The following is a 57671-nucleotide window of genomic DNA, read 5'->3' as shown; positions in this document are numbered from 1 at the left end:
CGCCGGTTACGGCGTGCGGCTGGACCTGGAGCTGTACCAGCCGGCGGTGCGCGCCTATGTCGGCATTTCGATCGATTCCCGCAACGCACCACTTTTAGTGCAGCAGTTGCAAAAAATGTCACAGGTCGAGACGCTGTGCGCGGTCAGCGGCGTGATCGATTACATGCTGACCTTGCGCTGCCAGTCGACCGACGAGCTGGACCGCCTGCTGGACCAGATCGGCGCCATGGAAGGCGTGCGGCATACATCGACTTCCATCATCCTGAGCAAGCGGATCGACCGCGGGCCGATTTGATTTACCGGGATGATATGTGAATTATCTATAACTGTTATACAAATAATAAAGCAGACATCGATGCTGCACTGCCATATAGTTACACCTGTCTCCTCCAACACCTCCTAAGGTTTGGATTCAACCCGCTACCGCAAGGTCAGGCGGGTTTTTTTTTGCCTTGGCAGCGTGCCGTCATCGATCGCGCTGGATAATCGTGCATATTCTGTGTTTGTGTTTGTGTTTGTGCTTGCGGCACGCCGCCGTCCGCAGCAATAGTCGCGGTTGCCCAGTGGGCCTGGGAGTTACGCTGAGTTATGATGCTTGGTCACCTTCAACTACCAATTACTTCGCCATGAACACTCTTTCTCCCCCATCGCCCGCAAGAGGCCTGTCGTTCTGGTGGAAGCCCGCCTTGTTCGTGCTGGTAGCCGTGATCGGCCTGTACTACGTCAAGTGGTCGCCTTACTATCTGAAATCTTTCATCGCCGCCGACAAGCACAGCATCGGCGCCTCGATTCTCAACGACAGCCCGGGCGAACCGGTCAGTGCAGCCTTGAGCTACGCCAAGGTGTATTTCCTGGCGATCTGGAAAGCCGCGGTGCTGGGCGTGATCCTGGGCTCCTTGCTGCAAGTGCTGATTCCGCGCGACTGGCTGCTGCGCCTGTTCGGCGGCAGCAGTTTCAGCTCGGCCTTGCGCGGCGGCCTGTTCGCCTTGCCGGGCATGATGTGCACTTGCTGCGCCGCGCCGGTCGTGGCCGGCATGCGCCGCCAGCAGGTTTCGGTGGGCGCGGCGCTGGCCTTCTGGATCGCCAATCCGGTGCTGAATCCGGCGACGCTGGTATTCATGGGTTTCGTGCTCGGGTGGGGCTTCGTTGCCTTGCGCCTGGTGGCAGGCATCGCACTGGTGCTGGGCGTTGCGATGATCGCCCAGCGCATCTCGCGGCCGCAGCAGATGCCTGAGGCAACGCTGGCAGCGGTGGCTGAAGCCAGCGCTCCTGACCAGAAAAATTTCATGGCGCGCTGGGCGCGCAGCCTGTGGCAGCTGTTCTGGAGCACCATCCCGGTATACGTGCTGGCAGTGCTGGCGCTGGGCGCGGCGCGGGTCTGGCTGTTCCCGCACGTCGACGGCGCCATGGGCAACGGCTTGCTGTGGCTGCTGCCGATGGCGATAGTCGGCATGCTGTTCATGATCCCAACCGCCGCCGAGATTCCCATCGTGCAGACCATGTTGTCGCTCGGCATGGGCATGGCGCCCGCGGTGGCGCTGCTGATGACGCTGCCGAGCGTCAGCCTGCCTTCGCTGCTGATGCTGCGCAAGGACTTTGACGGCAAGGTGCTGGTGGTGGTGGGCTTGCTGACGGTGCTGGTGGGTGTGGTCAGCGGGCTGGTGGGCGCGCTGCTGTTGTAAAGCGGCTCTCACCGTCAGCTTGCTAGATCGAAGAATGGACGCTATGAGAAAAAACGCTTTTCTTTTTACGCTGCTATGCGGTGTCTTCGCCAGCGCCCAGGCTGCTTCCCTGCCAAAAAATATCATTGGCCAGATCCCCGCCGGCTACGAGGTGCTTTCCTACAAGAGCGGGCAGCTGAACGACGACAAGCTGGAAGACTTCCTGGTGGCCATACACAAAGCCGATGAAAAGGACATTGCCGAAAAAGCCGGCAAGGCCTCGCGCCGTCCGCTCCTGCTGTTTATCCAGAACGCCGACGGTAGTTACACCTTGGCCAAGCGCAACGACCACGTGATTTTTGCGGTCGACGAAGGCGGCCAGTGCGATCCGTTCGAAGACGGCGAGGAGGGGCTGGCGATCAAGAATCATTACTTCACCATACAAAACGGCGTTGCCTGCGGTTCCCATTGGACCGACTACATCACTTTCCGCTACGCCCCCAAGCTGCGCGACTGGGTTTTCCACAAGCGCATCAGCGAAACCTGGGTCATGAACAACAGCAAGGATCCGAACGCCGATGCACTGGTGCTGCGAAGCCGGCGGCTTGAAAGCGGTAAGGGCAAGCCGCCTGTGCCGTTTGAAAAATACAGCGCCGATTAACGCGTTCCCCATGCCGTTTTAAGCCGCCTGGCAAACCATCGTCTCTTGAACGGGCTTTGGAAAGAACGGCAGCGCAACCAGGGCCAGCACACTTCCCAGCAGCCACACGCCCGACCAGCTGGCCAGCGCCAGAATATGGGGTATCGCCAGCGGTGTCAGGAAGCACATCACGAACACGCTGGTGTTCGCCATGCCGAGTGCAGTGCCTGCATTGCGCGCGCCGGCAATAGTCGCCAGTTCGGTATAAGCCACGCCGTGCCAGGCCGATACGCTGACGCCGGTAATCACCAGCATCGCGATCAGCAGCGTTGCCATCAACGGTGTAACGGCGGGCAGCTGGCCGGCAAGCGTCACCAGCGCGGCAAGTGCTGCAAAGGCGACCGCAACCGAGATGGTGCAGAAGCGCAGGTACTCGCGGCGATTGCGGTTGCGGTCGGTCCAGCGGCCGCTCCAGACCCGCATGATCATGGCGCCGCCTTGCAGTGCCGCCATGGCGGTAGTGATGGCGGCGATGCCGGCATGGCCGAAATCGTGCAGGAATACCGTGCCGAAGGACAGTATTGCAAACTGCGGTGCGCACAGGATGCCGATGGCGACGACGATGCTCCACAGCTGGCGGTCCTTTAGCGGCGCCGGTCCGGCGACCGGTGTTTTGGCAACCTGGCCTGATGCTTTGTCTGCCGGTGCGGCGGCAGGTTCGTGCAGCCACAGCCAGGTGAAGAACAGGGTGACGAGGCAGAACAGGGCGAGTACGCCGTACACGGCGGCAAAGCCGAGATGGGCGGCCAGCACCGGCAGGATCAGGGCGCCGGCGGCGCCGCCCAGCGGTACCGCGGTCTGCCTTATGCTCATGGCCATGCCGCGTTCGCTTTCGCCGAACCAGGTCATCACGGCGCGGCCGCTGGAGCCGTTGACGCTGCCGCCAAGCAGGCCAACCAGCAACAGCCCGGCGGCCAGCAGCGGCAGGGCGGGGATGTGGCCGGCGACAGGCGCAACGAACAAGGCCATCAGCGCCAGCGCGGCGGCGGTAGCGGCGAGGCCGGTCAGCAGCACCGGGCGATCGCCCCAGCGGTCGGTCAGCAGACCCCAGGGCAGTTCGCTGATAGCGATGCCCAGGCCCATCAGGCCCAGCACAAGGCCCAACTCGGAATTGCTCAAATGATAACTTGAGCGTATCAGCACCGCGGTAATCGGAATACCGCTGAAAGCGGCTGAGAAACTGGCGTTGGCCGCCACGCCGACGCCCAGCACTTTCCAGCGATGGCGGCGGTTATTGGTGAAATCTGCAGAGTGGGACATCGAAATTCTCCTGTGAACTATAAGCCGGCAAGGATCAAGGGCTGGTAGAAAGAAACGCACTTGTTTTCACTGCTTGCAGCAAGTATCGCTTTGCGCGATACTTTTGAATATCAGATAGTTTTGAATCAATTGTTTTGAAAAACGGGATGATTAATATGCGACAAATCAGTTTTGACCTGGATGTGTTGCGCACCTTCACCACCGGCATCGACCTCGGCAGCTTCGCCAAGGCGGCCGATCGGCTGGGGCGTTCCACCTCGGCGGTGAGCGCCCAGCTGAAAAAGCTGGAAGAGCAGGCCGGCGCGCCGATTTTCCGCAAGGCCGGGCGCGGCCTGGCGCTGACCGAGGCCGGCCAGACCTTGCTTGGCTATGCGCGGCGCCTGCTGGAGCTGAATGACGAAACCGCCAGCGCGGTGCGCGGGGTCGAGCTGGAAGGCGAGGTCAGGCTGGGCTTGCAGGAAGACTTCGGCGAGGCGCTGCTGTCGTCGGTGCTGGGGCGCTTCATGCGCGCTCATCCCAAGGTCAGGATCGAGGTCTGCGTCGCCCGCAGCAGCGACTTGCGCGAGCGCGTGACGATGGGGCGCATCGATCTCGCCTTGCTGTGGGAGAGCGCCGCGCCGGCTTTGAATGGCGAGCGGGTTGCCGATCTGCCCTTGTGCTGGATCGGTCCGGCGCACCCCAGCGCCAGCTGGAATCTGCCGGCCGAGGAACAGGAGCTGGCCGCTGCGGCCGGCGCGCCGGTTTCACTGGTGCTGCTGGATGCCCCTTGCCTGCTGCGCGACATGGCCTCGAATGCGCTCGATGCCGCCGGGATCAGCTGGCGCCACGCGTTCACCAGCGCCAGCCTGTCGGCCCTGTGGGCGGCTTCGGCGGCCGGGCTCGGGCTTACCGTGCGGACGCCGATCGGCATGCCAGCCAGCCTGCGCATCCTCGATCCGCAGGAGGCCGGCCTGCCGCGCTTGCCGGCTATAGGTTTGTCGCTCTATCGCGCGCAGACGATCGCGGGGCCGGCGGTGAACCGACTGGAGGAATTGCTGCTGCAGGCGGTGCAGGAAGCGGTGAAGCGGATTGCCATGGGGTAGCGCTGGAGATAGTTGTCACCATGTTTTCATCGATATCGAGCTGCGCCTTCAGGCCGGCCCACCCCTGCGGCGTGACCTGGATCGCGCGCGAGGATTTTGTGCGCCGCAGCCAGCCCGCGTCGCACATGGCGCTCATCAGCTGCACGCCCAGCGGTCCGGCCAGATGATGGCTGCGTTCGGTCCAGTCCAGGCATTGCCGCGCAAGACCGTTGCGGGTCGGCTTGAGCGCGCCGACATCGACGCCGATGGCGGCAAACCAGGCTCTGCCGGCGGCTGACAGCTCGAACTGCTTGTCCGCGCCGGCTGCGATAAAGCGGCGCTGCTGCAGGGCCTGCGTCACGGCCACGCCCAGCTGTCCCGCCAGGTGGTCGTAGCAGCAGCGGGCGAAGCGTAGATCTTGCGTCGCGCGGTTCAAGGGTCGGCGCCTGACGACATCGGCCGAACTGATGGCGGCAAGATGTTCAATCGCTGCGGCGACATGCGGATCGCTCAGGCGGTAGTAGCGATGGCGGCCTTGCTGCTCACAGCTGAGCAGGCCGCCGTACAGCAGCTTGGCCAGGTGAGCGCTGGCGGTTTGCGCGGTTATGCCCGCTGCATGCGCCAGCTCGCCGGCCGGCAGTGCGCTGCCGCCGCACAAGGCCATCAGCATGGCGGCGCGCGCCGGCTCGGCGATCAGGAAGGCGACGGACGAGATATTCGGTTGCGGTGACACGGGCGGACCTCCTGCGCAGGTTTGCAGCAATGGCGAATTGCCAGGATAGCAGTATAGGCCCGAAAGCCGGCCGCATGCTTCGTCATGTGACGAAACGTGCGGCCGGTCCAGCGCTGGTTCGGAGCTGGTTCAGAGCGGCACGACAGGAATGCAGATATCGCATTCGAAGGCGCAGCTTGCCGCGTCGTAAGCGGCGTCCGTCGGGTAGTACTCGAAACAGGGGCGGGCATCGAGCTGCATGCCGCTGGCCGGCAGCCAGTCGCGCAGCAGGCCGGTCCAGCTGTCGCCGATATCGCGGCCGGTGCCGCGGTAGCGCGTCATGGCGTAGCTGCCGCCGGGGATGACGGTAGTGAAGCAGGGGCCGCTGGCGACAAAATCGGCCGGCACTTCGACGCAGGCATCGTAGCGGCATTTGTCGGCGCTGGTGATGCCCGGATCATCGTGGCTGATGCCGTAGCGCGGCTTGCCGAACAGGTTGTTGGTTGCCATCCAGGGGCTGACCACCTTGCCCCAGAATTCCGAGATCGGCTGGCCGTAGGGGCCGATGTAGCGCAGATAGGCGATCTTGACTTCGGGCCGTTGAATCACTTGGACTTTCATGGGAATCTCCATAACGGGTTGTCGGGAGTTCTCATGATCGGCCATGCCGTCGTCGTTTTCCTGATCCTGCTTGCTAAGCGGCTGACCAGGATTGCTTTTCTGCGCCTCGTCCTGCCTGCGTATCGCTTCAAGCTGGCTGGCCCAGCGGCCGGCCTGCCCCTGGCGCCATTCGGTGGCGGTGCAGCCGAAGCGGCCCTTGAATGCGCGCGCAAACGCTTCCGCCGAACCGAAACCTACCGACAGCGCAATATCCAGCACCGGCACCCCCGGCTGGGCGATCAGCCGCAATGCGGCTACCTCAAGCCGGCGCCGGCGCAGGTAGTCGCCGAAGGTCTCGCCCATCCAGGCGGCGAACAGGCGGTGGAAATGAAATGCGGAGAAGTGTGCAACATCGGCCAGCATGCTCAGTTCCAGGACCTGGTCCAGGTGCTGGTCGATGTGCTCCTGCACCTTGTGCATGCGCCTTGCATAAATGGCCTGGTTTTCTTGCGAACCCATGGTTTGTGCCGCCGATCTGTCAGCGCGTCGCCGGCGGCAAGCTGCTGCGCAAGCCGCCGCCAATGGAGCGCGACAGCAGGGCGGCGATTTCGGGTCCGGGCAGTGCTGCCGAGACGGCAAAGGCGAACAGGAAAATCAGGTGCTGGGTCATGTGCATATCCTCGATGCGGCTATCGTAAAAACAGGGATGGTTCACAAGGTCTTTTTTGTAAATGCGGTGGTGCAAAGCTCGGCAAAAATAGACTGCATTTCCGAGGACGTCTGCTGCATGCCGTTCTCGCTCCACCATGCCAGCACCGTGAACAAGGACGCTGAAATGAAGCGTCCGTGCAGGCTGGCCGGCAATTCCTCGCGGGCGTCCAGGATGGCGCTCAGCCTTCGCTCCAGCATGTCCTGCGCCATGCGCGATACCGCCGGACCACCTGCGCCGTTCATCAGCGCTGAGTACATTTGCGGCACCTCGCGCAGATGAGCGAACAGGCTGGTTGCATCGAGTAGTCCCGGCAGCTCCGTCGATACCACAATGTGGCGCTCCAGAACGCCTTCCAGCTGGGTTCGGAGCAGTTCGTCCTTGCTGTCGAAATGGGCGTAAAACGTGCCTCTGCCGACGGCTGCCTTTTTTGCAATATCGCTGACGCGGATAGCGTCGTATGAACGGCGCAGCAAGAGCGCGACCAAGGCAGCATGGATATCGTGGCGGCTGCGGCGTGAACGCAAATCCACGTGTTCCTGAACAGAAGCAGATTTTTGTTCGATATCAGACATAAATTTGGACTTGTCCATTGAAGTCGCGCGGCTTTGACGAAATACTCGTGGCTCCTATGTTATCGCAAAGCAACCCCATCCTCCCTTTTGTTCAATTGGAAAGGTAAATATGACGAATCAACGAATTCATGCGGCAGCCCTGATGATCGGCATGCTGGCCGGCATCCTTACCATGGCGATTCACCCGACCGGCTTCGATCTGCATGCTTCGGCAGAATCCATCACGCGGGTCAATCACATCAATACCGTGACGCATATACTCGGCCTGGCAAGCATTCCAGTTACTTTGCTGGGAGCTTTTGGAATATCCAGCCGCATCGGCTGGAACAACATCAGTGGACTAAGCGCGTTCATTGTCTATTGTTTTGCGTCGATAGCCGTCATGCTGGCGGCGGTGGCCGACGGCCTGATCGCTTCCAGCCTGGCCCAGGAAGCAATCAACGTCGACGACAGCAAGCGGCAATTGCTGATGATGGCGCTGCATTACAATTTTCAGCTGAACCAGGCGCTGGCGAAAGTGTATGTTGCCGGCTCATCATGTGCATTTATCCTGTGGTCGATAGCGCTGACACATTTAGGAAAAAACACAAGAGTCCTCGGCATCGTCGGCGGCGTTGTCGGACTGTGCGGGCTGATTGTCGTGCTGGGTGGGCACATCCAGATGAATGCGCATGGGTTCGGCCTGGTTATTCTGGTGCAAGCTATCTGGATCGTGCTGGTCGCCATCTGGCTATTCAGAGAGGCTTCGCTTGAGGCCGGGTAAAGCCAGTCCTCAAAGCAGCAGCGCCAGCGCTAGCCTCAGGCGCGCGGCAGATGCCAGCCGCGCGATACCGCCACCATGCGCAGCGTAAAGCAAGCCACGCCGCCAACGAACGCGGCAGCGCCGGGCGGCAGGCCGAGGCGGCGCGCGGCCAGCACCACGAACGCGCCAAAGAAGGCTGCGGTAGCGTAGATATCCACCTGCAGCACCGCCGGCACGCGCGACAGCAGGATGTCGCGCACCACGCCGCCGCCGACCGCGGTGACGGTTCCCATCAGCATGGCGATGAACGGCCGGATGCCGAACAGGATGGCTTTCTCGACGCCGGCCACGGCGAACAGGGACAGGCCGGCGGCGTCCAGCACCAGCATCCATTCGGGCGGGAATGCCTGTACCGTCGAATGAAAGACAAAGGTAAAGAAGCCGGCCAGGAACGTCAGCACCGGATAGCGCCAGTCGCGGATCGCATTCGGCGGCGTGGCCCCTATCAGCAGGTCGCGGATGACGCCGCCGCCCAGGGCGGCCACGAACGAGATCACCATCACGCCCAGCAGATCGAGGCCGCCGCGCATCGCGCTCAGCGCGCCTTCGATGGCAAACACCAGGGTGCCGATCAGATCGGCGGCCACAACGATGGTTTCTGTCTTGAGCTTGATTTTGTACATGGAGCTGTTCCCTTCGTTAGTGCTGGCAAGCTATAACGAAAAAATCGGCGCGTCAATTACTCCATGCGCGTAACGTGCGTAAACGGGAACGGGGTGCAAACCGCGCCTTGCAGCGCTGCTTGCACCCCGTTCATGATCTCGGAGAGAGATCGGCAGCCTAGTTCTGCAGGCCGCGCGGAATCGCGCTCAGCAACTGGCGCGTGTAGGCATGCGTCGGGTTGTGATAGAGCTCGTCCGAGTTGGCCAGCTCCACCACTTTACCCTGATGCATCACCATCACCTGGTCGGCCAGGTATTTGACTACCGACAGATCGTGCGAGATGAAGATGTAGCTCATGCCGAACTCTTCCTGCAAGTCTTGCAGCAGGTTCAGCACCTGCGCCTGCACCGAGACGTCCAGCGCCGACACCGATTCGTCGCACACCAGGATTTCCGGACGCAGGGTCAGGCAGCGCGCAATCGCAATCCGCTGCCGCTGGCCGCCCGAGAATTCGTGCGGATAGCGGTGGTAGGCCTGCTGCGGCAGGCCGACCTTTTGCAGCAGTTGCATCGCCATTTCGGTGCGCTCGCTGTCGTCGCTGCCGATCTGGTGGATGCGCATCGGCTCCAGCAGGATCTGGCCGATGGTGAAACGCGGATTGAGCGAGGCGTACGGGTTCTGGAAGATGATCTGGATACGGCGCTTGTAGGCCATGAAATCCTTGTTGGACATGCCGATGATGTCCTTGCCTTCGAACAGCGCCTGGCCGGATGTCGCCTGGTGCAAGCGCATCAGGGTCAGGCCGACCGTGGTCTTGCCGGAACCGGATTCGCCCACCACGCCGAGGGTCTTGCCGCGCGCCAGCTTGAAGGAGACATCCTGCACCGCCTTGAATTCCTTGCGGCCGAACAGGCCTTCGCGGAAATAGAAGCTCTTGCCCAGGTTGCGCACGTCCAGCAAGGTGTCTTCCTGGCCGCTGCAGCCGCGCGAGCGTTCGCGCAGATCGAGCTCGGCGCCGCTGCCATTGCCGCCGTTCACGCCGTTGTTCATATAGTCGCTGATCACCGGCAAACGCCATGGACGGGTGTCGAGCGAAGGACGGCACATCAGCAGCGCCTTGGTGTAGGGATCCTGCGGCGCTTCGAAGATCTGACGGACGTCGCCTTTTTCCCGCACTTCGCCATGCCGCATGACGATCACTTCGTCGGCGATTTCACCGACCAGCGCCAGGTCATGGGTGATGAACAGCACCGACATCTTGTGACGCTTGCGCAGCGCTTCGATGAGGTCGATGATCTGTTTCTGGATGGTGACGTCCAGCGCAGTGGTCGGTTCATCGGCAATCAGCAGCTTCGGTTCGCAGGCGATCGCCATGGCGATCATCACGCGCTGCTGCTGGCCGCCCGACATCTGGCTCGGATAGGCGTCGATCTTGGTGGCCGGCGAAGGAATCCCGACTTCTTCCAGCAGAGCGATGGCGCGCGCCCGTGCCTGCTTGGCGTTCATGCCCATATGCAGCTGCAGCACTTCGCCGATCTGGAAGCCGACCGTGAAGACCGGATTGAGCGAGGTCATCGGCTCCTGGAAAATCATCGAGATTTCCTTGCCGCACATGTCGCGCCGCTCGTCCGGCGACATCGCCAGCAGGTTGCGGCCTTCGAACTCGATCACGCTGGTGGGAGCGATGCTGGAATTGTCCTTCGGCAGCAGGCCCATCACGGCCAGCGAACTGACCGATTTGCCGCTGCCCGATTCGCCGACCAGGGCCACGGTGGTGTTGTGCGGAATGTCGAAGGAGACGCCCTTGACGGTTTCCACCATGGTCTTTTTATCGCTGCGAAAACTCACGCGCAGGTCGCGCACGCGCAGAAGTGGATGCGCGCTGTCTTGCTTGTTGTGGTTACTGGAATCCATGATGTCTCCTATTTCAGCTTCGGATCGAGGGCGTCGCGCAGCGCGTCAGTGAACAGCGAGAACGCCGTCACCAGGATCGCCATGGCGATACTCGCAGCCGCTAGCTGCCACCACTTACCCAGAATTAATTCGTTTTGCGCTTCGTTCAGCATGCTGCCCCAGGAAACGACGCCGACCGGCACGCCGAAACCGAGGAAGCTCAGGATCACTTCCGACTTGATGAAGCCGACCACCGAGATCGACAGCTGCACCAGCGACACGTGGCTGACGTTCGGGAAGATATGGCCGAACATCTTGCTCCAGTGGCTGGCGCCGATGGCGTCCGCCGCCATCACGTATTCACGCGACTTGTGCTTCATGTATTCGGCACGGATCAGGCGGTAGGTGCCGGTCCAGCCGGTCAGGCCGAGAATCAGCACGATCGCCGTCACGCCCTTTTGCTGCAGCACCGCGGCCACCGCCAGGATCAGCAGCAGGTAGGGGATGGAAGTGAAGATGCTGTAGAACCAGTTGAAAGCGTCATCGATCCAGCCGCCGAAGTAGCCGGAGACGGCGCCGAAGATGGTGCCGAGTGCGACCGCCAGCAAGGCCGAGACCAGGCCGACGATGATCGAGGTTTCCGCGCCCTTGATGGTTTTCTTGATGATGTCGTGACCCCACTTGTCGGCGCCGAACGGCAGCGTCTGCTTGCGGATCAGGGTGGCGCTGCTGCCTTTCTTGGCCAGCTCGGCGCGGATTTCCGCCATTTCAGCAGCGAGCGGGTCGGCGATGCCGTAGTCGTTGGCGATCACCGGCGGCGGTGCTGCCGCCGTGCCGCTCTTGCGCAGGTCGCGCAGGATGTCGCGCAGCGGATCGACCGGGTTTTCCGGCGGCGGCGCTTCCGTCACCGCGTCGTTGTCGGCGAAGCCGCGTTCGGCGTCGCTTTGCGCGCCCAGGAAAGTCGGCGGCGCGTAGTTGACGCCGACTTCCTTCGACCAGTCGCCGGCGATCAGGCCGCTGGCGGACAGCGCGAGCATGGCCAGGTAAAGGCCGACCACGGCCATCGCCGCCATCGCCACGCGGTCGGCGCGCAGGCGGCGCCAGGCCAGAGCCCACAGGCCTGGGGAATGAGTCTGGGGAGCAGCATTGAGAGCTACTGTGCTTGCCGGCGCCGCTTGGGTAGGGGCCGAATGTATACTTTGAGTCATGGCGGCTCCTACTTCAGTTGAACGCGTGGGTCGACGGCTTGGTACAGCAAGTCAGTCAACAGGTTGAATATCATGGTGGCGGCGGCGACATAGATCGTGATCGCCTTGATCACCGGGAAATCGCTGCGTTCAACCGCCAGGATCACTTCGCGGCCGATGCCTGGAATCGAGAAGAAGCGCTCGATCAGGAAGGCGCCGATCAGCAGGGCCGGCAGGTTCGACATGACGTTGGTGATGATCGGGATAGCGGCGTTGCGCAACACGTGCACCCACAGGATGCGGCGTTCCTTGACGCCCTTGGCGCGCGCGGTGCGGACGTAATCCTGGTTGACTTCGTCAAGCACGAAAGTACGGTACAGGCGCAGGCTGGGGGCGATGCTGACCGCCAGCATGATCAGGATCGGCAGGGCCGAATAGTGGAACAGGTTTTCCCAGAAGCTGTTGCCCCAGCCTTGCACCGGGAACATGCCCAGCTTGTAGGCGAACCAGTACTGGAACAGGATGATGTAGACCAGGATACTGATCGACATGCCGACGGTGCAAGCCACCATCACCATGCGGTCGGTCTTGGAGCCGCGCACGAAAGCCACGGCCAGCGCCAGCGCCACGGCGATCAGGGTTTCCAGGATGGTCAGCGGGATCAGCACGGTCATGGACGGGCCGAGGCGGGTCAGGATCACGTTGGCGACAGATTCACCGGTGCTCCAGCTGGTGCCGAAGTTGAAGGTGACGATCTGCTTGATGAAGATCCACAGCTGGATGTAGTAAGGCTGGTCGATGCCGAGCTGGGTGCGGATGTTGGCGATCTGTTGCGGATTCGACATCTTCCCTGCCAGGATGTAGGCCGGGTCGCCCCCGACCCAGTTGAACAGGAAAAATACCAGTACGATAACGCCGAGCATGGTCGGCAGCATTTGCCAGAGTCGGCGCAGGATATAAGCGGTCATGATGGTTCCTTAGTCTGGCTCAATGCAGGCGCTGGCCTGAAATTTCGTCAAAGAATGCCTTGCTGTTCGGCTCGCGGCCGAGGAAGCTGCTGACCATCTCGCCGGCCGGTTTTTCAGCGCCGCGCGAGAGGATGTCGTTACGGTACAGATGGCCGACTTCCGGATTCATCAGCTTGCCGTTGTAGCGCGACAGCATGTCCAGCGCCAGCACTTCCGACCACATGTAGCCATAATAGCCGGCTGCGTAGCCGCCCATCAGGTGGCCGAACTGGCCCGGGAATTCGGTGCCGGGGACATAGCCCAGCGGCGTCGCGCCTTCCATCTGCTGCCAGACTGCCAGCGGCTGTTCCTTGTCCGCCTTGTTGTTGTGGACGCTCATGTCGTAGCTCGCGTACAGCAGCTGGCGCGCATAGCGTATGCCGCGGCCGTAGTTGTGGGCCGCGGTCAGGCGTGCCAGCAGGGCGTCGTCGATGGTCGGGCAGGCGGTCTTGCAGAAGCCGGCCAGCAGGGTCAGCGATTCTTTGCGGCGGGCCCACTCTTCATACATCTGCGAAGGTGCTTCGACGAAGTCGAGTTCGACATTGGTGCCGGCTTGCGCCACGTATTTGGTGTGCGACAGCACGCCGTGCAGGACGTGGCCGAATTCGTGCACCAGGGTTTCCAGTTCGTCGCTGTTCAAGCCGTTGCGGTCGAGGTTGGTGACCAGGGTCGAGACCGGGGTGCGGTGGGCCAGCGTGCTGACGCCGCGCGTGCCCCAGGCGGCGGCATGGCCGTACTTGCCTTCGCGCGGATAGAGGTCGAGATAGATGCCGGCGATGCGTTCTTTGCTCTTGCTGTCGATGACGTCGTAGTACCGGACTTCAGGATCCCAGACCGGCACTTCCACGTGCTTGAATTCGACGCCGTACAAGGCGCCGGAGACATGCAGGATCCACGGCACTGCTGCTTCGCTAGGGAAGTACTTGCGCAGGGCTTCCTGGTCGACGTTGTAGCGCGCCTGCTTGATCTTCTGCTGCCAGTAATCCGAGTCCCAGCGTTCCAGCTTGGTGTCGGCCAGCGGCGTCTTCAGGGTTTCCGACTTGAATACGCGCAGTTCCTCGATTTCCTTGCGTTCCAGCTCAGTGACCGCGGTCTGTACTTCGCTCAGGAATTTTTCCACGGTCTGGGGATTCTTGACCATGCGGCGGCGTGTCACCAGGTCGGCATAGCTTGGCAGTCCGAACAGGCCGGCCATTTCATGGCGCAGGTCCATGGCCTGTTTCAGGATATCCAGGTTCTTCGGCGTGCCGTGGTTGGTGAAGGCAATCTGGTAGCGGCGGCGTGCATCGCTGTTATCCGCCGATTCCATGAACGGTTTGTAATCCGGGTATTCGAAGCCGAGCAGGTAGTTGCCTTTGTCGTCGCGCTTGGCGCGGGCCAGGTAGGCGGCAGGCATGCCTTGCAGTTCGGCTGGCGTGAAAGTCAGCTTCTGGTTGTTGTCGCGGATGTTGCGCGCGAATTCCTGGCTCAGCTCGCCCAGCTTGTCGAGGATTTCCTTCATGCGGGCGCGCTTTGCAGGCGGCAGGGAAACGCCGGTGTCGTCGAAGCTGTACAGGATGTCCTGGCGCAGTTTCTGTTCGACCGGGTCGGTCGGCTGGATGGCCTTGAAGCGGGCGTACAGCTTCTCGCTTTGCAGCAGGTCGGTGGCGAACTTGTTGGTGTCGATCAGGCAGGCTTCAGTGGTGCTGCGGACCTTGGCGTCCGGTGAAACGTTGTTGAGGATATCGACCGGGCCTTGCAGGTCTTCCAGCGCGATTTGCAGGTCGTTCCATTCGGTCAGCACTTTCTTGCTGTCTTTGGCATGGGCCGGCGGCAGTTTCTCCAGCTTGGCGACGCGCTTGCGCAGGCCGTCCAGCGTGTTGCTGCAGAGAGTGGGAATCTGATCCGCCTGCAACAGCGGTATCAAGGGCCGCTGTGCGCCTTGGGCGACTGCCTGGTTCATCATCAGCGTGAAAAACGCTGTGGTGACCGGCAAGAAAAGTGACGATGTTTTCATGCATTACCTCAAATATGGGCCGAGTGAAAATGAACAGTGTTTGGAAAGCAGGCGGGAGGCAGCAGACGCTTGGCCGTCCCGCTCCGCGGTGTTTTATTTAGATCGTTTTTCGATGTCGAAATACATCCATTCGGTAGGCATGACCGGATGCTTCTTGTAGCCGATCACACGCGGCTGCGCGATCATGTTGCGGTAGCGGGCATAACCGATGCGGGACGGCGCATCGACTTCCAGGATACGCGCCATCTTGTGATACAGAAGGTCGCGTTCCGGGCCGGCCGGCAGCTTCTGGGAAGCGGCGTAGAGCACGTCGTATTCGGGGATCTTGTTGCAGCCATTGTTATTCTGGCCGACGTTAGGCCCGTAGAACAATTGCATGAAGTTGTCGCCGTCGGGATAGTCGGCAATCCACGGCGAGGTGCGCGTTTGTATCTGGCACTCTTTTTCCGCCTTGAGCAGGTCGGGGAAAGTTTTCAGGTCGCCGACCATGCGGATGTGGATGGTGTCGTAGGTCTTCTTCCACATTTCCGATTGCTGCTGGCCGTTGGAATCGGCGCGGGCCGAGTAGCGTATCGTCAGCGGCTTGCCGTCGGGCAGGGTGCGGTAGCCATCCTTGCCGATCTTGTAGCCGAACTTGTCAAGCAGGGCATTGGCGACTTCCGGTTCGTACTGGATGCTGCTCTTGTAATCCGGATCGTAGCCGACCACGCCTGGCGGGATCGGATATTCCAGCGGAATCGCTTCGTCGTTCCAGACTACCTTGATTTCTTCACGGACGTTGTGCGCCATGGAAATGGCGCGGCGCAGGGCGATCTTTTCCTTGCTCATGCCACCCACTACCGGATCCTGCATATTCCAGTAGAAATAGCTGATTTCAGGGTCGACGATGCGCGACAGCTGCACGCCGCGCTTGACGAATTCCGGTTTCAGCTTGCCGCCGGACATGACCTGCGGCGCCAGCGGGCCTTGCAATTCAGTGATGTCGACTTCGTCGCCTTCGAAGGCCAGCAGGCGCGACTGATCTTCCACCATCACGCTGATCTCAACGCGGCCGATCTGCGGCATGCGCTTGCCCTTCATCTTGGCCACGATGGCGGCGTCGCCCGGGTCGGTGCTGGGCTGGAAATCCCAGGTGTAGCCGCGGTAGTCGGGGTTGGCGGTCAATACCATGCGCGAGCCGCGTATCCATTGGCTCAGGATGTAAGGGCCGGTGCCTACCGGGTGGCCCATCACGGTGCCCTGGGCATCGCGGTATTTCTCGATGACTTCACGCGCCACGGCGCTGGTCGGCTGGTGCGCCAGGATCATGCCGAGATTGAAATCGGGTTGTTTCAAATGGATGCGCAGGGTGTAGCGATCCAGCAGTTCAAAGCCGGGGACGTTGGCATCGTAGTCGAAATGGCCGGTTTGCTTGGCTTTCGCGGCGACTTCGTCGAGGCCGACGACCTTGCCTTCCAGCAGCCAGGTTTGCGGCGAAGCCAGCTGCGGATCGAACAGGCGCTTCCACGCGTAGACGAAATCGGCCATGGTCAGTTCGCGCTTCTTGCCGTTGAACACCGGATCATCGGCAAAGTAGATGCCTTTTTTCAGGTGGATGGTGTAAGTCATGCCGTCGGTGCTGACTTCCGGCAGGGCCGCTGCCGCCGAAGGCATCAGCTTGGCCGGACGGGCCAGGTACTCGTAGGCGAACAGTGTTTCAAACACCGATTGATTCACCAGCTGCGAATAGAGGTCGCGCGTCACGGCCGGATCGAAACCGGTTTCCGGCGCCACGAAGACGAAGCGCAATACCTTGTCGGGATCAGCTGGCGAAATCGGCGCCGCCGCGGCCGATGCATGCATCGGCAGGGCGCACGCTAAACACGCAACCAATATCCCGCGTAACCAAAGCGAGTTCATACCATTTGTCTCCTTCATAAATCTCTAGCTAAATTCGGACTGCGGCAGGCTGATAGGGCTTGCCGGAGCAGGGTGTCTTGTCAATTACTGAATAGGCGGATCAATGCTTGTCGACGTCGATGTACTGCCATTCGGCGTGCAGGATCGGGTGCTTCTTGAAGCCCTTGACCCATGGCCGCGCCAGCCAGCTGCGGATGCGGGTGGTGTTCACCACCAGAGCCGAATCTGCTTCCATCTGCCGATTCATCTGCAGGTAGAGCTGGTTGCGCTCAGGGCCGGGCGGTAAGGCAACGGCTTTTTCATACAGTGCGTCGTAGGTTGGCGAGCTATAGCAGCCATGATTGCCCTGGCCGACATTCGGGCCATACAGCAATTGCATGAAATTCTGGCCTTCTGGATAGTCAGCATTCCAGGCGGCGCCCCACAGCATCAGTTTGCACTGGGTGGCGGCTTTCAGGTTGTCAGCGAAATTGTTGATGATGAATTCAGAACGGATGCCGATCTTGTCCAGGCCGCGTTTCCACAATTCGGACATTTCCTGGTAGAACACCGCTTGTTCGCGCGTGAATTTCAGCAGCAGCGGTTTGCCGTCAGGCATGGTGCGATAGCCATCGGCGCCGCGTTTGTAGCCGAAATGATCCAGCAGTTTGTTTGCCAGTGCCGGATCGTAGGCGACGCTGTTGCGATAGGTCGGATCGTAGCCGACAACGCCCGGCGGGATGAACATTTCCAGCTTGGTGGCCTGGCCGTTACGCAAGATGGAGACTTCCTGCTTGTTGTCGTACACCATGGCGATTGCGCGCCGCAGGGCAATCCTGTCGAGGCTGTTGCCGCCTATGGTCGGATCCTTGTAGTTCATGACGGTGTATGTCACGCCGGCGTCAACCACGCGCTGCAGCTGGATGCCTTGTTCGGCGTACTCTGGCTTTAGCTTGTCTCCATCCAATACTGTTGGGGCTGCCAGTTGGGGCATTTTGTCGAAGTCGATCTGCTTGCCCTGGAACGCCAGCCAGCGCGATTGCTCTTCTTCGATGATATTGATCTCGACCCTGCCGACCTGAGGCATTCTCTTGCCTTGCATGTCCTTGACGATTTGCTTGTCAGTGGCGTCGGAGGAGGGCTTGAAGTCCCAGGTAAAGCCGCGGTACTCGGGGTTGGCGACCAATACGATCTTGCTGCGCGGGACATAGGTTTGCAGCATGTAGGGGCCGGTGCCGACCGGATGCTGCCCGCTTTGCGCGCCGTAGGTGCTGATGACTTCCTGCGCCACCGCACCAAAGGCGGAATAGGCCATGATGTTCAGGAAGTTGTAATCCTTGGCGTTGAGGGTGACGCGCAGGGTATAGCGGTCTGGCGCCTGCAAGCCGGCGACCGCGGCATCGTAATTGAAGTGGCCGCTTTTTTGCGCCTGGGCTGCGAGGTCGTCGAGGCCGACGATCTTACCCGCAAGGAAACTCGCGTGTACCGAACGGCTTTGCGGATCGAGAACGCGCTTGAATGTGTAGATATAGTCTTCGGCGGTCAGCTCTCTGCGCACGCCCTTGAAGGCCGGGTCGGGAGAAAAATAGATGCCTTTTTTGATATGGAAGGTGTAGGTTTTACCGTCTTCACTGATTTCCGGCATGGCTTCCGCGGTTTGCGGCACCAGTTTGGCCGGCCTGGCTAGATAGTCATAGGTGAGCAGGGTTTCGTAGATGACTTCGCTGACCCAGCCGGAATAGAAATTGGCGGTTCTGATCATGTCGAAGCCGTCGTCCGCGGCTTCGAAACCCATCTTGATCACTTTCGACGGGTCGGCCGGGTTGGTGCTGGTGGCAGCGCTGGCGCTGCCCGCAAACGCCGCGACAACCAGCATTTGCCCTATCAATACTTTTTTAAAGCCAAGCAGATTCGATAATTTACGATGCATTTTCATTGCCTTTTGAGCAGGTGATTATTTTCTTGTGCTTAAGATTGCTTATCTTTAGCCAAAATAGTGTCATTTCCAATGACATCGCGCACTATGGCGGGTAGCGAATGCGCGACTGGTACTGTTTTTTACTTAGCAATCCATCAAGATGAAATAATGTGCGCCTGCTCTGCTTAGTTGAAACCTGTTCATGTGGGTTGTCTCCTGTTTTGTTGTGTTTGGGGCCGATGACGGCCGTACGTTCCAGGTTAAGGCGGCATACTACAGAATCCCGCGCAAAAAGATAGATAGGCGCTCAGTGTTTTTCAACATCGAGATATTCCCAGTCGGCCTGCAGGATGGGGTGACGCTTGAAGCCCTTGACCCATGGCCGTATCATCCAGTTGCGCAAACGCGACGTTGTCAGCACCCAGGCGGTATCGGCTTCCATCTGGCGGCTCATCTCGATATACAGCTGGTTGCGCTCCGGTCCGGGCGGCAGCGCCTTGGCCTTGACATACAGCGCATCATAGGCCGGCGAGCTATAGCAGCCGTTATTGCCTTGCCCCACATTCGGACCGTACAGCAGCTGCATGAAATTGTCGCCTTCAGGATAGTCCGCAGTCCACGAGCCGTTCCACATCATCAGTTTGCATTCGGTCGCCGCCTTCAGGTTGTCGGCAAAATTGCTGACCTTGAATTCGACGCGGATGCCGATTTTATCGAGTCCGCGCTTCCATATTTCCGAGAAAACCGTGCTGATCGCGCTGGCTTCCGTGGCGATTTTCAAAGTCAGCGGCTTGCCGTCGGGCAGGGTGCGGTAGCCATCGGCCCCACGCTTGTAGCCAAAGTGATCAAGCAATTTGTTTGCCAGTACCGGATCGTAGGCAATGCTGTTGCGGTAGCTGGGGTCATGGCCAAGCACGCCTTCGGGTATCGCCATTTGCGCTTTCACCGCCAGGCCCAGGCGCGCCTGGCTTATTTCATCGTCGATGTTGTAAGCCATCGCGATCGCGCGCCGCAGGGCGTTCTTTTCCAGGCTGCTGCCGCCGATCAAGGGGTCTTTGAAGTTAAGGAAGGTGTAGACCACCCCTGCTTCGGTGATGGTGTCGAGGCGGATGCCTTCATCGATGAACGATTGCTTCAGCTTTTTGCCGTCCAGGACGGTAGGTGCCGCCGCCTGGGGCAGATAGTCAAAATCGATCTGCTTGCCCTGGAACGCCAGCCAGCGCGATTGTTCCTCCTCGATGATGTTGACCTCGACGCGGCCGACCTGGGGCATTTTCTTGCCTTTCATGTCGTGCACCAGCTGGTCGTCCCAGGCTGAGCCGGACGATTTGAAGTCCCAGGTGTAGCCGCGGTATTCGGGATTGGCGACCAAAACGATTTTGCTGCGCGGTACGTATTGTTCCAGCATGTAGGGGCCGGTGCCGACCGGATGGGCAGGGGTGCGATCGCCATAGGCATCCACCACTTCGCGCGCCTGCGCGCCCAGGCCGACGAATGCCATGATGTACAGGAAGTTGTAGTCCGGGGCGTTGAGCGTTATCCGCAAGGTGTAGTGGTCGGGTGTCTGCAAGCCGCTGAGCGGGGCGTCGTAGTCGAATTTTCCGGTTTTCTTCGCCGAGGCGATCAGTTCGTCCATGCCGGCGATCTTGCCTTGCAATACGTTGGCAGAGGGAGAACGGTTCTTCGGATCGAGGAAACGCTTGAAGGTATACGCATAGTCCGCGGCAGTCAGTTCGCGGCGCACACCCTTGAAAGCAGGGTCGGGGGCAAAATAAATCCCCTTCTTGATGTGGAAAACATAGGTCTTGCCGCCATCGCTCACTTCCGGCATGGCTTCCGCCGTTCCGGGGATCAGTTTGGATGGGCGCGCCAGATAGTCGTAGGTCAGCAAGCGTTCAAAAATGGCCTCGCCTACCCATGCGGAATAGGCGTTGTAGGTGTGCACCAGATCGAAGCCGTCATCCGCGGCCTGCAATGCCACACGCACCACTTTGGACGGATCCGCCGGATTGTTGCCAGCTTGAGCAGGAAATGCTGCACCTGCGACGCACGAAATGAGCATTATTGGTGCAATGCACGATTGCGTAATTTGCTTAAAGTTCCACATAATCCAGTCTCTATTTTCTTGCCACAGGGCAGTTAAATGTTCCGCATTCTAGGCCTAAACAGCCCGCGAAATGGCGTAGTTTCGCCATTAAATCGATCTACGTGACTTTACTTATACTTATATGCGTATTTGTTATTTGGCGTATATAAGCAACAGTTCGCAGGCGTTGCCCAAATTAAATGCTGTTTTTATTTTTTTTAGGATACACTATTTTAGCTGCATTAAAACCTGTGGCATATTTTTTGCTTGTAGTCTTCAGTGGAAATGTTTCTGGCAAACAATTACAAATTGGTACCAGAGGGATGGCCATGTAGCACTGTTTTACTCGCGAAAGAAATCTGCTTTTTGGTCGTTGTTGTGCAAAAGATTTTTGACGCATCGCTCAGAAGGCGATTAACAAATCGTACTTAGATTTACTACAAAAACTTAAATTTCAACTCTAACTTTTACCCATAGGGAGTTTGGTTATGATGAAGGAACGGGGATTGCCACGTTCGCTGCGACTGATGTTTTCAGGCGGCGTAGCTGTTGGGCTAGGTCTGTTGGCCCATTCAGTGCAGGCGCAGGAGACAAAGACGGACGATTCACCGCAACAAATACAACGAGTCGAAATTACCGGCTCGTCGATTAAGCGCGTTGCCTCCGAAGGCGCTTCGCCAATCACAACGATTAAAGCCGACGATTTTGTCAAGACTGGCGCTACTACAGCCGCCGAAGTCTTGTCCAGCATCTCGGGCAATCAAACACAATTCACAGCCTCTTCCAACGTCGGCGCCGGCAAGACCGTAGGTTCTTCCGCCGACTTGCGTGGTCTGGGCTCCAACAAGACACTGGTGCTGCTGAATGGCCGTCGCCTGGCGAATGCCGCGTTTGACGGCTCCGCAGTCGACCTGAACGTGATACCAATTGCAGCGCTGGACCGCGTCGAAGTTCTGCGCGACGGCGCATCTGCGGTTTACGGTACCGATGCTATCGGCGGCGTAATCAACTTCATCACCAAGCGTTCGTACACCGGCCTCAACTTGAGCGCCGAAGGCATTCTGCCGCAACAAGCCGGCGCTGCTGAAAAACGTTTCAACCTGTCGGGCGGCATGGGCGATCTGGACAAAGACGGCTACAACTTCTTTGGCGTGATCGACTACCACACACAGAATGCCGTCAAGGCGGCTGACCGCAGCTTCTCGGCCCCAGGTGGTCAGAATCCTGGCATCGGCCTGAATACCGGCAGCGCGAATGCGATGCCAGGTAACTACACCGATATCAACACCGGCACATTTACCAATCCGTACGCCGGGACGCCAAACTGCAACAATCCTCCTTATGCCTATAACGCTAAAGGCGGTATCTGCCGTTACAACACCCAGGCAGCTATCGGCATCGTGCCAAAGACAGAAGAAATTGCTGTCTTGGGCAAGGGCAGTTTCAAGCTGAACGCGGACAATACCGCATCGGTCGAGTACCTGCACTCAGAAAGCAAGATCAGGACTTACGTTGCACCTGACGTCTTTTCCAGCGCGAATTATGACGGCGGCAGCGGCGACTACGTGATCAATCCGAACAGCCGTTACTATCCAGGCAATGGCATCACGCCAGGCACAGCCAGCGGTGGTCCATTGGCGCTGAACTGGCGCTCCCAGGCTACCGGCGCTCGCGTCACAGAGTCCAAAAACACTACCGATCGTCTGTTGCTGAGCCTGGATGGCACAGTCGCCGGCTGGGACTACAAGACCGGTCTGGCTTATGCCATGAGCAAGGCTAACGACAATCTGATCCGCGGTTACCTGAACAACGACCTGGTTAAAGCCGGCATGCTGAGCGGCGTCATCAATCCGTTTGGTGCGCAGGATGCAGCTGGTCAAGCCTATCTGAATAATGCCCAGGTAAAGGGTGTTTATGAAGATGCGAAGACGACAGTCACGACTCTGGACTTCACTGCCAGCCGTGAATTGTTCCAATTGCCTGCAGGTGGCGTTGGTTTCGCTTTCGGCGGCGAACTGCGTAAGGAAAAGGCAAACTTCAACGTCGACCACGACGTCGCCGATCTGTCGCAAAGTACCGGTTCTTCGACAGCCCAGTCTTCGTCGGGCAGCCGTAACGTCAAGGCGGTGTTTACCGAGTTGAACGTGCCTATCTTCAAGACCCTCGAGGCGAACGTTGCTGCTCGCTACGACAACTACAGCGATGTAGGCGGCACGCTGAATCCTAAGGCTTCCTTGCGCTGGCAGCCAGCCAAGCAACTGATGTTCCGCACCACCTACAGCACCGGTTTCCGCGCTCCGAGCCTGTACGAACTGCATGATCCGAACTCGACGACCTATACACAGAGCGCTTACAACGATCCAGTTTTGTGCCCAGGCGGCAACGTAGGCGCCGGTGGCAATGCTTCGCGCGATTGTAACCAGCAGTTCTTCCGTTTCATCGGTGGCAACACCAAGCTGCAACCGGAAAAATCGACTTCGTTCACGCTGGGTATGGTGGCTGAGCCGCTGCCGAACGTCACGACATCGATCGACTATTTCAACATCAAGATCAAGAACCAGATCTCCGTGATCTCGGAACAAGATATTTTTGCTGATCCAGTCAAGTATGCAGCGAACTTCGTCCGCAATGCCGATGGTTCCCTGAAATACATCGTTGACACCAACGTCAATCTGGGCAACATCCATACCTCCGGTTTCGACCTGGGCTTCGCATGGCGTCTGCCGAAGACTACATTGGGCGATTTCGGTCTGTCGCTGGATGGCACTTACATCACCCAGTATGACTATCAGACTGAAGCTGGCGGCGCTTACCAGAACAATCTGGCAGTGTATGCCAACGGCGGTCCGATTTTCCGCTGGCGTCATACTGCAACATTGAACTGGGCCAAAGGTCCTTGGAATGCAATGTTGCAACAGGTGTACACGACTGGTTACCGCGATCAAAACGGCGGCCTGATCGATAAGCAGCACAACACCCACGAAGTCGGCTCCTACACACGTTACAACGTGTCAGCTTCCTACACTGGCTTCAAGAACCTGACCTTGACTGCCGGTATCAAGAATCTGTTGAACACCGACCCACCATCGTCTAACGTCACCGATAACTTCCAGTATGGTTACGATGCACGTTACGGCGACCCAATTGGCCGTGCGTTCTTCGTCCGCGCCAACTATCAATTCTTCTGATAGCGGGAAGCGATTGGCTTAAGCACTATTCGTAAGCAGACCACCTGGGAAGTTTCCAGGTGGTTTTGGCTTTTCCGAATACGTAAGTTAAGTGGCATCTTTCTGCTGTTTTTGGGAGTCATTGATGTAGTATTTATAGATACGCTTAAATTAGGTGATGGTAGATCGGTTTTTTTGTAGGATTTGCAATGAAAATGCCGGAATAGCTCACCATGGTTGGTATGGTTTTTGCGTTATCGTATCTGGGCAGTAGTTCACTCATCAGATTGCAGGCAGTTCTGGCAATTGAATAATGTAGTATCGGAGGAAAGAGGCATGGATTTCACGCAGGATGGGAGAAACCCTTCCAAGAATGTAGTTGGCATCAGCGTGGTGGTTCTTCTGCATGTAGCTCTAGTTTATGCGCTGGTTACCGGGCTCGCCCGCAAAGTTGTTGAAGTGATTCAGCAACCGGTCGAGACCAAGATCATCGAGGAGATCAAGCCGCCACCACCGCCACCACCACCGGACAAGCCGGTACCGCCGCCGCCAAAATCGGTTGCGCCGCCGCCACCGTTCGTACCTCCACCCGAGGTAAAGGTAACGCCGCCGCCACAGGAAAATGTGATTGCTGCCGTCACCAACGTCAAACCGCCGACCAACGATTTGCCGACGTCTGTAGCACAACCGTCGACTACCGGCGAGTCAGGCCCACCCGCCCATACCAGCGCAAAAATTGCTGGGAATTGCGAAAAGCCGGAGTATCCAAGAACTTCCTTGCGTAATGAAGAAGAGGGTACCGTGACTGTCAGACTGACGATTGGCGCTGATGGCAACGTGATTGATTCTTCTGTTGAAAAAGGCAGTGGTTTCAAGGATCTGGACAGAGCCACGGTGAAAGCCTGGAGCCTGTGCCATTTCACCCCGGCCATGGCCGACGGTAAACCCGTGCAGTCAACGACAAAAATGCAGTATGTCTGGAAGCTCGAATAATCGACGTGTAGAACCACTACTTTGTCCGTTATCCTAGCAATCTAATTTATCAAATTTGGAGTATTAGTATGTCTACCACTCGTAACCGCTTATCCGCCCTGGCTGCCGCTCTGATGATCTCCGCTGTGACGATCTCGCCGCTGGCCGCAATCGCCCAGACACCAGCCGCAGCATCTGCTTCGGCTACCGCTTCCGCACCGGCTGCCGCCGACGCGCCTAAAGCTGCCGATACCGCAGCAGCGTCGCTGGCCGACACCCCAACCCCGCCGCCGGCTCCGGCTTCCAAGGAAACCGTCGACAATCCATACGGCCTGGACGCCCTGTGGAAAGGCGGCGACTTCGTTGCCCGCGGCACCCTGATCATTCTGGTGCTGATGTCGATGGGCAGCTGGTACATCATCATCACCAAGCTGATCGAACAAGTGAAACTGATGGGCCAGGCGACAAATGCCAAGAAGACCTTCTGGAAAGCCGCAACGGTTGAAGCTGGCATCGCCGGCCTCAAGCCAAACAGCGCTTACCGCTTCATCGCACAAAACGGCAGCACATCGACTTTGCACCACGACGGCGCCTTGCTGGAACAGATCGACCTGAACACCTGGGTGACGATGTCGATCCAGCGTTCGGTTGAAAAAGTCCAGAGCCGCCTGCAAGACGGCCTGGCTTTCCTGGCGACCGTCGGTTCGACCGCACCGTTCGTCGGTCTGTTCGGCACCGTCTGGGGTATTTACCACGCGCTGACGGCAATCGGCATCGCCGGCCAGGCGTCGATCGACAAGGTTGCCGGTCCGGTCGGTGAAGCGCTGATCATGACTGCAATCGGTCTGGCAGTGGCTGTGCCTGCGGTGCTGGGCTACAACTGGCTGGTTCGCCGCAACAAGAGCGCCATGGAAGAAATCCGTTCGTTCAGCGCCGACCTGCACTCGGTCCTGCTGAGCGGCGTGATGTCCTCGAGCTCGGCTAGCCAGGTTGCTCACATCAACAAAAAGGTTGGCTAATCATGGCGATGTCACTCGGCTCTCCCGATGGGGATGAAGACGAAGTGATCGGCACGATCAACACGACGCCGCTGGTCGACGTCATGCTGGTCTTGCTGATCATCTTCCTGATCACGATCCCGGTGGTGACACATACGATTCCAGTGAAGCTGCCGAACGAATTCGACGAACCTTATAAAACCAAGCCGGAGAACATCAACCTGGCGGTGAATAAGCAAGGCGACATGTTCTGGAACGAGCAACTGGTGCCGAATACCGCGACTTTGCTGTCGAAGCTGAAGGAAGTGGCGGTAGAAGTGCCACAGCCGGAACTGCATATCCGCGGCGATCAGCAAACCAAGTATGAATACATCGGCAAGGTGATCCTGACCGCGCAGCGGGCAGGGATCGCCAAGATCGGGTTCATTACCGAACCGCCGGCACGCAACTGATCCCTTTGTCAGGGACGTAGGGTGGGCAGGCCGTTTTGCCCACGCGTCATGCGCAGGACATGCGTGCAGCAACGCGTGGGCACAGGTGCCCACCCTACAATCTTAGGAGTATTGCAATGGGTATGAATGTAGGTTCTTCCGGCGGCAACGCCAATGATCCGGAACCGATGATGGAAATGAACATGACGCCGCTGATTGACGTCATGCTGGTGCTGATCATCATGCTGATCATCACGATCCCGATCCAGAATCATGCGATCAAGCTGAACATGCCGACCGGTAATCCGCCGCCGCCGCTGGCTCTGCCGGTGGTCGACACGGTGGATATCGATCCGAGCGGCACGGTGATGTGGAACGGTACGCCGATGGCCAGCCGTGCAGAGCTGGAAGACCGTCTGAAAACGGTGGTCGCCGGCGGCAATATCGATGAAGTGCATCTGCGTCCGAACAAGCTGGTGGAGTACAAGTCGGTCGCTGCCGTGATGGCATCGGCGCAGCGGCTGGGCGTCACCAAGATCGGCATCGTCGGCAACGAGCAGTTCATGGAGTAACAAATAGGTTTGGTTTTTCGCACCAGGCAATAGGCAGGTTTAGGGTTACACCCTGGAACCTGCCTATTTTCGTTTTCGATTGAAAGAATAGCTATGTCCAAATTACGCTTCGCTCCCATGTTTGTGTTGCTGGCCGCAGTCGGCCTCAACGCGACGCTTCCTGTTTTAGGCCTTACTCAAAGCGCTTATGCCGCCGACGATGCCGACAAGGCGAAAGCCGAAACCGTGCGCCAGGAAATCGGCCTGCCGCTGCAGGCGGCGCAGGGCCTGATCAAAGAACAAAAGTACAAGGAAGCGCTGGCGAAGATAGCGGAAACGGACGCTGTCGGCGACAAGACGCCATTTGAAATCTACTCGATTGACCGCATGCGCGGCGCCGCCGCGGCCAGCGCTGGCGACATCCCGCTGGCAGGAAAATCGTTTGAAGCGGTAATCGCTTCCGGACGCCTGGCTCCTGCGGAGCAGGCCAAGATCGTCAAGGCGTTGGGCAACCTGTATTACGAAGCACAGAATTATCCGAAAGCCATTGAATGGCTGTCGCGTTCCCAGAAAGAGGGCGGCAACGATCCGGCAACGCATACTCTGCTGATCCAGTCGTACTATCTGAGTAACGACATTCCCCGCGCCACCAGCGAACTGCAGGCAGTGATTGCAGCTGATGAAGCCGCGGGCCGGGCACCGAGCGAAATCAACCTGAAGCTGTTGATCAGCTGTGCATTGAAAAGTAACGACAAGGTCGCTTATCTGGCCGTCCTGGAGAAGCTGAACACCTATTATCCGAAGAAAGAATACTGGGCCGATTTGCTCAACAAGGTGCAGTCCAAGCCGGGCTTTTCCGACCGCCTGGTGCTCGATGTCTATCGCTTGAAAGCGGCCACCATCCAGCTGCAAACCAGCACTGAATTCACCGACATGGCGCAACTGGCCCTGCTGGCAGGTTTCCCTGCGGAAGCCAAGAAAGTCATGGACCAGGGTTACCAGGCCGGTTTGCTGGGAAGCGGTCCGGATGCCGCCAAACAGAAACGTCTGCGCGACCAGGCCAACAAGGCTGCCGCCGACGACCTGAAAACCATGGCGCAAAGCGAAGCCTCGGTATCCAGTTCGAAGGAAGGCACAGGGCAGATCAATCTAGGCTATGCATTGGTGACTGCCGGTCAGTTCGATAAGGGATTGTCGCTGATGGAAGACGGTTTGAAAAAGAGCGGCCTGAAGCGCAGCGAAGACGCTAAATTGCATCTGGGCATTGCTTACCAGATGGCTGGACAGAAGGAAAAGGCGATCCAGGCTTTCAAGACTGTCCAGGGTGCGGATGGCGTTGCCGACCTGGCGCGCTTGTGGATCATGCAGGTAAATCATCCGGTGAATTAAGCGCACCGTATGACGATACAAAAAGAGCTGTTTGCAAGGTTTGCAACAGCTCTTTTTTATTTCTGACCGCTATTTAAAACAGGCACTTAATTATTAGGGCCTCGTGGCGCAACCGGAAACACCATGTCCCTGGCTTGCTCAGGCGACAAAGTTTGCACGCTCGATGATTTCGCTTGCTTGGTCGGCAGATTGCTGCCCGTCGTGTACACGGCTTCCTGCGGCACGTAAGAAGCGCCGTCCGGCTCGCTGGAAGGTGCAGCGCAGGCAGCAATCAAGGGCAGGGCAAAGGCGCAAATCAGTAGTGTTTTCATGGCGTTTTTTCTTTGTCTCTAAAAGTTAGGTATAGGTGTCTGTTGAATACAGATCGACATGCGCTACAGTGTGTTACATACTAGAATTGCAAGATAGCATAGTTGCTATTAAAAAAGTTAACGTAACGCAAAAAAATCATCGCCCGCTTATCCGCGAGCGCCTGATGACAGCATGACTCTTTGCTGGCCTGATTTCACTCCAAATCACAACGGACAAAACATGTATCTAAAACACGCACTTGCCTTATCCGCCATCCTCGCCAGCGGCGCCAGCATCGCCCAGCAATGCCCGGCGGTCAGCCAGCCCCTGAGCTACCCGGCCAGCAAGAAAATCGACCAGACCGACGACTATCACGGCGTCAAGGTAGCCGACCCTTACCGCTGGCTGGAAGACGCCAACGGCGACGACACCAAGGCCTGGATCGAGGCGCAGAACAAGCTGACGCAAGGCTATCTGGAGACGATTCCGGCGCGTTCCGCGATCCGCGACAGGCTCACCAAGCTATGGAACTATGAACGCTTCAGCGTGCCGTTCAAGGAAGGCGGCCGCTACTTCTACAGCCGTAACGACGGCCTGCAAAACCAGGCGGTGCTGTACACGGTCAAGCATATCAACGACGAGCCGCGCCTGCTGCTGGATCCCAATACCTTGGCGGCGGACGGCACGGTGGCGCTGGCGGGCATCGCCGTCAGCCCGGACGGCAAGTATCTGGCCTATGGCACCGCGGCTTCCGGTTCAGACTGGAACGAATGGAAAGTGCGCGACATCGAAAGCGGCAAGGACACCGCCGATCATTTGCAATGGGTGAAATTCTCGGGCGCGTCCTGGGCCCATGACAGCTCCGGATTTTTCTACAGCCGTTACGATGCGCCGAAAGAGGCGACCAAGCTGGCCGACGTCAATTATTTCCAGAAACTGTATTTCCATAAAATGGGCACGCCGCAGTCGGACGATGTCCTGGTCTACGACCGTCCGGACCAGAAAGAGTGGGGCTTCGCCGGCCATGTCACCGACGACGGCAAGTACCTGATCGTCAGCATTTCGCAAGGCACCGAACAGAAGAACCGCGTCTACTACAAGGATCTGAGCAAGAAGAACGCAGCCGTGCAGCCGCTGCTGGACGATTTCGATGCGTCCTACGATTTCATCGATAACGACGGCCCGGTGTTCTACTTCAACTCGAACAAGGATGCGCCAAAAGGCAGCGTCATTGCAATCGACACGCGCCAGCCGCAAGCCGCCAAGTGGAAGGTGATCGTGCCGGAAGCCGAGCAGACCTTGCAGGGCGCCAATGTGGTCGGCCAGCGCCTGGTGCTCGACTATCTGAAAGACGCGCGCAGCCAGATCAAGGTGTTTACGCTGGACGGCAAGCTGGCGCGCGAGGTGGCCTTGCCCGGCATAGGCTCTGCCAGCGGCTTCGGCGGCAAGCGCAGCGACAAGGAAACCTTCTATTCGTTTACCGGCTTCACCACGCCGGCCGCCATCTATCGCTACGACCTGGCAAGCGGCAAGAGCAGCCTGTACAAGCAACCGAAAGTCGATTTCGATCCAAGCGCTTTCGAAACGCGCCAGGTGTTCTATAGCAGCAAGGATGGCACCAAGGTGCCGATGTTCATCGTCTCGAAAAAGGGCATCAAGCTCGATGGCAGCAATCCGACCTATCTGTACGGCTACGGCGGCTTCAATATTTCGCTGACGCCTGCGTTCTCGGTAGCCAACCTGGCCTGGATGGAAATGGGCGGCGTCTACGCCTTGCCGAACCTGCGCGGCGGCGGCGAATACGGCAAAGCCTGGCACGAAGCCGGCACCAAGCTGCACAAGCAGAATGTGTTCGATGATTTCATCGGCGCGGCGCAGTGGCTGGTCGCCAATAAATATACCTCGCCGCAAAAGCTGGCGATCGGCGGCGGCAGCAATGGCGGCTTGCTGGTCGGCGCCACCATGGTGCAGCGGCCGGATCTGTTTGCGGCGGCGATTCCGCAAGTCGGCGTGATGGACATGTTGCGCTTCCATAAATTCACCATCGGCTGGGGCTGGACTTCCGACTACGGTTCTTCCGACAATGCCGATGAATTCAAGGCCTTGTACGCTTATTCGCCGCTGCATAACCTGAAGCCGGGAACTTGCTATCCGGCGACTCTGGTGACCACCGCCGATCACGACGATCGCGTGGTGCCGGCGCACAGCTTCAAGTTTGTGGCGACCGAGCAGGCCGATCAGGCCGGCGCGGCGCCGGTGCTGATACGCATCGATACCAAGGCCGGGCATGGCGCCGGCAAGCCGACGACGAAACAGATCGAAGAGGTGGCTGACCGCTGGGGATTCCTGACCAAGGTGCTGGGCATGCAGGTTGCGCCGGATGGCGCTGCGGTTGCCGGCGAACCGGCAAAGCCCGCGGTAAATTAATCGGGCCCTGGCCGCCAATGAAAAAATCCAGCCGGCTGTCAGGGCCGCTGGATTTTTTTTAGCCTGAAATACCCGTTGCGCCGGGTCCTGGTTTCGACGCGATATTCTTCTTCCTTCACGCCGGCTCATCAGATGCCGCAAGCGCGGCCGGTACGCGGCCAGTCATGTGCAGAAATACATGGCCGCTGCCGTCGGGCGCGACTATTTCACGACGCCTTTTTCTCAGCCGGCATAGTGTGGCATTCATGCCTGAGGTCGCGATAGCACTCGCAGGCCCTGGCTTCCAGGCCGCTGCGGTCCAGCACCGTCAGATGCCCGCGTGCATATTGGATCACGCCTTCTTCCTGCAGCTTGCCGGCCGCTTCCGCCACCGATTCGCGGCGCACGCCCAGCATGGCGGCAATCGAACTCTGGGTAACGCTGATTTCATTATCCGGCAGGCGGTCCAGCGTCAGCAGCAGGCTGCGGCACAGTTGCTGCGGCACGCTGTGATGGCGGTTGCACACGGCGGTTTGCGACATCTGCGTGATCAATTCCTGCGTGTAGCCCAGCAGCAGCTGCTGCAGGGCGCCGCCGCGCGCAAATTCCTCCAGCAGGATGCCGGCCTTGAGGCGAAAACCGTAGCCGGCGCTTTTTACCGTCGCCCGGTTGAGGCTCTTGCCGCCGCCCATGAACAGGGTGACGCCGAGCACGCCTTCGTTACCGATGACCGCTGTTTCCGCGGAGCTGCCGTCTTTCATGTCATGCAGCAGAGAGACAATGCTGCTGGTGATGAAATAGATATGCCTTATCTGGCTGTCTGCTTCGCAGATAGTCATGCCGAACGGCATGGCGACAAATTCGAGATGTGGCTGCAGGCGCTTGAAATCGTCGCCTGGCAGGGATGCAAGGATATGGTTTTGCAGCGGGTTGTGGCCGTACAGTCCTGCAATGCGGAGCGAGGTCAGGTTTTGCGTGCCGGGCCGGATGAAATCTCCCTTGCCTTCGCGGCGCATGGCGGCCAATACCACGGCCTTCTTGTTCGCTGCGTTTTTCGCACTGCTGTTGCTGCAACCGTTCAATACGTAAGCCATCGCCGTCTCCTTCGAGGGGTGGTACTGCTGTGCATTGATAGTCGCAGCTGCAAGGGTTTCGAGGAATCGGCGGATCACCTCTTCTGTTGTAGGACTTCACTGACACGCTCATGGGCTTGCAGAAAGGGCTTGCTGATCGGGCCGGTGGCCTGGTCATGCTATAAGCACAATGATTGCCGGCCGACATGTTGCATCGAAGCCGCATGGGGCGATGGCCACCTGCCAGGCGGCCATCTTGTCTGATTGGCTAGCTGCCGGAACTGCTGGCTGCTGGCGTGCTGGCGTCTGGTGTGGAAGGCGCCGGAGCCGGCGCAGGAGTTGGCGCCGGCGCCATGGCGGGAGGTGCGGCTTGCTGTGTGGCAGGCGCATTCTGGTCATCGGCCTTTTTACATCCGGCGACCGCGATCATTGCAAGTGCTGTAACCATCAGGGTATGTTTGAATTGCATGTTTTCTCCATCCGACAGCAGCGGCGTGTCAAGACCGCCGTCATCAAAAAAATAAAAAAGTGAGTTGCTGACGTTTTTATTCTTGTTCAAAAAAGTGCGGATGTAAAGTTGCAATCGCATGTTTTGACCTCGCAAAACTACCGCGCGCTCGCGTTCCGTCGCCTGCAAAGCCTTATGCAGTGCGGTTACGTTGCAATTTTCAACATGCCGCCGTTAAGCGGCTTAGCGCACAAAGCCGATTTTCGTTTGCCATTAACCTTGAGCTGTGTTGACACGGAAAGCCGATTTTGCGATCCGTATTTGATTCATGAATGACACATGAGCGACCTGCGAATCCTGATTGTTTCGACAGCGATTCATGAGCCTCCGCCTCGTCATTCCAACCTAAAAGGACTTATCATGAAAAATATCTCAGCACTCATCTTCGCCGCTTCGGCATTGGCGGCAGCCGGCGCCGCTCAAGCCCAGACCGCCGCCGATGACAGCGCTAACAACGGACAAGTCATGATGGTGCCCGTCCCCGGCACCAACCCGGCAGTCTCGTCCGACCCGCTGGTGCAAAAGCGCCAGGCCGACAGCGATGCCAACGCGGAATACAAGGCGCGCAAGAAAGCGGCAAACACGGAAATGAAGGTGGAAAAAGCCGAAGCGAAAGTCGACATGAAAGAGCAGAAGGCAGAAGCCAAAGCCAAGCGCGACAAGGCGATGTCTAACGATGCTGCTTCACAGTAGTCATGCGTTGCGGCCTGCCCGGGCATGACCGGGGCAGGCCATGGCGTTCAGGAAGTCGCCGCAAGCGCCCACATCGCGGCTTGGCGCGCGTGAATGGCGGTGGTGTCAAACAGCCGCACCGATGAGTCATGTGGCCCCACCAGCAGCGAAATTTCGGTGCAGCCGAGAATGATCGCCTGTGCGCCTTGGCCAACCAGTTGCGCCATGACACGGCGATATTCCGCACGCGATTCCTCGCGTACTTTGCCCAGGCACAGCTCTTCGTAGATGATCCGATGCACCACCTCGCGATCTTCCGGCGCCGGGACCAACACCTGCAAGCCATGGCGCGCATGCAGCCGTTCCTTGTAAAAATCCTGCTCCATGGTGAAACGGGTGCCAAGCAAACCTACTGTCGAAAAACCGGCCTGCGTGATTTCCTGCGCCGTCGGATCGGCGATATGGAACAAGGGAATGCCCACAGCGGTTTCGATCTCGGATGCGACCTTGTGCATGGTGTTGGTGCACAGTACCAGGAAATCCGCCCCGGCTCTTTCCAAGGCGCGCGCGGCGTCGGCCAGCATCGCGCCCGCCGTCCGCCAGTCGCCATCATGCTGCAGCCGTTCGATCTCGTGGAAGTCGACGCTGTAGAGGATGATTTTTGCCGAATGCAAGCCGCCCAGCTGCTGTTTGACGGTTTCATTGATCTGCTGGTAATAGGGCACGGTGGATTCCCAGCTCATGCCGCCGATAAGGCCGATGATCTTCAACAATACTCCCCGACATGGATAATTGACGTGCGTAGCCGGCACGCAGCAATTACATACTAGCGCAAAGCGGCGCATGACATTAAGATGCGGACATCTTACAGGAATCGTCCATGCCGCATCCTACCCCTTCTTCAAGTTTTGCCGCCGGCGCCCGCGACAGCCTGCCCATGCTGGTGGGCGCAGCGCCGTTCGGCGTGATTTTCGGCGCCCTGATAGCTGCCGGTCCGCTGGTGTCATGGCAGGGCCAGTTCATGTCGCTGAGCGTGTTTGCCGGCTCCAGCCAGTTCATCGCGGTAGGCCTGGCGGCAGCGCAGACCGGCATCCTGGTGATCTGGATGGCGACCTTCATCGTCAACCTGCGCCATATGCTGTATGCGGCCACCTTGCTGCCGTACGTCAGTCATTTGCCGGCGCGCTGGCGCGGCCTGCTGGGCTTCTTGCTGACCGACGAAACCTTCGCCGTCGCCAACGCCTACTATCACAAGCACGGGCATACCCCGCTGGGACATTGGTACTTCCTCGGCTCGGGCCTGGCCATGTACGGCAACTGGCAGTTGTGGACGCTGATCGGATTGCTGTTCGGCGCTGCCTTCCCGCAGCTGCAGACCCTCGGCCTGGATTTCGCCATGGTGGCGACTTTCATCGCGATTGTAGTGCCGCAGCTGTTCCGCTTTCCGCAACTGGCGGCGGCAATCGCTGCCGGCGCGTTCGCCTGGTTCCTGCGCGATCTGCCCTACAAGCTGGGCCTGCTGGCGGCGATACTGGCCGGTGTCGGCGTCGGCCTGGGGATCTCGCACTGGCAAGCGCGCAGCCGCGCGGCAAGGGGCAAGGCATGATGTATACATTGATGATCGTCGGCATGGCGCTGATCACGGTCTTTATCAAAGCGGCGATTTTCATGCTTGGCGAGCGCGCTGCCTTTCCGGTCTGGCTGAAAGAGGCGCTGGCCTTCGTTCCGGTCACGGTGCTGACGGCGATTATCGTGCCGATGGTGCTGGCGCCGCACGGCCAGGGCATCGAACTGAGCTGGCGCAATCCGCAGCTGATAGCAGCGTGCGCCGCGGTGCTGGTGTGCGCCGCGACCCGCCGCCAGCTGCTGACCATCATGGTCGGGCTGCTGGTTTTCTTTGCCTGGCAGTTCGGCGTGCTCGGGCGGTAAGCTGGTTCAGGCCGCGGCTTCGACCTGGCGCTTGAAGTGGGCGGCCAGGGCACGCTGTCGCGTTCCATCCGCAGCACGCGGATATTGCCATCATCGGCCGCGTCAGCTGCCGTTCGGCGGCTGACGCACCTTGCCGTCGTCAGGTCATGCCTAGGCCTTGGAGAATTTCCAGGCGCCGGTGGCCGCTGTGGGGCCGCTGCTCAGGCCGCGGTTCAACAGGCGCGAGGTGAAAACGCCGTATTTGGTGTCAGGTTTTCCAGCATTGTTGCAGGTGTCCAGAAAGCCGCCATGGGTGCGGTTGTAGTCATTGAGGAAATGCACCACGTCGCCCACTCTGATCTTGCCGTCGTACGAGTCGGTGGAGTCAGCAAACACGCGCCAGGTTAGTACGTCGTCGGGCCGGTCTGCCTTGTTGGCGGTGACCACGCCGTATTGCTCGGGCGTCGCGGCATGGCCGTAGGTGCCGAGATAACCGCCGTCGCCGAGGTAAAGATTGAAGAGGTAGATGGAGTCGCAGCTGAGGACTTCGCTGCCTATTGCTTTTCCCTCCGCCGATTCGATCCGCCAGGTGCCGGTGCCTTCGCCGCGATTCGGCGAAATGGACGTGAGCACGCCATATTTGGCACCTGGAAGGTCAGCATGACCGTAGCTGTCCAGATAGCCGCCATCCCAGTTGGCGTAGCCGTTCAAGAGGTGCACCTTGTCGCCATATCGAAGAACATCTGCCATTGTATGCTCCAAAAGTAGGTTGATTGACTGGCCGAGAAAGTGTCGCACCCGGCTGTCATCGACTCTACTTGCATGGACGAATTTAGCTACTGGCAATTGTAGCAGGGGCGCTTCGTGGCAATCTGTCAAGAGGCGCTGCGTGCTCAGATGGTGATCGACAGACAAGGATCGAACAGCGGATTTTCCTGCTTGCCCGCGCGCGCATAGCCGCGCGGATTGCAGACCACGCGCGTTGCGCCTATGCGATAGTCGAAGCTGTCGTGCAGATGGCCATGCAGCCAGAGCGCCGGCTGCCATTGCAGGATGCGGTCTTCCAGTTCAGAGATAAAGCAGGCATTCAGCGGCGAACCGGAAAATCTCGGATGCACGCTTTGCGCGCTCGGCGCGTGGTGGCTGACGACCACGGTGGGCCCCTCGTGCGGCTGCGCAAACTGCTGTTCCAGCCAGGCCACGCTGTCGTCGAACATTTGCTGCGAGTGCGCCGGCGTAAAGAGCTGAGCAGAGTCGGCGCTTATCCGTATCCGTGAAAAATCCCTGACCAGTTCCACTGCCTGCTGCAGGCCGAGCTGACGCTGCTCTTCGCTGCTGAAGAACCTGAAATCGGTCCATAAGGTACAACCCAGGAAGCGTATGCCGTCCAGAGTGATGCTTTGCTTGTGCAGCACGTGCACATTGCTGCCTTCAGCCGCAACCCGCAATTGAGCGACGGCGCCTTCCAGGTCGCGCCCATAGAACTCATGATTGCCGGCCACAAAAAGCGTAGGCACGGTGAACTGCCTGGCCCACGCGATGGCCTCCGCCGGCCGCCAGATGTCGCCGGCCAGCACCACCACGTCGGCGTCGGTCTGCGGCGGCGCCATGGGATGGACGGACAGGTGCAGATCTGAAAGCAATGAAATTTTCATGATGGGAGTGATGGACAAAAAGACAGTGCGTCGATTCTATCCGGTTCTACTGAAAACCATGGACGGCGAAGTCCAGCATAACGCAGATGCCTGGGTCAGGCGGGCAGCATGGCTTACCTTGATTTGCGCAGCGCCGTCTTTAGCGTTTCGCCCAGCGCCAGGCAGTGTTGATGCAAGACGTCGGCAAACGCATCTGCCAACGTCGATGAAGGTCGGTGCTCGGGTCGCACCAGGCTGACATGGAAGGGCAGCGATAGCGAGAAACGGCGCATGTGCAGACCGTTGCCGGCCTCATCCATGGCGGTCAGGGGATTGACGATGGCGATGCCCAGGCCTTGCCGCACCATGGCGCAGACCGACGCCGCGCTCGCGGTTTCAATCGCCATCAGGCGCTCGACGCCGTGCTGTTCGAAAATGTCGTCCAGCTGCTGCCGATAGGTGTCGAACACCGACAGGTTGATGAAGCGCTGTCCCGAGAAATCCCTGGGCGTCAGCTTTTGCCTGGCCAGCAGCGGATGGCCGTCCGGCAGCACGCACACCATATCGCCAGAAAACAAAAGCGACTGCTTGGTGGCGGCCGGCGCGGCCAGCGTTTCCGTGATGCCGATGTCGTGGCGCTGCGCGCTCAGCCATTCTTCCAGCAAGGGCGATTCCTGCGGGGTGATGCTCAGGCCCACGGTCGGGTAGTCGTCGAGGAAACGGCGGCATGCCGCCGGCAGCAGCGTCTGGGCAAAGGTCGGCAGGCAGATCACGGACAGCTGGCCATGCTCAAACTGCCGTATCGAGCCGGCCATGCTGACGATGCGCTCCAGTCCCACATAAGAACGCCGCACTTCTTCGTACAGCGCCAAGGCGTGCGTGGTCGCTTGCAGGCGGCCGCGTACGCGCTCGAACAGTTTCATCCGCACCAGCGATTCGAAACGCGCCAGCTCCCTGCTTACCGTCGGCTGCGAGGTGCGCAGCAATGCGGCGGCGCCGGTGACGCTGCCGGCCGTCATGACGGCGCGGAATACTTCGATGTGTCTGAGCGATATGGACATTTTTCCTGCCTTCGAATATTCCATCCTATATCGCTTATGAATGGATATGCAAATAATTGATATTTTATTGAATAATGCTTTTGAGTGATGATTGTTCCATATTCCTAACCGATTTGGAGAATTTGCATGAACACGGCCTTGCTTGATACGTTTCCTGAACTGGCCCGGCACTACGGTACGCCGCTCTGGATCTACGATGCCGACACCATCGTCGAGCGCATCGGACGGCTCAAGGCCTTCGACGTCATCCGCTTCGCCCAGAAAGCTTGTTCGAATATTCACATTCTGAAGCTGATGCGGGAGCAGGGCGTGATGGTCGATGCGGTGTCGCTGGGCGAAATCGAGCGCGCTTTGCTGGCCGGTTATAGTCCGCAGGGATCGCCGGCCGGGGTGGTGTTCACCGCCGACCTGCTGGACGCCGCCACCTTGGCGCGGGTTACGCGGGCCGATATCGAGGTCAATGCCGGTTCGATCGACATGCTGGAACAGATCGGCCAGGTCAAGCCCGGCCACCGGGTCTGGCTGCGCATCAATCCCGGCTTCGGCCACGGCCACAGCGCCAAGACCAACACCGGCGGCGAGAACAGCAAGCACGGCATCTGGCACACCGAGCTGGAGCGCGCCTTGCAGGTGATCCAGCAATATGGCCTGCAACTGGTCGGGCTGCATATGCACATAGGCTCCGGCGTCGATTACAGCCACCTGAAGCAGGTCTGCGGCGCCATGGTCGACACCGTCAAGCGGCTCGGTTGCGAACTTGAAGCCATCTCCGCCGGCGGCGGTCTTTCCATTCCCTACAAAGAGGGTGAGCAGCCAATCGACGCCGCGCATTATTTTTCGCTGTGGGACGCCGCGCGCAAGGAAATCGCAGCGCACCTGGGGCACGCAGTCCGGCTGGAAATCGAGCCAGGCCGCTTCCTGGTGGCGGAAGCCGGCGCGCTGCTGGCGGAAGTGCGGGCGGTCAAGGATAGCGGCAACAATCATTTCGTGCTGGCCGACGCCGGCTTCAACGACTTGATGCGGCCTGCCATGTACGGCAGCTACCATGCCATCTCGGTGCTGCATCAAGCGGCGGCTCCGGGCGCGGTGGCGCGGCGGCCGACGGTAGTCGCCGGTCCCCTGTGCGAATCCGGCGACGTCTTCACCCAGCACGACGGCGGCGTCGTCGCGCCGCGCCTGCTGCCGCAAGCGCAGGTGGGCGACTATCTGGTGTTCCATGACACCGGCGCTTACGGCGCTTCCATGTCGTCCAACTACAATAGCCGGCCGCTGCTGGCGGAAGTCATGCTTGAGCAGGGCGCGCACCGGCTGATCCGGCGCCGCCAGACCGTGGCCGAGCTGATTGCGCTGGAGACTGAGGTATAAGGCCGCTCGTCAAAAGATCGGCCAGCATCGTCCCGTAAAAAAAGCGGCATCCCGGAAATCCTGGATGCCGCTTTTGTTTTGGCGCCAATGAAACTCAGGCGTGCAGGTAGGCGTCCTCGCCGTGCAGGTCTTCATCCATGCGGTCCTGCGTTGCGGCGCCGACCTTGACCGGCGTGAACAGGTTGATCAGCCACAGCATGCCGTAAGTGAAGGCAAAGGCCCAGATGCCCGAAACGATCACCGCGCCGCACTGGGCCAGGAAGAACGACGTATTCCCCAGCAACAAGCCGTCGGCGCCGTTGGCGTTCCAGGCCTTGGACGCAAACACGCCCAGCAGGATGGTGCCGGCCATGCCGCCGACGCCGTGCACGCCCCAGACGTCGAGCGCATCGTCCCAGCCCAGCCGGTTCTTGAGCGCCACCGCGTAGAAGCAGATCAGTCCGGCGCAGATGCCGATGATGGCGGCGGTGCCGAGCGAGACGTAGCCGGCGGCCGGGGTAATCGTCGCCAGCCCGGCGACGCCGCCGGTCAGCAAGCCGATGAATTTCGGCTTCTTGTGATAGAACCATTCGATGAACAGCCAGGTGATGGCGCCGAACGAAGCGGCGACGTCGGTATTCAGGAAGGCCGATGCAGTGACGGCATCGACGCGGAATTCCGAGCCGGCATTGAAGCCGTACCAGCCGAACCACAGCAGGCCGGAACCGAGCGCGATCAGCGGCACATTGTGCGGCTTCAGCTCGACCTTCTGGCGGCGGCCGACATACAGCACCGAAGCCAGCGCGGCGAAGCCGGCGGTGTTATGCACCACGATGCCGCCGGCATAGTCGAGCACGCCCCATTTCGCGAACAAGCCGTCCGGGCTCCACACCATGTGCACGAACGGGAAGTAGACAAACACCAGCCAGCCGGTCAGGAACAGGAAATACGCCTTGAAAGTGACGCGGTTGGCGAAGGCGCCGGTGATCAGCGCCGGCGTGATGATCGCGAACATCATCTGGTAGGCGACGTGGACGATGAGCGGTATGCCGGCATCGTTGCCGGTGTACATGCTGGAGAGCGTGATGCCATGCAGGAAGGCGTAGTAGGCCGGGTCGCCGATGATGCCGTGCCACGACGGGCCGAAGCACATCGAGTAGCCGAAGGCGAACCACAGCACGGTGGTCCAGCCGAGCGAGATGAAGCTTTGCATCATGATCGCCAGCACGTTCTTGCGTCCCACCAGGCCGCCGTAGAAGAACGCCAGCCCGGGCGTCATCAGCATCACCAGGCTGGAACAGAGCAGCATGAATGCCGTATTGCCGATATTGATCGGCATGATTGTAGGTGTCATGGATAAGTTCTTTTAATTGTCTTATTTAAACTAACTGAGCAGGAAGGGGATGCATCCGGCAGCAGGCCGCCGGCCGCCGCCCGAGCTCTCCGCGTCCCGGCCGGCATGCGGCCGCCGATCCGGGAGTGGTGAATGCTATACATAAGCAGGTACTTATATAAGACGACAAAAAATCCTCTGATCCGGTATCTCAGGTATTGAATCCTGGATCCCTCTCGCACCTCCGCCAACCGGGCGCCAAGGCCCGTCCTTGCTGGCTTGCGAGGCATTGTCTGATTGCCATCCGAAATTTTCCGCAGCGTGGGGTTCGCGGTAGCGATACCAGCCTTCGCGGCTTGTCGCATCGATGCAACGGCAGTGCCGCCATAGACCGCATCGTCATCATGACAAAACGGTCACACAAGCTTCATACGCCTGAAATATTTGCACGTGATACTGCGTCCATCCAAAAATTGCCCCGACGGTAAAACATGGTTGAAATTTCAAACCTGTCGACGATACATTGCCGTTCTCGCGCAAACCGCAGCTGCAGTAGATCCCCTTCCCAGCGTCACCCACTCCAGGAAAGAACAGGACCATGATTCCAAAGAACCGCCGCCATTTCTTGCGCACCGCCGGCGCCACCGTTGCCGCCACCGCCTATTCCATGAGCGCCAATGCGGCCTTCCCGGAAGCCATCCGCCGGGCGCTGGCGATCCCCGCCAACAACAAGACCGGCACCATCCGCGACGTCGAACACGTGGTCATCCTGATGCAGGAAAACCGTTCTTTCGACCACTACTTCGGCACGCTGCACGGCGTGCGCGGTTTCGCCGACCGTTTCCCGATTCCGCTGGCCGGCAACCGCAACGTCATGCAGCAGACTTACATCAACAGCAGCAAGCAGTCGCGCGTGATCCTGCCTTACCATCTGGACAGCAGGATCGGCAACGCCCAGCGCGTCAACGGCACCCCGCATACCTATGACAATGCGCAGGAAGCCTGGGACCTGGGGCGGATGAACAGCTGGCCGACCTACAAGCAGACGCAATCGATGGGTTACTACACCTCGGTGGAACTGGATTTCCAGTTTGCGCTGGCGAACGCTTTCACGGTATGCGACGCTTATCATTGCTCCTTCCATGGCGGCACCAACACCAACCGCCTGTACCACTGGACCGGCACCAACAATCCGGCAGGCGACAAGGGCGGCCCAGCCATCGACAACTCGCAAGACCATCTGGAAGTCTCCACCTCGCCGACCAGCTACAGCTGGAAGACCTACCCGGAGCGCCTGCAAAAACAGGGCGTGTCGTGGAAGGTTTATCAAAACATGCCGGACAATTTCACCGACAATCCGCTGGCCGGCTTCGTCGCCTATCGCCAGTCCAATGAACTGCGCGGCAACGTCGCCGGCGGCGACAATGGCGGCGCCCCTTATCCAGCCTGGCAAGCCAGCGACGACGCCGCCAATCCGCTGTTCAAGGGCGTCGGCAACACCATGCCGGACGGCGGCTTCCTGGCTGCGCTGAAGGAAGACATCGGCGCCGGCGCCTTGCCGCAGGTTTCCTGGATCGTGGCGCCTGCCACCTACAGCGAACACCCGGGCCCGTCCAGCCCGGTGCAGGGCGCCTGGTACGTGCAGGAAGTGCTGAACGCGCTGACCGCCAATCCGGCGGTGTGGAGCAAGACCGTATTGCTGATCAATTTCGACGAGAACGACGGCTTTTTCGACCACGTGCCGCCGCCTTGCGCGCCTGGCTACCAGGATGGCGAGCTGGCCGGTTATTCGAGCATCTCGACCGATGGCGAATATTTTTCCAGCAAGGCTTCAGCCGCTTATGAAAAGCATCCCTACGGCCCCGGCCCGCGGGTGCCGATGTATGTGGTGTCGCCATGGAGCCGCGGCGGCTGGGTCAATTCGCAAGTGTTCGACCACACGTCGGTGCTGCGCTTCCTGGAAGCCCGCTTCCACGTCAAGGAAGAAAACATCAGCCCCTACCGCAAGGCGGTCTGCGGGGATCTGCTGTCGGCCTTCAACTTTGCCCATCCGAACGACGAGGTGCTGCCGACGCTGCCCAAGCGCAGCCGCGCCGAAGCCGATGCCGTGCGCGCCCAGCAAGAGAAGCTGAAGCAGGTGGCGCTGCCGTCCGAAGGCAGCCAGGTGTGGCCGATGCAGAGCGCCGGCATCCGGCCGTCGCGCGCCTTGCCCTATGAATTGCACGTTCATGCCCGCACCCATGTGCGGGGCAACGCGAAGTCCAATATCGTGCTGACCTTCCGCAACACCGGCAGGGCCGCCGCGGTATTCCACGTCTACGACCGCCTGCACCTGGACCGGGTGCCGCGCCGCTACGCGCTGGAAGCCGGCAAGGAATGGCAAGACAGCTGGGACCTGAACGCCGACCGCGGCGCCTACGATCTGTGGGTGCTGGGACCGAACGGTTTCCACCGCGCCTTCCAGGGTAATCTGTCGACGCTGGATGCGGACGACAGCGCAGTGCCGGAAGTCAAGCTGAGCTACGACGTCTTCAGCAAGCGGATCGGCTTGACGATGATGAACCGCGGCGAGAAATCCTGCGTCGTCACCGTCAAGCTCAACGCCTACCGCAAGGCGGGACCGTGGACCTTCCACATCCCGGCCGGGATGCAGCTGGACCAGCACTGGCCGGTCGGCAGCCAGGGCAACTGGTATGACTTCACAGCCACCGTGCCGGTCGGCGGCTTCAGCCGGCGCTTTGCCGGCCGCATGGAGACCGGCGCCCACAGCGTCAGCGATCCGGCGATGGCATTGACCAGCTAAGGCCCTGTCAGGGAACAAGCAGGGAGCATCGCTGCGCCGGCGCCTCGTGCGGATGGCGGCAGCGAGCCGGACCAGGAAGGGCCTGTGCAACGCAGGCTCTTTTTTTTTTCAATGCTGTTTTGGCACATGTTTTCATGTCGGCCATGTCGCGCAACTATCAAATTTGCCAGTTGTTGCATCAAAGTCGCGCTGCTACTCTGGAGCCGTTCCACACAAAATGTATGGAAAGACAACTTGCATCCATCCAGCGCGGGTTGTCCTGAAATTGCTGAACGATTTGCGAGCCATGAATAGCATGTTGCCTGAGTTGATTGAATCCCGCCTTGAAGTCCTGCAGCATGAGTTCTTCGGCGTGCCAGTGCACAGCACCTGGTTTCCCCATCCCCTCGACGCCAGCCTGTACTGCGTCGAAAGCACCGTCCGGTTCACCAGCCGCGGCTGCGATGAACATGCCTATTTCGGACACGCCTCGCACCAGGACCTGGACGCCGCGGTGTCCGGCTCATGCTGCGAGATACTCCAGAAAATGCTGGCCTCGCTTGCGCTGTTCAGCCACAAGCAGTCTGCCGCCGGCTTGCGGGGCCGCTACCTGTTCCGCGCGGGCCAGGCAGGCCCTTACTTCGCCCACCAGCTGCTGCTGCGGGAAAAGGAGGCCGGCGCCGCTGCCGTGGCCAGCACCAACGGCCTCGGGCTGCATCGGAATATCGGGATGGCGATCGAACACGCCAGCCTGGAACTGCTTGAACAGCACATATTGCTGTCGATGTGGTACTCCGGCCGGCCGCTGGTGCGGCTGGATGAGACAGAGCATCTGGACAACGGCTACCACATTGCCTACTACACCACGGATGATCGTTTGCCCTTTTTGCTGGCGGTGCTTAGTTCGATCGACCAGGATGTCTTTTTCTGCGGCTCCTCGCTCAAGTGCGATTTCACCGAGGCTTTCGCGCAAGCCCGCGGCGAAGCCTTGCAGCTGTCGGCGAAGTTTTTTGTCAAAGGCTTGTTCTCGCCGGCGAACGGCAACCTGGCTTTCCATGGCAAGGTCGCGCAAACCATGGCCAGGGTCGCTTACCTGCGCGGCGCCAGCGCCGCCGCCATGCATGCGCACCTGGCGTCGAGGCTGGTGCCTGCCTCCGCGGAAATCCGCAAGGCCGACGGCTTCAAGGAAATCCTGGGCCTGGCGTTCCGGCGCCTGGACGATATCCATTATGTGGCGCTGGGGCGCTGGCAGGATTTTGTGCTGGTCAGGGTGCTGATCGATGAAGCGCTGACCCCGGGCCAGATGCGGCGCGCCTACCACGCCACCGGCCATATTCCCGATCCTTTTTTCTAAGCGCCGCAGCGGGTCTTTACCAATTGCGCGGCCAGGGGTAATGTGTAGCCATGCCCCGCCTGGAAATCCGGCGGGCGTCGCCGGCCTTGGAAAGACCGACCCATGGACATCCAGTATAAAAAGATAGACCTGAACAGCAATTTCAGCCGGGCGCTGGCGTTCAGGCAGGATTCTTTCGTCTGCAGCTTCGGTTCGGACGAGGAGTTCTGGAAGGAGGCCGGCGCGGAAGGGTGCACCTACCGCGACAAGATGGAGCAGCGCAAGGACGACGAAGCATGGTGCTACTACCACGTCTGGCATGCCGGCCGCATCATCGGCCAGCTGGAATTCCGCAGCTTCTCCGAGTGGGACAAGCTGGGCTATGTGCACCTGTTCTACCTGATCCCGGAATACCGCGGCATCGGCGTATTCGACCAGCTGCACCGTTTTGTCGAGGACCGGCTGATCATGGCCGGCTGCAGCGGCGCCGTGCTGAGCGCCAGCAAAACCAACCTGCCGGCGCTCAAGGTCTATGAGCGCCACGGCTGGTACTGGCTGGGACCGAATCCCAGGCACGCCATGCTGGATTTCTACCGCATCGACTTTAGCTGAGGCCTTTATCTGGCCGCGCTGTCGGCTGCTTCGGCGCGCACGATGGTGGTATGGTCGACTTCATCTTCGTTGCCGATATCGAGCTCGGCCCTGACCGCGTACAGCGAACCCTTGGGCACCACGATCGTCAGGATTTCATCGTATTCCGCGCCCGGCTCGATTTCATAGCCGTCCAGATAGCGCTTCAGCAGGTCGGTGCTGTACAGCAGCGGCAAGGCGTCCAGCCGCATGACGCCGTCCTTGGCGTCGCCGGGAATCTTCCTGACCGTGACCAGCAAGCCATCCTCGCCTGGCCTGACCACTACCTTGCCGATGTTCTTCGGTTTGACGTGGATGATCAGCAAGCTCTGGGTGTCGGTGTAGGACCTGCTTTCGGCCGATACCAGGACCTGGATATTGGTGTCGGACCTGCCCGTTGCCGAAAACTCAAAAGCGGCCCACAGGCCGCCGGCGATAATAGCAACGATGGCGAAGGATTTGAGGAGAAAGTCGGTCCAGTCGCGTGCTTTCTGAAGATCCATAGAATGTGTTTTCCGCTGTTTTTAAAATTCGACTTCGCCGGGGATCATTTCCCGGCTGCAATTTGAATAAACGCGGAACGGCGCCAAAGGGTTGACCGGCCAGGGCCAAACCGGATCCTGGAGTCGCAATAAGGGGAGAGCGGGGAGGGGCGAGGCTGGCGCACCAATACGGCGCACCAGCCTGCAAAGGACTGCTGCCAGCAATTAGCGCATGTTGCCGGTATGGCCCAGCGAATAGCGGCCCGGCTGCGGCCACACGGTCAGGCCGTGCGGCTCCATGCCGACCGGGATCGACTTGACTTCGCCGCTGCTGGTGTCGATAGCGTACACCACGTCGTCGAAGCGGCCGGACAGCCACAGCATCTTGCCGTCGGCGCTGACGTTGCCCATGTCAGGGCTGCCGCCGCCGGGAATCGGCCAGGTGTTGAGCACCTTGCGGGTGGCGAAATCGATCACCGACACGCTGCCCTTGCCCTTGCGCGAGCCGTGCACCTTGTTGGAGCCGCGATTGGCCACGTACAGTTTGCTGCCGTCGCGGCTAGGATACAGTCCATGGGTGCCGATGCCGGTCTTGATGAAGTCGACCTTGGTGAAGCTTTCGCCATCCACCACGTACACGCCGTCGGCCATCATGTCGGCCACATAGAACACCTTGCCGTCCGGCGAGATGCGGATATCCTGCGGCATGCCTTTCTTGGCCAGTGGCAGATAGCCGACCACCTTGCGGTTCACCAGGTCGATCTTGGCCAGGCTGCCTTCGAATTCGCAGGTGAACAGCGCATACTTGCCGTCTATCGAGAAATCGGCGTGGTTGATGCCCTTGCATTGCGGCGCCTCGATGCTCGATGTCAGCTTCATGGTGTGCGCATCGCGGAAATCCAGGCGGGCATGCGCCTCGACCACTACGATGGCTTCCTTGCCGTCCGGCGTGAAGTACATATTGTAGGGATCGTCCACCATCACTTCCTTGCCCGGCTTGCCGGTCTTGGGATCGATAGGCGTCAGGCTGCCGTCGGAGCGGCCTTCGGCATTGTTGGCCACCCACAGCGTTTTCAGGTCCCAGGCCGGCACCACGTGCTGCGGGCTGTAGCCGACCTTGAATTTGTCGACCACCTTGAGCGTGGCCGGATCGATCACATAGACTTCGTTCGAGCGCAGGTTCGGCACGTACACGCGCGGCAGGTCGCCCGCCACAGCCGGGCTGAAACGGCCGGCAGCAGCTTCGCTGTACAGGTTGGCAGGGTTGACCACGGGCGGCATGCCGGCCACGGTGGTCACGGCCGGAGCGACGGGCGCAGCGGGTACGGCGGATACCGCCCCGGCCAGGCACACAGCGGCGATGCCGGCGGCCAGTTGCGTTAAACGATAAGACAAGAATGGCATGACAGTTCCTTAGATCGAATGAAGCGTAATAAATAGGGGCGGCGCATCAGCGCGCGGCGGTGTCCTTCTTGAGCGCGGCGACGGTGCGCGCGATGATCGCATCGATGCCGAGCTGGCCCAGTTCAGCTGTCGAGCGGCGCGGATCGCCGCCATACACGCCGTCCGCCAGGCCGAGTTTGGGGGCGTTGCGCAAGCGCTCCTGGCGCACCATCTGCGGCGCTACCGCCAGCTGCAGCGAGGTGTCGGCCAAGCCGGCATGGGTGCCGATCTCGTCGTCGCTGATGCCATGCTGGCGCAGGATCTTGGCGTAGCCGTCGGAGCTGGCGTCATAGTATTCCGGCGGCGCGAATGCGCGCGCCGGCGAGCCGGCCCAGGCCTTGTTCAGCTGCGCCACCACCTGTTTGACGTCATTCTGGTAGCCGCCGTGATCGCCGAGGAAGACGACGTTCTTGAAGCCGTGCACCTTGAAGCTGTTGGCGGCCGACGCCAGGGTTTTTTCAAAGACATCGTCGCTCACCGTGATGGTGCCGGGAAAGCGCATATGCGAAGTCGGCGGCGCGTAGCCGCCCTCCGGCACGTAGGCGATCACCGGCGCCACCAGGGCATTGCCCAGTCCTTCGGCGATGCGCTGCGAGAGTATCTTGACGCGCGCATTGTGCTTGCCCAGCGCGACATCCGGCCCGCTCTGCTCGGTGGCGCCGATGGGGATGATGATGGTGTTTTTGCCAGCCTGGATCTGGTCGCGCAGCTCGGTCCAGGTCAGTTCTTCCAGGAAGACGGTTTTGGGCGCCTGCGCCAGGACTGCGTGGCTGGCAGTGATGAGAATGACGGAAGCAAATACGTGTCGTAAGAGGCGTTGCATGGATGGTCCTGATCGATATACCTGTGTTTTTGTAAAGTCGGCCGCCAAAGCGCAGCCGGTTCAGCGCAGATCAGACCCGGGCAGCAACGGTTGGTTCAGTGGCGATGCAATGATTATCGCACTGTCAGCTGGTAAGTCGTGGTCTGGCGGTACACCTGGCCCGGCCGCAGGATGACGGCTTCCGCATCGGGGCCGTTGACCTGGTTGGGATAAGCCTGCGCTTCCAGGCAGAAACCATCGTGCCTGGCATAGGGGCCGGCGCCGCGTCCCTGGATCCCCGCCAGGAAATTGCCGCTATAGAACTGCAAGCCGTTTTCGGTGGTCGCCACCGACAGCTGGCGGCCGGAACCGGGATCGTAGACGGTGGCTACTTCGCGCAAGGGCTGCGGCTTGCGGCCTTCACCCGGCACTGGCGGATGCTGCGGCCGCAGGCAATAGCAATGGTCGAAACCGCCGGCCAGCTTGAGCTGGGGATCCGGCCATGCCAGGCGCGGACCGATCGGCGCCGGCTGGCGGAAATCGAAGGCGCTGCCGGCGACGCTGGCGGCATCGACCGGAATCAGCTGGCCGTCGATCTGCAGATACCGGTCGGCGGCGATGGCCAGGATATGGTCGTAGATATCGGCGCTGCCGCCGTTCAGGTTGAAGTAGCCGTGCGAAGTCAGGTTGATGGGCGTCGGCGCGTCGCTGGCGGCGCTGTAGTCTATGCTCAGGCGGCCGTCGTCGTCCAGGCCGTACAGCACGCTGACCTGGAGATTGCCGGGATAGCCGGCGTCGCCTTCCGCCGAGTCCAGCGTCAGCCGCAAGCCGTCCGGCCCGGCCTCGGCCTGCCATCGCGCCAGGTGAAAGCCGCTGTCGCCGCCATGCAGGTGGCTGCTGCCTTCGTTGCGGTCGACCAGGTAGTCGGCGCCGTCCAGCGTGAAGCGGCCGTTGGCGATGCGGTTGCCCCAGCGTCCGATCAGGCCGCCGAAGTAGGGCGGGTTGCTCTGATAGCCTTCGCAGTCGGGATAGCCGAGCAGGATGTCGGCGACGCGGCCGTAGCGGTCCGGCGTCCACCACGAAACCAGGGTGGCGCCGCGGTCGCTGATGGTGATCCGCATGTCGTGCGCATTGCGCAGGGTGTAGAGAGTGGCGCCATGGTCGGCGCTGGTGCTGGTGATGGCGGCTTGGTTCATGGGCTGGGCTGGCTTATTGTCTGGCTTATTGTCTGATTTTCTGTCTGGTTTGCGCCGGCGGCGGCCGCCATGCGGTCCTGGTATTCGCGCGGTGTGCAAGCCAGTTCGCGCTTGAACACGGCATGCATGTACTGCACCGAGGTGAAGCCGCAGCTGACGGCGATCTCGGCGATGCTGCGGGTTTCTTCATGCTGTTTCTCCAGCATGTTCCTGGCGGCGTCCAGCTTGAAGCGCAGGATTTCGTCATGCACGCTGCGCCCCAGCTCGCGCCGGAAGTACCACTCCAGCGACGAGCGCGAGACGCCGACGTAATCGGCGACCTGCTCGGTCTTGATGCCCTGGCAGGCGTATTGGCGGATGAAATGCATCGCTTGCATCACGTGCGGATGATTGAGCGCTTCATGGCGGCTCGACGCCAGCACGTTGATGCCGGCCGGCGGCACCAGGATGCGGGTGCCGGCCAGGCGCGCAACGCCGCCCACCTGCAGCATCTGGTGCAGGAGGTGGGCGGCGGTGCGGCCCATCTCGCGCGTGCCCTGGATCACCGAGCTGAGCGGCACCCGGGTCAGGATGCGCGCCAGCGGATCGTTGTCGATGCCGATCAGCGCCACCTGTTCCGGCACCGCGATGCCGGCGCACAGGCAAGCCTGCAGCAGCTGGCGCGCGCGGGCGTCGCTGACGGCGATGATGCCGATCGGCTTGGGCAGCGTCTGCAGCCAGGCGATCTGCTGTTCCACCGCGGTATCCCAGGACGGCGCGCTGGTGCCGACGCCGCGATAAATCTCGCCCTGCATGCCATCGCGCTGCATCAGCGTGGCGAACGCCTTCTCGCGTTCCTGGGCCCAGCGGTTGACCGCCGCCTCCGGCAGGCTGAAACAGGCAAAGCGGCGCAGGCCGGCTTCGATCAGGTGATCGTAGGCCAGCTTGACCAGCTTGAAATTGTCGGTGGCGACATACGGCGTGTCGGCAGGATAGCCGCTGTCGTCGGCATACGAACCGCCCACCGCCACCACCGGCAGGCTGACCCGCGCCAGTGCTTCGCAGGCGGCCGGATCGTCGAAGTCGGCGATGATGCCGTGGCCCTGCCAGCGTTCTATGCCTTGCAGGCGGCAGCGGAAATCCTCTTCCAGGAACAGGTCCCAGGCGGCGCGCGTGCTGCTCAGGTACTCGCCGATGCCGGCGATGATGTCGCGGTCGAATATCTTGTTGCCGTTGAATAGCAGGGCGATGCGGTGCACCGCCGGTACCTTTGTCATCCTGCGCTCTCCTGGATTGTTACAAGCATGCTCCCTGCAGGGAGTCTGGGCTGGCTTGTCGAAATGTCACCAGCCACCGCGGTCATTCCCGCCTTGCCCGATTGTACCCAGCACTGCCGCCGGCGTCAGGCCAAATGCCGTTTTGTGCAAGTGCAATAGAAAGAATCACTAGCGCGTCTGGCGGATTTCGTAATTGTGAAGCGCTATCCCCGGTTGCTAGTATGGCGCCACACCTGCACAGCCTGCAGCATCACCCGACCGGAGACCATCGATGAACTATTTCCCTTCCGTTGCACCCATTCTTTTCGAGGGAAAGCAGGCGCAATCGCCGTTGGCTTTTCGTCATTATGAAGCCGACAAGCTGGTGCTGGGCAAGCCGATGCGCGAGCATCTGCGCATGGCGGCATGCTATTGGCACAGCTTCGTCTGGCCCGGTTCCGACGTCTTCGGCGCCGGCACCTTCCGCCGCCCCTGGCATGGCGCCGGCGATCCAATGGAGATGGCGCACAAGAAAGCTGATGCCGCTTTCGAGTTCTTCAGCAAGCTGGGCGTCGACTATTACACCTTCCACGACACCGACGTCGCACCCGAGGGCGCCAGCCTGGCCGAATACCGCAACAACTTCGCGCAGATGCTGGACGTGCTCGAACGCAAGCAGGAACAGACCGGCGTGCGCCTGCTGTGGGGCACCGCCAACTGCTTCAGCAATCCGCGCTTCGCCGCCGGCGCCGCCAGCAATCCCAATCCCGAATTGTTCGCCTACGCCGCGGCGCAAGTGTTCACCGCCATGAACGCGACCCAGCGCCTGGGCGGCGCCAACTACGTGCTGTGGGGCGGCCGCGAAGGCTATGAAACCCTGCTCAATACCGATCTCAAGCGCGAGCGTGAACAGCTGGGCCGCTTCATGCGGCTAGTGGTGGAGCACAAGCACAAGATCGGCTTCAAGGGTACGCTGCTGATCGAGCCGAAACCGCAGGAGCCGACCAAGCACCAGTACGATTACGACAGCGCCACCGTCTATGGCTTTCTCAAGGATTACGGCCTGGAGCAAGAGATCAAGGTGAATATCGAAGCCAACCATGCGACCCTGGCCGGCCACAGCTTCCATCACGAAATCGCCACCGCCGCTTCGCTCGGCATCCTCGGCAGCATCGACGCCAACCGCGGCGATCCGCAGAACGGCTGGGATACCGACCAGTTCCCCAACAGCGTCGAGGAAATGACGCTGGTCACCTATGAAGTCTTGAAAGCCGGCGGCTTCAGCACCGGCGGCTTCAACTTCGATTCCAAGGTGCGGCGCCAGAGCCTGGATGAAGTCGATCTGTTCCATGGCCATGTCGGCGCGATGGATGTGCTGGCGCTGTCGCTGGAACGCGCCGCCGGCATGATCGAAAACGATCAGCTGGCGCAGTTCAAGAACCAGCGCTATGCAGGCTGGGACAGCGGCATCGGCCAGGACATGCTGGCCGGCAGGTTGAGCCTGAGCGAGATCGCCGAGTACGCCTTTGCCAGGCAACTCGATCCACAGGCCGTCAGCGGCCGCCAGGAGATGCTGGAAAACCTGGTCAACCGCGCCATCTTCGGCTGACATCATGTTCATCGGCATCGATCTGGGCACTTCTGGCGTCAAGGCGATCCTGCTGGACCGCCGCGACCGGGTGCTGGCCAGCGCCAGCCGGCCGCTGTCGCTGCTGCCGCAGGCGTCGCAACACGCGCTATGGCGCGAACAGGATCCAGCCGCCTGGTGGCAAGCCTGCGAGCAGGCGCTGCTGGATTTGCTGCAGATGGCAAAGGAGATGGGGCTTGCTATCGGCGCCATCGAAGCCATCGGCCTCACCGGCCAGATGCACGGCGCCACTGTGCTGGACGGCAGGGGCGAGGTGTTGCGGCCGGCGATCTTGTGGAACGACGGCCGTTCGTTTGCCGAGTGCGCTGAGCTGGAGCGGCGCGTGCCGGCCTCGCGGCATATTACCGGCAACCTGATGATGCCCGGCTTTACCGCACCCAAGCTGCTGTGGCTGGCGCGCCATGAGCCTGAAGTATTCGGGCAGGTCGCCAAGGTGCTGCTGCCCAAGGACTGGCTGCGCTACAAGCTTACCGGCGACTACGCCAGCGACATGTCGGACGCCGCCGGCACCATGTGGCTGGATGTCGCCAGGCGCGACTGGAGCGATGAACTGTTGCAGGCCACCGGCCTCAGCCGCGCCCATATGCCGGCGCTGCATGAAGGTACGCAAATTACTGGCACGCTGAAAGCCGAGCTGGCGCAGCGTTGGGGGCTGAAGCAGATACCGGTCGTGGCCGGCGCCGGCGACAACGCCGCCGGTGCGATCGGCGTCGGCATCGTCCGCCCCGGGCAGGCCATGCTGTCGCTCGGGACTTCCGGCGTGTACTTCGCCGCCAGCGACGGCTTCCATGCCAATCCGGAGCGCGCGGTGCACAGTTTCTGCCATGCCTTGCCCGCTACCTGGCACCTGATGTCAGTGATGCTGTCGGCGGCATCCTGCCTGGATTTCACGGCGCAGCTATGCGGTTATGCCGACGTCGCCGCGCTGCTGGCTGATGCGGAACGGCATGGCGCAGCAGGCATCGCCGCCGACGCGCCGCTGTTCCTGCCTTACCTCAACGGCGAGCGCACGCCGCACAACAATCCTGATGCGCAAGGCGTGTTTTTCGGCATGCGCGCCGGCGCCACCCGCGCCGAGCTGGCGCTGGCGACCCTGGAAGGCGTCGGCTTCGGCCTGTGCGAGGGCATGGACGCCGTCGACAGCTGCGGTATCGCCGCCGACGAAATCACTCTTATCGGCGGCGGTTCGCGCAGCGCCTTCTGGGCGCAGATGCTGGCCGATATCAGCGGCCGCCAGCTGGTGCGGCGGCAGGGCGGCGATGTCGGGCCGGCGCTGGGCGCGGCGCGGCTGGCTCGCATCGGCGTTGCCGCCGCCAGCGGCGACCAGGCATCCCTGGGCGAAATCTGTCCGGTGCCGCCGCTGATCGCTGCCTATCAGCCTGACCCCAAGCGGCACGCGCAGTATGCGCAGCGCCGCAAGAAATTCGCGTTGTTGTACCAGCAGTTATTACCCGTGTTCTCAGCACCATGAATCATCAATGTAGTCATACGAAGTTAACTAAAACGAATGATAGGAGACCAAGCAATGAACCAGATCCTGAAAAAGAGCTTGTTGGCGATGATGTCGGTAGCGGTATTTTCGCTCACCAGTTCGGCCGCCATGGCCGATGCCAAGAACCCCAAGATCGGCTTTTCCATCGATGACCTGCGGGTGGAGCGCTGGGCGCGCGACCGCGATTTTTTCATCGCCGCCGCCGACAAGCTGGGCGCCAAGGTATTCGTGCAATCGGCCGACGCCAGCGAGCAGCGGCAGATTTCCCAGATCGAGAACCTGATCTCGCGCGGCGTCGACGTCATCGTGATCGTGCCGTTCAACGCCACCGTGCTGAGCAATACTATCAAGGAAGCCAAGAAGGCCGGCATCAAGGTAGTGTCCTACGACCGCCTGATCCTGAATGCCGACATCGACGCCTACATCTCCTTCGATAATGAAAAAGTCGGCGAGATGCAGGCCGAGGGCGTGCTCAAGGCCCAGCCTAAAGGTAATTACTATCTGCTGGGCGGATCGCCCACCGACAACAACGCCAAGATGCTGCGCGAAGGGCAGATGAAGGTGCTCAAGCCGTCCATCGACAAGGGCGACATCAAGATCGTCGGCCAGCAATGGGTCAAGGACTGGAGCGCGACCGAAGCGCTGTCGATCGTTGAAAACGCGCTGACCGCCAACAATAACAAGATCGACGCCATCGTCGCCTCCAACGACGGCACCGCCGGCGGCGCGATCCAGGCGCTGGCATCGCAAAAGATGGCGGGCAAGGTGCCGGTCTCAGGGCAGGACGCCGACCTCGCGGCCGTCAAGCGGGTGATCGCCGGCACCCAGGCCATGACGGTGTACAAGCCGCTCAAGCTGATCGCCGCGGAAGCGGCCAAGCTGTCGGTGCAGCTGGCGCGCAATGAAAAGCCGGCCTACAACGCCCAGTATGAAAACGGCGCCAAGAAGGTCGACACCATCCTGCTCAAGCCAACCACGCTCACCAGCGCCAACGTCAACCTGCTGGTGAACGACGGCTTCTACACACAGGCGCAGATCGGCAGCAAGTAGCAAGTAGGGTGGGCACCTGTGCCCACGCGTGAATTTCATGCACCGTTTATCACATTAATATCACATGAGCGCGTGGGCACGTTGTGCCCACCCTACCGGGAAACAACATGTCCGACTATCTGCTGGAAATGCAGGGCATCGTCAAGGATTTCGGCGGCGTCCGCGCACTCGACGGCATAGACCTCAAGATCAGGGCCGGCGAGTGTCTTGGCCTGTGCGGCGAAAACGGCGCCGGCAAATCGACGTTGATGAAAGTGCTGTCCGGGGTCTATCCGCGCGGCAGCTGGCAGGGAGAAATCCTGTGGCAGGGCCAGCCTTTGCAGTCGCAATCGATGCGCGACACGGAAGCGGCCGGCATCATCATCATTCACCAGGAACTGATGCTGGTGCAGCAGCTGTCGGTGGCGGAAAACATCTTCATGGGTCACGAGATCACGCTGCCGGGCGGCCGCATGAATTATCCCGCCATGTACCGGCGCGCCGCCGAACTGATGCGCGAACTGAAAATGCCGGACATCAATGTGGCGCTGCCGGTCATGCAATACGGCGGTGGCCATCAGCAGCTGGTGGAAATCGCCAAGGCGCTCAACAAGCAGGCCAAACTGCTGATCCTGGACGAACCGTCTTCGTCGCTGACAGCGTCCGAGATCGCGGTGCTGCTGGATATCATCCGCGACCTCAAGGCCAAGGGCGTCGCCTGCGTCTATATCTCGCACAAGCTGGACGAAGTGGCCGCAGTGTGCGACACCGTGGCCGTCATCCGCGACGGCAAGCACATCGCCACCACCCCCATGCACGACATGGATGTCGACCAGATCATCACCCAGATGGTGGGGCGTGAAATCACCGCCATGTTTCCCGATCAGGAGCATGACATCGGCGAGGTGATGTTTGAAGCGCGCAACGTTACCTGTTACGACGCCGATAATCCCGGGCGCAAAAGAGTGGACGATATTTCCTTCACCCTGCGGCGCGGTGAAATCCTTGGCGTCGCCGGACTGGTCGGCGCCGGCCGCACCGAGCTGGTGTCGGCGCTGTTCGGCGCCTATCCCGGCCGCAGCGAAGGCGAGGTCTGGCTGGAGGGCGTCAAGGTCCGGGTAGATAGCGGCACGCCGCTGAAATCGATACGGATGGGCCTGTGCATGGTGCCGGAAGACCGCAAGCAGCATGGCATCGTGCCGGACCTGAACGTCGGCCAGAACATCACGCTGACCGTGCTTCAGGATTTTTCCCGCCGCAGCCGCATCGACGCCGAAGCCGAGCTGAAAACCGTCCAGGGTGAAATCGCACGTCTGCAGCTGAAGGCAGCCAGCCCCTTCCTGCCCATCATCAGCCTGTCCGGCGGCAATCAGCAAAAAGCAGTGCTGGCGAAAATGCTGCTGGCGCGGCCCAAGGTGCTGATCCTGGACGAGCCGACACGCGGCGTCGACGTCGGCGCCAAGGCCGAGATCTATCGGCTGATGGCGGAGCTGGCGCGGCAGGGCGTGGCGATCATCATGGTGTCGTCCGAACTGGCCGAAGTGCTGGGCGTCTCCGACCGCGTGCTGGTGATCGGCGAAGGCAAGCTGCGCGGCAATTTCATCAACCAGGATCTGAGCCAGGAAACCGTGCTGGCCGCGGCCATCGACCAATCGCCGCAGTCTCTGACATCACAGCGGGCATCACAGCCGACGCCGCAGACGATATCGCAGCCGGCCGCAGCTGCCGGCCATCATCAGGAATCACTATGACCAGCATCAACCTCAAGCAATTGTTCCGGCAGTACAAGATCATGGCCCTGCTGATCGCCATCGCCCTGATCTGGGCCTTCTTCAGCTGGAAAACCGAAGGCGGCTTCGTCACGCCGCGTAACCTCTCCAACCTGCTGCGCCAGATGTCGATCACCGGCATCCTCGCCTGCGGCATGGTGCTGGTGATCATCGCCGGCGAGATCGATCTCTCGGTCGGTTCCATGCTCGGCCTGCTGGGCGGCGTTGCCGCCGTGCTGAACGTCACGCATCATCTGCCGCTGCCGCTCAACCTGCTGCTGGTGCTGCTGATGGGCCTGGCGCTGGGTTTGTTCAACGGCTACCTCACGGCCTATATGCGGATTCCCTCGTTCATTGTCGGCCTGGGCGGCATGCTGGCGTTCCGCGGGATACTGCTGGGCGTTACCGGCGGCCTCACCATCGCGCCGGTCTCCAGCGACCTGGTGTATCTGGGACAAGGCTATCTGCCGCCGCAATTGGGCATCGTTCTCGGGATCGGCCTGTTTGCGCTGGCGCTGGTGCTGAGCTGGCGGCAGCGCCGCAACCGCCGGCTGCACGGCTTGCCGGTGCTGCCATTATGGCGCGACACCGTGCGCGTGCTGCTGATCGGCGCGGTGCTGCTGGCTTTCGTGCACACCCTCAACACTTACGACGGCATTCCAGTGCCGGTATTGCTGCTGCTGGCCTTGCTTGGCCTGTTCAGCTACATCACCACGCAAACCGTGTTCGGCCGCCGCATCTATTCGGTCGGCAGCAATATGGAGGCGACCAGGCTGTCGGGCGTCAACGTGCAGGCGGTCAAGCTGTGGGTATTCGGCATCATGGGCGTGATGTGCGCGCTGGCCGGCCTGGTCAACACCGCGCGGCTGGCGGCCGGTTCGCCTTCCGCCGGCAACATGGGCGAACTGGACGCCATCGCCGCCTGCTTCATCGGCGGCACTTCCATGCGCGGCGGCTACGGTACGGTGTACGGTGCGCTGATCGGCGCGCTGGTGATGGCCAGCCTGGACAATGGCATGTCGATGCTGGATGTCGACACCTACTGGCAGATGATCGTCAAGGGCGGCATCCTGATGCTGGCGGTGTGGGTGGATGTCAGCACCCGCGCCAGCCGCTGAGAGGAAATTATTGAGAGTTTCATCATTCATGACATAGTCGCAGAAAATGGGCAGAGTCATCTGGGGTCAGAGTCGACTTTCACGGTGCTTTTTCGCGAAACTCGACTCTGACCTCACATGACGGATTCGGAGAAAGGTTGGGCGCATTACATGGATTTGTTTTCTAACGACGCGGCATGTACTCCGTAGCCCGCTAAGTGGGGTCAGAGTGAAGTTTCTGCAAAAGGCGCGCAGAAAGTTCACTCTGACCCCAGTTAGCTGCGCGTGTTAAGCGCGACGAAAACCAGATTGCGGTCTTGTTGCGCTTTAGGAGTCATCTGGGGTCG

The 57671-nt window shown here is 60.3% G+C and carries 50 protein-coding genes (1 of these 50 cut by a window edge); 24 read left to right on the top strand and 26 right to left on the bottom strand.

Annotated elements, in window-relative coordinates:
- From AC07V8_RS04810 to AC07V8_RS04800, 3 genes are all read left to right on the top strand, one after another.
- On the top strand, positions 1-295 hold the 3' portion of the coding sequence (locus AC07V8_RS04810; protein ID WP_061938265.1) for an Lrp/AsnC family transcriptional regulator. It extends 152 nt beyond the left edge of the window; 295 of the gene's 447 nt are visible here — the last part of the coding sequence; the start codon falls outside the window, past its left edge; the stop codon is at positions 293-295.
- A gap of 331 nt (positions 296-626) precedes the next feature.
- Positions 627-1682, top strand: coding sequence for a permease (locus AC07V8_RS04805; protein ID WP_494677522.1), 1056 nt, complete (start codon positions 627-629; stop codon positions 1680-1682).
- A 43-nt stretch (positions 1683-1725) separates the two neighbouring features.
- On the top strand, positions 1726-2322 hold the full coding sequence (locus AC07V8_RS04800) for a hypothetical protein (RefSeq protein ID WP_494677521.1): 597 nt from the start codon (positions 1726-1728) through the stop codon (positions 2320-2322).
- Between the two features lie 18 nt (positions 2323-2340).
- Here the strand turns inward: AC07V8_RS04800 and AC07V8_RS04795 are convergent, their stop codons facing one another.
- Positions 2341-3621 carry an MFS transporter gene (locus AC07V8_RS04795; protein WP_494677520.1) on the bottom strand — a complete coding sequence of 427 codons (1281 nt, stop codon included), beginning with the start codon at positions 3619-3621 and terminating at the stop codon, positions 2341-2343.
- 155 nt (positions 3622-3776) lie between these two features.
- Here AC07V8_RS04795 and AC07V8_RS04790 point away from each other — a divergent pair, with 155 nt between their 5' ends.
- Positions 3777-4703, top strand: a complete 927-nt coding sequence (locus AC07V8_RS04790; RefSeq protein WP_494677519.1) for a LysR substrate-binding domain-containing protein — start codon at positions 3777-3779, stop codon at positions 4701-4703.
- Here the strand turns inward: AC07V8_RS04790 and AC07V8_RS04785 are convergent.
- The 4 genes from AC07V8_RS04785 to AC07V8_RS04770 all read right to left on the bottom strand — a co-directional run bounded on the left by AC07V8_RS04785 (position 4588) and on the right by AC07V8_RS04770 (position 7236).
- On the bottom strand, positions 4588-5415 hold the full coding sequence (locus tag AC07V8_RS04785; protein WP_494677518.1) for an ArsR/SmtB family transcription factor: 828 nt from the start codon (positions 5413-5415) through the stop codon (positions 4588-4590). The genes AC07V8_RS04790 and AC07V8_RS04785 overlap by 116 nt on opposite strands.
- A gap of 129 nt (positions 5416-5544) precedes the next feature.
- Positions 5545-6513, bottom strand: coding sequence for an AraC family transcriptional regulator (locus AC07V8_RS04780; protein ID WP_494677517.1), 969 nt, complete (start codon positions 6511-6513; stop codon positions 5545-5547).
- A 19-nt stretch (positions 6514-6532) separates the two neighbouring features.
- The gene (locus tag AC07V8_RS04775; protein ID WP_494677516.1) at positions 6533-6664 is read right to left on the bottom strand and encodes a hypothetical protein; all 132 of its coding nucleotides are present in this window, start codon (positions 6662-6664) and stop codon (positions 6533-6535) included.
- 41 nt (positions 6665-6705) lie between these two features.
- Complete coding sequence (locus AC07V8_RS04770; RefSeq protein WP_494677515.1) at positions 6706-7236, bottom strand: TetR/AcrR family transcriptional regulator; 531 nt, start codon at positions 7234-7236, stop codon at positions 6706-6708.
- Between the two features lie 151 nt (positions 7237-7387).
- Here AC07V8_RS04770 and AC07V8_RS04765 point away from each other — a divergent pair, with 151 nt between their 5' ends.
- Positions 7388-8041 carry a hypothetical protein gene (locus AC07V8_RS04765; protein ID WP_494677514.1) on the top strand — a complete coding sequence of 218 codons (654 nt, stop codon included), beginning with the start codon at positions 7388-7390 and terminating at the stop codon, positions 8039-8041.
- A 35-nt stretch (positions 8042-8076) separates the two neighbouring features.
- On the opposite strand, the gene AC07V8_RS04760 is transcribed toward AC07V8_RS04765, so the two are convergent.
- The 8 genes from AC07V8_RS04760 to AC07V8_RS04725 form a co-directional block, all read right to left on the bottom strand.
- Positions 8077-8703, bottom strand: coding sequence for a trimeric intracellular cation channel family protein (locus AC07V8_RS04760; RefSeq protein ID WP_494677513.1), 627 nt, complete (start codon positions 8701-8703; stop codon positions 8077-8079).
- 157 nt (positions 8704-8860) lie between these two features.
- Entirely contained in the window at positions 8861-10597 is a 1737-nt protein-coding gene (locus AC07V8_RS04755) for an ABC transporter ATP-binding protein (protein WP_494677512.1), read from the bottom strand.
- An 8-nt stretch (positions 10598-10605) separates the two neighbouring features.
- Positions 10606-11784, bottom strand: a complete 1179-nt coding sequence (locus AC07V8_RS04750; protein ID WP_494677511.1) for an ABC transporter permease — start codon at positions 11782-11784, stop codon at positions 10606-10608.
- 8 nt (positions 11785-11792) lie between these two features.
- Positions 11793-12731, bottom strand: a complete 939-nt coding sequence (locus AC07V8_RS04745) for an ABC transporter permease (RefSeq protein WP_098495909.1) — start codon at positions 12729-12731, stop codon at positions 11793-11795.
- Positions 12732-12750: 19 nt separating this feature from the next.
- On the bottom strand, positions 12751-14766 hold the full coding sequence (locus tag AC07V8_RS04740; protein WP_494677510.1) for a M3 family metallopeptidase: 2016 nt from the start codon (positions 14764-14766) through the stop codon (positions 12751-12753).
- Positions 14767-14859: 93 nt separating this feature from the next.
- Positions 14860-16608, bottom strand: a complete 1749-nt coding sequence (locus AC07V8_RS04735; RefSeq protein WP_494677509.1) for an ABC transporter substrate-binding protein — start codon at positions 16606-16608, stop codon at positions 14860-14862.
- Between the two features lie 157 nt (positions 16609-16765).
- A complete protein-coding gene (locus AC07V8_RS04730; protein ID WP_494677508.1) occupies positions 16766-18574 on the bottom strand; it encodes an ABC transporter substrate-binding protein in 1809 nt (602 codons plus the stop codon).
- 295 nt (positions 18575-18869) lie between these two features.
- Complete coding sequence (locus AC07V8_RS04725) at positions 18870-20624, bottom strand: ABC transporter substrate-binding protein (RefSeq protein ID WP_494677507.1); 1755 nt, start codon at positions 20622-20624, stop codon at positions 18870-18872.
- A 512-nt stretch (positions 20625-21136) separates the two neighbouring features.
- On the opposite strand from AC07V8_RS04725, the gene AC07V8_RS04720 reads away from it, so the two are divergent.
- The 6 genes from AC07V8_RS04720 to AC07V8_RS04695 all read left to right on the top strand — a co-directional run bounded on the left by AC07V8_RS04720 (position 21137) and on the right by AC07V8_RS04695 (position 28156).
- The gene (locus AC07V8_RS04720) at positions 21137-23836 is read left to right on the top strand and encodes a TonB-dependent receptor (RefSeq protein WP_494677506.1); all 2700 of its coding nucleotides are present in this window, start codon (positions 21137-21139) and stop codon (positions 23834-23836) included.
- Positions 23837-24151: 315 nt separating this feature from the next.
- Positions 24152-24808, top strand: a complete 657-nt coding sequence (locus tag AC07V8_RS04715) for an energy transducer TonB (protein WP_098495915.1) — start codon at positions 24152-24154, stop codon at positions 24806-24808.
- A gap of 68 nt (positions 24809-24876) precedes the next feature.
- A complete protein-coding gene (locus AC07V8_RS04710) occupies positions 24877-25806 on the top strand; it encodes a MotA/TolQ/ExbB proton channel family protein (protein WP_494677505.1) in 930 nt (309 codons plus the stop codon).
- Between the two features lie 2 nt (positions 25807-25808).
- Positions 25809-26237 (top strand): ExbD/TolR family protein, encoded by a 429-nt coding sequence (locus AC07V8_RS04705; protein ID WP_098495917.1) that lies wholly within the window; start codon positions 25809-25811, stop codon positions 26235-26237.
- 116 nt (positions 26238-26353) lie between these two features.
- A complete protein-coding gene (locus AC07V8_RS04700; RefSeq protein WP_494677504.1) occupies positions 26354-26788 on the top strand; it encodes an ExbD/TolR family protein in 435 nt (144 codons plus the stop codon).
- 93 nt (positions 26789-26881) lie between these two features.
- Complete coding sequence (locus tag AC07V8_RS04695; RefSeq protein ID WP_494677503.1) at positions 26882-28156, top strand: tetratricopeptide repeat protein; 1275 nt, start codon at positions 26882-26884, stop codon at positions 28154-28156.
- An 86-nt stretch (positions 28157-28242) separates the two neighbouring features.
- On the opposite strand, the gene AC07V8_RS04690 is transcribed toward AC07V8_RS04695, so the two are convergent.
- Positions 28243-28467: a hypothetical protein gene (locus AC07V8_RS04690; RefSeq protein ID WP_494677502.1), complete on the bottom strand. Its 225-nt coding sequence runs from the start codon at positions 28465-28467 to the stop codon at positions 28243-28245.
- Positions 28468-28687: 220 nt separating this feature from the next.
- On the opposite strand from AC07V8_RS04690, the gene AC07V8_RS04685 reads away from it, so the two are divergent.
- Complete coding sequence (locus AC07V8_RS04685) at positions 28688-30874, top strand: prolyl oligopeptidase family serine peptidase (RefSeq protein WP_494677501.1); 2187 nt, start codon at positions 28688-28690, stop codon at positions 30872-30874.
- A gap of 206 nt (positions 30875-31080) precedes the next feature.
- On the opposite strand, the gene AC07V8_RS04680 is transcribed toward AC07V8_RS04685, so the two are convergent.
- Positions 31081-31947: a Crp/Fnr family transcriptional regulator gene (locus tag AC07V8_RS04680; protein WP_494677500.1), complete on the bottom strand. Its 867-nt coding sequence runs from the start codon at positions 31945-31947 to the stop codon at positions 31081-31083.
- A 247-nt stretch (positions 31948-32194) separates the two neighbouring features.
- Complete coding sequence (locus AC07V8_RS04675) at positions 32195-32563, bottom strand: hypothetical protein (RefSeq protein WP_494677499.1); 369 nt, start codon at positions 32561-32563, stop codon at positions 32195-32197.
- A 150-nt stretch (positions 32564-32713) separates the two neighbouring features.
- Here AC07V8_RS04675 and AC07V8_RS04670 point away from each other — a divergent pair, with 150 nt between their 5' ends.
- Positions 32714-33127, top strand: coding sequence for a hypothetical protein (locus tag AC07V8_RS04670; protein ID WP_494677498.1), 414 nt, complete (start codon positions 32714-32716; stop codon positions 33125-33127).
- A 47-nt stretch (positions 33128-33174) separates the two neighbouring features.
- On the opposite strand, the gene AC07V8_RS04665 is transcribed toward AC07V8_RS04670, so the two are convergent.
- On the bottom strand, positions 33175-33876 hold the full coding sequence (locus tag AC07V8_RS04665) for an aspartate/glutamate racemase family protein (protein ID WP_494677497.1): 702 nt from the start codon (positions 33874-33876) through the stop codon (positions 33175-33177).
- Between the two features lie 110 nt (positions 33877-33986).
- Between AC07V8_RS04665 and AC07V8_RS04660 the strand changes: the two genes are divergently transcribed.
- Positions 33987-34712 (top strand): AzlC family ABC transporter permease, encoded by a 726-nt coding sequence (locus AC07V8_RS04660; protein ID WP_494677496.1) that lies wholly within the window; start codon positions 33987-33989, stop codon positions 34710-34712.
- Positions 34709-35035, top strand: a complete 327-nt coding sequence (locus tag AC07V8_RS04655) for an AzlD domain-containing protein (RefSeq protein WP_494677495.1) — start codon at positions 34709-34711, stop codon at positions 35033-35035. Before AC07V8_RS04660 ends, AC07V8_RS04655 begins: the two co-directional genes overlap by 4 nt.
- 150 nt (positions 35036-35185) lie before the next feature.
- Here AC07V8_RS04655 and AC07V8_RS04650 read toward each other — a convergent pair whose 3' ends face one another.
- The 3 genes from AC07V8_RS04650 to AC07V8_RS04640 form a co-directional block, all read right to left on the bottom strand.
- Entirely contained in the window at positions 35186-35764 is a 579-nt protein-coding gene (locus AC07V8_RS04650; RefSeq protein WP_494677494.1) for a hypothetical protein, read from the bottom strand.
- Between the two features lie 143 nt (positions 35765-35907).
- Complete coding sequence (locus AC07V8_RS04645) at positions 35908-36669, bottom strand: metallophosphoesterase (protein WP_494677493.1); 762 nt, start codon at positions 36667-36669, stop codon at positions 35908-35910.
- 113 nt (positions 36670-36782) lie between these two features.
- Positions 36783-37709: a LysR family transcriptional regulator gene (locus AC07V8_RS04640; RefSeq protein WP_494677492.1), complete on the bottom strand. Its 927-nt coding sequence runs from the start codon at positions 37707-37709 to the stop codon at positions 36783-36785.
- Between the two features lie 126 nt (positions 37710-37835).
- Here AC07V8_RS04640 and lysA point away from each other — a divergent pair, with 126 nt between their 5' ends.
- Positions 37836-39074, top strand: coding sequence for a diaminopimelate decarboxylase (lysA, locus tag AC07V8_RS04635; RefSeq protein WP_494677491.1), 1239 nt, complete (start codon positions 37836-37838; stop codon positions 39072-39074).
- 94 nt (positions 39075-39168) lie between these two features.
- On the opposite strand, the gene AC07V8_RS04630 is transcribed toward lysA, so the two are convergent.
- A complete protein-coding gene (locus AC07V8_RS04630) occupies positions 39169-40407 on the bottom strand; it encodes an ammonium transporter (RefSeq protein WP_494677490.1) in 1239 nt (412 codons plus the stop codon).
- A 577-nt stretch (positions 40408-40984) separates the two neighbouring features.
- Here AC07V8_RS04630 and AC07V8_RS04625 point away from each other — a divergent pair.
- The 3 genes from AC07V8_RS04625 (at position 40985) to AC07V8_RS04615 (ending at position 45113) form a co-directional block, all read left to right on the top strand.
- Complete coding sequence (locus AC07V8_RS04625; protein ID WP_494677489.1) at positions 40985-43189, top strand: phosphocholine-specific phospholipase C; 2205 nt, start codon at positions 40985-40987, stop codon at positions 43187-43189.
- A gap of 286 nt (positions 43190-43475) precedes the next feature.
- On the top strand, positions 43476-44522 hold the full coding sequence (locus AC07V8_RS04620; protein ID WP_494677488.1) for a YcaO-like family protein: 1047 nt from the start codon (positions 43476-43478) through the stop codon (positions 44520-44522).
- Positions 44523-44624: 102 nt separating this feature from the next.
- Positions 44625-45113: a GNAT family N-acetyltransferase gene (locus AC07V8_RS04615; RefSeq protein WP_494677487.1), complete on the top strand. Its 489-nt coding sequence runs from the start codon at positions 44625-44627 to the stop codon at positions 45111-45113.
- 5 nt (positions 45114-45118) lie between these two features.
- Here the strand turns inward: AC07V8_RS04615 and AC07V8_RS04610 are convergent, their stop codons facing one another.
- The 5 genes from AC07V8_RS04610 to AC07V8_RS04590 all read right to left on the bottom strand — a co-directional run bounded on the left by AC07V8_RS04610 (position 45119) and on the right by AC07V8_RS04590 (position 50310).
- Positions 45119-45634: a hypothetical protein gene (locus AC07V8_RS04610; RefSeq protein ID WP_494677486.1), complete on the bottom strand. Its 516-nt coding sequence runs from the start codon at positions 45632-45634 to the stop codon at positions 45119-45121.
- 204 nt (positions 45635-45838) lie between these two features.
- Positions 45839-47017, bottom strand: a complete 1179-nt coding sequence (locus AC07V8_RS04605; protein ID WP_494677485.1) for a YncE family protein — start codon at positions 47015-47017, stop codon at positions 45839-45841.
- 46 nt (positions 47018-47063) lie between these two features.
- On the bottom strand, positions 47064-47879 hold the full coding sequence (locus AC07V8_RS04600) for a creatininase family protein (protein WP_494677484.1): 816 nt from the start codon (positions 47877-47879) through the stop codon (positions 47064-47066).
- 113 nt (positions 47880-47992) lie between these two features.
- On the bottom strand, positions 47993-49054 hold the full coding sequence (locus tag AC07V8_RS04595) for an aldose epimerase family protein (RefSeq protein WP_494677483.1): 1062 nt from the start codon (positions 49052-49054) through the stop codon (positions 47993-47995).
- A complete protein-coding gene (locus AC07V8_RS04590) occupies positions 49051-50310 on the bottom strand; it encodes a XylR family transcriptional regulator (RefSeq protein ID WP_494677482.1) in 1260 nt (419 codons plus the stop codon). The genes AC07V8_RS04595 and AC07V8_RS04590 overlap by 4 nt, the downstream gene beginning before the upstream one ends.
- A gap of 271 nt (positions 50311-50581) precedes the next feature.
- Between AC07V8_RS04590 and xylA the strand changes: the two genes are divergently transcribed.
- The 5 genes from xylA to AC07V8_RS04565 all read left to right on the top strand — a co-directional run bounded on the left by xylA (position 50582) and on the right by AC07V8_RS04565 (position 57345).
- The gene (gene xylA / locus AC07V8_RS04585; protein WP_494677481.1) at positions 50582-51898 is read left to right on the top strand and encodes a xylose isomerase; all 1317 of its coding nucleotides are present in this window, start codon (positions 50582-50584) and stop codon (positions 51896-51898) included.
- A 4-nt stretch (positions 51899-51902) separates the two neighbouring features.
- A complete protein-coding gene (gene xylB, locus AC07V8_RS04580) occupies positions 51903-53408 on the top strand; it encodes a xylulokinase (RefSeq protein ID WP_494677480.1) in 1506 nt (501 codons plus the stop codon).
- Between the two features lie 87 nt (positions 53409-53495).
- Positions 53496-54479 carry a D-xylose ABC transporter substrate-binding protein gene (gene xylF / locus AC07V8_RS04575; protein ID WP_494677761.1) on the top strand — a complete coding sequence of 328 codons (984 nt, stop codon included), beginning with the start codon at positions 53496-53498 and terminating at the stop codon, positions 54477-54479.
- A 107-nt stretch (positions 54480-54586) separates the two neighbouring features.
- A complete protein-coding gene (gene xylG, locus AC07V8_RS04570) occupies positions 54587-56209 on the top strand; it encodes a D-xylose ABC transporter ATP-binding protein (RefSeq protein WP_494677479.1) in 1623 nt (540 codons plus the stop codon).
- Complete coding sequence (locus tag AC07V8_RS04565; RefSeq protein ID WP_494677478.1) at positions 56206-57345, top strand: sugar ABC transporter permease; 1140 nt, start codon at positions 56206-56208, stop codon at positions 57343-57345. The genes xylG and AC07V8_RS04565 overlap by 4 nt, the downstream gene beginning before the upstream one ends.
- Positions 57346-57671: the final 326 nt, after the last annotated feature.

Source organism: Collimonas sp. GW821-FHT02H07 (assembly GCF_059421505.1).
The sequence above is the reverse complement of the archived record's forward strand: the minus strand, read 5'-3'. Positions and strand labels throughout refer to the sequence as shown.

Excerpts from the sequence above, each read along its gene's own strand:
- AC07V8_RS04805 (WP_494677522.1), top strand. The coding sequence starts at position 627 with ATGAACACTCTTTCTCCCCCATCGCCCGCAAGAGGCCTGTCGTTCTGG.
- AC07V8_RS04800 (WP_494677521.1), top strand. The coding sequence starts at position 1,726 with ATGAGAAAAAACGCTTTTCTTTTTACGCTGCTATGCGGTGTCTTCGCC.
- AC07V8_RS04795 (WP_494677520.1), bottom strand. The coding sequence starts at position 3,621 with ATGTCCCACTCTGCAGATTTCACCAATAACCGCCGCCATCGCTGGAAA.
- AC07V8_RS04790 (WP_494677519.1), top strand. The coding sequence starts at position 3,777 with ATGCGACAAATCAGTTTTGACCTGGATGTGTTGCGCACCTTCACCACC.
- AC07V8_RS04780 (WP_494677517.1), bottom strand. The coding sequence starts at position 6,513 with ATGGGTTCGCAAGAAAACCAGGCCATTTATGCAAGGCGCATGCACAAG.
- AC07V8_RS04775 (WP_494677516.1), bottom strand. The coding sequence starts at position 6,664 with ATGACCCAGCACCTGATTTTCCTGTTCGCCTTTGCCGTCTCGGCAGCA.
- AC07V8_RS04765 (WP_494677514.1), top strand. The coding sequence starts at position 7,388 with ATGACGAATCAACGAATTCATGCGGCAGCCCTGATGATCGGCATGCTG.
- AC07V8_RS04760 (WP_494677513.1), bottom strand. The coding sequence starts at position 8,703 with ATGTACAAAATCAAGCTCAAGACAGAAACCATCGTTGTGGCCGCCGAT.
- AC07V8_RS04755 (WP_494677512.1), bottom strand. The coding sequence starts at position 10,597 with ATGGATTCCAGTAACCACAACAAGCAAGACAGCGCGCATCCACTTCTG.
- AC07V8_RS04750 (WP_494677511.1), bottom strand. The coding sequence starts at position 11,784 with ATGACTCAAAGTATACATTCGGCCCCTACCCAAGCGGCGCCGGCAAGC.
- AC07V8_RS04745 (WP_098495909.1), bottom strand. The coding sequence starts at position 12,731 with ATGACCGCTTATATCCTGCGCCGACTCTGGCAAATGCTGCCGACCATG.
- AC07V8_RS04740 (WP_494677510.1), bottom strand. The coding sequence starts at position 14,766 with ATGAAAACATCGTCACTTTTCTTGCCGGTCACCACAGCGTTTTTCACG.
- AC07V8_RS04735 (WP_494677509.1), bottom strand. The coding sequence starts at position 16,608 with ATGCATGCATCGGCCGCGGCGGCGCCGATTTCGCCAGCTGATCCCGAC.
- AC07V8_RS04730 (WP_494677508.1), bottom strand. The coding sequence starts at position 18,574 with ATGCATCGTAAATTATCGAATCTGCTTGGCTTTAAAAAAGTATTGATA.
- AC07V8_RS04725 (WP_494677507.1), bottom strand. The coding sequence starts at position 20,624 with ATGCTCATTTCGTGCGTCGCAGGTGCAGCATTTCCTGCTCAAGCTGGC.
- AC07V8_RS04720 (WP_494677506.1), top strand. The coding sequence starts at position 21,137 with ATGATGAAGGAACGGGGATTGCCACGTTCGCTGCGACTGATGTTTTCA.
- AC07V8_RS04715 (WP_098495915.1), top strand. The coding sequence starts at position 24,152 with ATGGATTTCACGCAGGATGGGAGAAACCCTTCCAAGAATGTAGTTGGC.
- AC07V8_RS04710 (WP_494677505.1), top strand. The coding sequence starts at position 24,877 with ATGTCTACCACTCGTAACCGCTTATCCGCCCTGGCTGCCGCTCTGATG.
- AC07V8_RS04705 (WP_098495917.1), top strand. The coding sequence starts at position 25,809 with ATGGCGATGTCACTCGGCTCTCCCGATGGGGATGAAGACGAAGTGATC.
- AC07V8_RS04700 (WP_494677504.1), top strand. The coding sequence starts at position 26,354 with ATGGGTATGAATGTAGGTTCTTCCGGCGGCAACGCCAATGATCCGGAA.
- AC07V8_RS04695 (WP_494677503.1), top strand. The coding sequence starts at position 26,882 with ATGTCCAAATTACGCTTCGCTCCCATGTTTGTGTTGCTGGCCGCAGTC.
- AC07V8_RS04690 (WP_494677502.1), bottom strand. The coding sequence starts at position 28,467 with ATGAAAACACTACTGATTTGCGCCTTTGCCCTGCCCTTGATTGCTGCC.
- AC07V8_RS04685 (WP_494677501.1), top strand. The coding sequence starts at position 28,688 with ATGTATCTAAAACACGCACTTGCCTTATCCGCCATCCTCGCCAGCGGC.
- AC07V8_RS04680 (WP_494677500.1), bottom strand. The coding sequence starts at position 31,947 with ATGGCTTACGTATTGAACGGTTGCAGCAACAGCAGTGCGAAAAACGCA.
- AC07V8_RS04670 (WP_494677498.1), top strand. The coding sequence starts at position 32,714 with ATGAGCGACCTGCGAATCCTGATTGTTTCGACAGCGATTCATGAGCCT.
- AC07V8_RS04660 (WP_494677496.1), top strand. The coding sequence starts at position 33,987 with ATGCCGCATCCTACCCCTTCTTCAAGTTTTGCCGCCGGCGCCCGCGAC.
- AC07V8_RS04655 (WP_494677495.1), top strand. The coding sequence starts at position 34,709 with ATGATGTATACATTGATGATCGTCGGCATGGCGCTGATCACGGTCTTT.
- AC07V8_RS04650 (WP_494677494.1), bottom strand. The coding sequence starts at position 35,764 with ATGGCAGATGTTCTTCGATATGGCGACAAGGTGCACCTCTTGAACGGC.
- AC07V8_RS04645 (WP_494677493.1), bottom strand. The coding sequence starts at position 36,669 with ATGAAAATTTCATTGCTTTCAGATCTGCACCTGTCCGTCCATCCCATG.
- AC07V8_RS04640 (WP_494677492.1), bottom strand. The coding sequence starts at position 37,709 with ATGTCCATATCGCTCAGACACATCGAAGTATTCCGCGCCGTCATGACG.
- lysA (WP_494677491.1), top strand. The coding sequence starts at position 37,836 with ATGAACACGGCCTTGCTTGATACGTTTCCTGAACTGGCCCGGCACTAC.
- AC07V8_RS04630 (WP_494677490.1), bottom strand. The coding sequence starts at position 40,407 with ATGACACCTACAATCATGCCGATCAATATCGGCAATACGGCATTCATG.
- AC07V8_RS04625 (WP_494677489.1), top strand. The coding sequence starts at position 40,985 with ATGATTCCAAAGAACCGCCGCCATTTCTTGCGCACCGCCGGCGCCACC.
- AC07V8_RS04620 (WP_494677488.1), top strand. The coding sequence starts at position 43,476 with ATGAATAGCATGTTGCCTGAGTTGATTGAATCCCGCCTTGAAGTCCTG.
- AC07V8_RS04615 (WP_494677487.1), top strand. The coding sequence starts at position 44,625 with ATGGACATCCAGTATAAAAAGATAGACCTGAACAGCAATTTCAGCCGG.
- AC07V8_RS04610 (WP_494677486.1), bottom strand. The coding sequence starts at position 45,634 with ATGGATCTTCAGAAAGCACGCGACTGGACCGACTTTCTCCTCAAATCC.
- AC07V8_RS04605 (WP_494677485.1), bottom strand. The coding sequence starts at position 47,017 with ATGCCATTCTTGTCTTATCGTTTAACGCAACTGGCCGCCGGCATCGCC.
- AC07V8_RS04600 (WP_494677484.1), bottom strand. The coding sequence starts at position 47,879 with ATGCAACGCCTCTTACGACACGTATTTGCTTCCGTCATTCTCATCACT.
- AC07V8_RS04595 (WP_494677483.1), bottom strand. The coding sequence starts at position 49,054 with ATGAACCAAGCCGCCATCACCAGCACCAGCGCCGACCATGGCGCCACT.
- AC07V8_RS04590 (WP_494677482.1), bottom strand. The coding sequence starts at position 50,310 with ATGACAAAGGTACCGGCGGTGCACCGCATCGCCCTGCTATTCAACGGC.
- xylA (WP_494677481.1), top strand. The coding sequence starts at position 50,582 with ATGAACTATTTCCCTTCCGTTGCACCCATTCTTTTCGAGGGAAAGCAG.
- xylB (WP_494677480.1), top strand. The coding sequence starts at position 51,903 with ATGTTCATCGGCATCGATCTGGGCACTTCTGGCGTCAAGGCGATCCTG.
- xylF (WP_494677761.1), top strand. The coding sequence starts at position 53,496 with ATGATGTCGGTAGCGGTATTTTCGCTCACCAGTTCGGCCGCCATGGCC.
- xylG (WP_494677479.1), top strand. The coding sequence starts at position 54,587 with ATGTCCGACTATCTGCTGGAAATGCAGGGCATCGTCAAGGATTTCGGC.
- AC07V8_RS04565 (WP_494677478.1), top strand. The coding sequence starts at position 56,206 with ATGACCAGCATCAACCTCAAGCAATTGTTCCGGCAGTACAAGATCATG.